Genomic DNA, 53,957 nt, shown 5'->3' with positions numbered 1-53,957 from the left:
GCATCGGCAAGACCGCGCGCGAGATGGATTTTGCGCTCGAGGCCGGCATTCTCTGCTTCAATGTCGAATCCGAGCCGGAGCTGGAGTTGCTGTCGGCCCGCGCCACCGCGCTCGGCAAGGTGGCGCCGGTCTCGCTGCGCATCAACCCGGATGTCGACGCCAGGACGCACAGGAAGATCTCCACCGGAAAGGCCGAGAACAAGTTCGGCATTCCATGGCAAAGGGCGCGCCAGGTCTATGCCCGCGCGGCCGGTTTGCCGGGCACCAAGCCCATCGGCATCGATACCCATATCGGCAGCCAGATCACCGAGTTGCAGCCCTTTGACGATGCTTTCGCGCTTCTGGCGGAACTGGTCGGCGCGCTGCGCGACGATGGCCACGCCGTCGAGCATGTCGATCTCGGCGGCGGCCTCGGCATCCCCTACCGCACCGACAACAGCCCGCCGCCTCTGCCCGATGCCTATGCCGAGATCGTCAGGAAGCACCTGACAAAGCTTGGAGTGAAGGTGATGTTCGAGCCGGGCCGGCTGATCGTCGGCAATGCCGGCATCCTGGTCTCGGAAGTGATCTTCGTGAAGGAAGGCGACGCCAAGAACTTCCTCGTCGTCGACGCCGCCATGAACGATCTGATCCGGCCGACGCTCTACGATGCCTTCCACGACATCAAGCCGGTGGTGCAGCCGCCGGCCGACACGCCGCGCATGGGGGTCGACGTCGTCGGCCCGGTCTGCGAGACTGGCGACTATCTCGGCCTCGACCGTGACCTGCCCCGGCTCAAGTCTGGCGACCTCATTGCCGTCACCACCGCCGGCGCCTATGGCGCGGTGCAATCCGGCACCTACAACACCCGCCTACTTGTGCCTGAGGTTCTGGTCGACGGCGACCGTTTCCATGTCGTACGCCGGCGCCAGACCTATGACGAGCTTATCGGCCTGGATTCGGTGCCCGACTGGCTTGCATAGGAGCCGCCACGGCGGCTGCGCTACAGCCGGTTTTGGATGAGCATCCTTGTGTCGGCGATCCTGTCCTCGTCGCGGCGGTAGAACGTCCATTGCTTGATGCGCTTGGGCCGCAGCAGGCCGGCCTGGGTAAGCACGCGCATATGTTCGGAGAGCGTCGCCTGCGTAATGCCGAGCTTCTCCGCGATCAGCAGCGCGCAAACGCCGTCCTCGACCAGATCGCCGTCTGCCTGGGCCGGGAAATGCGCCTGCGGATCCTTCAGCCAGTCGAGGATCTGCAGCCTGCGTTCATTGGCGATCGCCTTGAAGACATCAACCTCTTGCATTTAGCCATTTTGCCAAGTTACTAATTGCTGTCAATCCCAAGGAGATGGTCATGACGAACGGCAACACCGTCACGCGCGAACGCATTGCCGCGATGGAACCGCGCATCCGCCCCTATATCAGGCACACGCCGGTGCTGCGCGTCGACATGGCCGATTTCGACCGGCCGCCGCTGGCGGTCGACCTCAAGCTCGAATGCCTGCAGCATTCCGGTTCGTTCAAAGCGCGCGGCGCCTTCACCAATCTGCTCGAACGGCCGGTGCCTGCGGCCGGCGTGGTTGCGGCTTCGGGCGGCAATCATGGCGCCGCGGTCGCCTATGCCGCCATGCGGCTTGGCCACAAGGCGACGATCTTCGTTCCCGAAGTCAGCCCACCGGCCAAGCTGCAGCGCATCCGCGGCTACGGCGCCGAACTGATCGTCGGCGGCGCCTGCTATGCCGAGGCGCTGGCCGCCAGCGAGGCTTTTGCCGAAAAGACCGGCGCGCTGCAGATCCATGCCTTCAACCAGGAGGAAACATTGGTCGGCCAGGGCACGCTCGGCCTCGAAATCGAAACCGATCTGCCAGACATCGACACGCTGCTGGTCGCTGTCGGCGGCGGCGGCCTGATCGGCGGCATCGCCGCCTGGTTTGCCGGCCGCATCAGGATCATCGCCATCGAGCCCGAAGGCGCGCCGACGCTGCATCGCGCCTTCGAGGCCGGCCACCCCGTCGATGCGCCGGCCGAAGGCGTCGCCGCCGATTCGCTGGCGCCCAAACGCGTCGGCGAGATGATGTTCCCGATCGCCGAGGCCTTCGTCGAACGCTCCATCCTGGTCACCGACGACGCCATCATTGCCGCGCAGAAGGCGCTGTGGGAGCGGGTGCGTATCATCGCCGAGCCGGGTGGCGCCGCAGCCTTTGCGGCTCTCTTGTCCGGCCGCTACACCCCGGCGCCGGGCGAACGGATCGCGGTCCTGGTCTGCGGCTCGAACACCGATCCCACGAAATTCTAAAGCCTTGCTTTGGCTGAAGTGCAGACGCAAACCCGCCAAAGCTTTTCAAGTTTTCCGGAACCGCCTCGCCTTTGCCGTGTTTGCTGGTAAACTTCTGCTTGTTGAGTCCGGGCTATCCCGCCCGGGCAGGAAGGGCCGATGACGGAACGCCCCATTTCCAGTGGCGATCGCAGCCTGGCCGGGCGGCTTGCCCTGAGCCGGCTGGCGACACGGGTCTCGATGACGGTCGAGCGCGGCTGGCCGCTGCTTCTGCCGCTGCTCATCATCGCCAGCCTGTTTCTCAGCCTCTCCTGGCTCGGCCTTTTCCCCCGGCTGCCTGACATTGCGCGCATTATCCTGGTCACTGCGTTCGGTATTGCCACGCTGGCGGCGCTCTATCCGCTGCGTTTCTTCAAGCTTCCATCCGCCGCTGAAATCGACCGCCGTATCGAGGCCGCCAACCAGCTGCAGCACAGCCCGGTGCTGGTGCAGACCGACCGTCCCAGCGGCAAGGAAAGCATCTTTTCCCAGGCGTTGTGGCGCGAACACCAAAAGCGCATGGCCGACAAGCTCGGCAGCCTTGGCGCCGACCTGCCGCGTACCCGCGTGCCGGAGCGCGATCCGTGGGCATTGCGTGCCGTGGCGGCGCTGCTGTTGGTCACCGCTTTTGCCTTTTCCTTCGGACCGTCCGGCGGCAGGCTGTCCGATGGTTTCAGTGCCCATGCGGCGCGCGACATCGTACCGCCGCGCGTCGATGCCTGGGTGACCCCGCCGGCCTATACCGGCAAGCCGCCCATCTTCTTGACCGCGCCAGTCATCGATGGCAACGCCAAGCAGGCGGTTGCCACCTTCACCGTGCCGCAAGGCAGCGACGTCTCGCTGCGCGTGACCGGCGGCTCCGGCCAGGAAACGCTAAGCTTTGCCGACAAGGGCGGCAATGCTCGCGCCATCGACCCGTCGGGACCACAGGTGGCGGCCGTCAAGGCAGCGGCGGTCAACCCCGCGACCCCCAAGCTGCGCCAGTTCACCGGCAAGCTGACCGCCGACGGCACGCTGACGCTGAAGTCGGGCGAAGCCGATCTCGGTCGCTGGGCCTTCGCGGTGATCCCCGACAAGCCGCCGACGATCCGCTTCGTCGGCGAGCCCAAGCGCGCCGTCAACGGCGCCTTCGAGCTCAACTACCAGATCGACGACGACTATGGCGCGGCCACCGCCAAGGCGGTTTTCGCGCTGGCCGATCCGGCGGCGCCCGATGCGCATCCGCTCTACGGTCCGCCTGACCTGCCGCTGGCGCTGCCGCGCCGCGGCGGCAAGGCGAACGCCGCCAAGACCACCAAGGACCTCACCGAGCACGTCTGGGCCGGCGCCAGCATCAAGCTGTCGCTTGTGGCCACCGACGATGCCGGACACACCGCGACCAGCGAAACCAAGACTATTGTGATGCCGGAGCGGCCCTTCGCCAACCCGCTGGCGCGGGCGGTGGTCGAGCAGCGCCGCCTGCTGGCGCTCGACGCCAATGCCAAGCCGCGCGTGCTCGACCTGATGGACGCCATCACGCTGCGGCCCGAGGACACGTTCGACAACATGTCGCATTACCTCGCCATCATGAGCGCCCGCAGCCGGCTGAAGATGTCGGACAGCGACGATCAGTTGCGCAACGAGGTTGCCTATCTCTGGGAAATCGCGCTCGGCATCGAGGAAGGCAATCTCTCGTCCGCCGAAAAGCGGCTCCGCCAGGCCCAGCAGGCGCTGCAGGACGCCATCAAGCGCGGCGCCAGCGACGAAGAGATCGAAAAGGCGATGAAGGAACTGCGCGAGGCGATGAACGAATTCCTGCAGGAATTCGCCGAGCGCGCCAAGCAGAACCCGAACGCGCCGCAGATGCAGCAGAATGGTCGCGAGCTGCGTCAGAGTGATATCGACCGCATGATGGACCAGATCGAGAACCTGGCGAAGTCGGGCGACCGCGACAAGGCGCAGGAGCTGCTGTCGCAGCTGGAAAACATGATGAACAACCTGCAGGCCGGCCGTCAGCAGCAGGGCGGCGAGCAGGACAGCGAGATGCGCCAGCAGATGGACAAGCTGGGCGAGATCATGCGCCGCCAGCAGGAGATGATGAACGACACCTACCGCATGGACCAGATGCAGCGCGGAGATAATCAGCAGCCCGGCGAAGGCAATGGCGACGACCCGGACCAGCCGGGCGTCGGCAAGGATCGCGATCCTCTCGCCCGGCCGAAGTCGATGACACCGCAGGAATTCGCCGATGCGATGAAGCAGCTGCAGGAAGGCCAGGGCCAGTTGCAGAGCGAACTCGACAAGCTGAAGAAGGGCCTGGAAGGCATGGGCATGCAGCCCAATGAGGGGTTTGGCGACGCTGGCAAATCCATGGGCAACGCCGAAAAGTCGCTTGGCGAAGGCGAAGGCGACCAGGCAGTCGGCCACCAGGGTCGCGCGCTGGAAGCGCTGCGCAAGGGCGCCAAGGAGATGATGAAGCAGCTGCAGGCGATGCAGGGCGACCAGGGCGGCAGCCAGGAAGGCGGCCGCCAACAGGACGCCGGCCGCGATCCGCTGGGCCGACCACGCGCCAGCCGCGGACCCGATTTCGGCGATTCGGTGAAGGTGCCCGACGAGATCGACGTGCAGCGCGCCCGCCAGATTCTCGAGGCGATTCGCAAGCGGCTCGGCAACGCGCTCAGCCCCGACATCGAGCGCAGCTACCTCGAGCGGCTGCTGGAGCTGAAGTAGCCTCCAAGGCAACATCCGTCGAACTGAATGGTATCAGCGCCATGCCGAAACTCGGTGCCGTCACGCCCATCCTGCGCATCTTCGACATCGCCAAGGCACGCGAATTCTATGTCGACTTTCTCGGCTTCAAGGTCGAGTTCGAGCACCGCTTCGACGACAATGCGCCGCTCTACATGGGTGTAATCCGCGACGGCTGTGTCCTGCATCTGAGCGAACATCATGGCGACGGCGCGCCGGGTATAGCCATGCGCATCAAGGTCGAGGACATCGCGGCATTGCACCGCGAACTGATCGGCAAGAGATACCGCTACGCCCGGCCGGGCCTCGAAACCACGTCGTGGCAGACCCGTGAAGTGTCGGTCGGCGACCCCTTCGGCAATCGGCTGCATTTCTACGAGGATGCAACAGACTAAGCCGGCCGGTTGACGAACGCCTCGCGTATTGCTTCCTGCATGCCGTCGATCGCCTCGCCTGAGGCATTGGGGTTGCGATGCATCACCACATTCGAGGAATCGATGTGGCCGAACCCGTCCGCGGCGGTGAGCTCGCGGCAGCCATCCGGAATATTGCTGTGCGAGATCGGCGCGATCGCCAGGCCAGAGGTGACGGCGAGCTTCAGGCCGCCGGTGGTGTCGCTGGTATAGGCGACACGGTAGGCCAGCCCACGCTGCTCAAGCGATTTGATGGCAAAGTCCTTGCACCAGCCGGCCCGGTTGTAGAGCGCGATCGGCACCGGCCGCTCCTCATGCATGTGATGCAGGCTCGATGTCACCCACACTGTCGGATCGTGCATCAGCACCTCGCCGCCGGAAGGATCCTGCCATTCGAACACCACGGCGAGGTCGAGTTCACCGGCGGCTAGCGCCGCCAGCTGGGCGCCGGAATGTGCATAGCGCACGGTGACCTCGACCTTGGTGTGACGCTTCGAGAAGGCGCCGAGCGCGCGCGACAGGATGGCGTGACCATATTCCTCGGGAATGCCGATGCGCACCGGCCCGCCAAGCGGTGCCGCCGCCATCGATGCCGCCGTCTCGTCGAGCAGCGAGACGATGCGGCGGGCATTGACGATCAGCTCGCCGCCACGGCGCGTCAGCGCCACGCCGCGCGAGCCGCGTTCGAACAGGCTGTCGCCGACCAGCTCCTCGAGCTTCTTCATCTGCATCGACACCGCCGACTGGGTGCGCCCGGCCTGCTCCGCCGCCCGGGTGAAATTGCCCGCTTCGGCAATGGCGACGAAGGTGCGCAGGAGATCGCTGTCGAGAGTCGGCCGCATCGAATCCGTCATAAGCAAATTTGATCTCTGGTATCATTCCAATTCGTTTGCAACATGTCAAACGCCGCAGCATAGTCCGCTCACCCATTGGATATGCCGCCGCGAAACCGGCTGCGGACCAATCAAAGAGTCCTCACTCATACCCGCTGCCCAAAACGGTGGCGGGTTCTTTTTACCCCATGGCCGGGCGGCTGCGGGCAGTTAAGGCAAGGGCCGGCAGAACAATATGCGCAACCGGATCGTTCTCGGCATCATCAGCCTGTGCCTTGGCGTGCTGGTGTTCTCGCTCCAGGACCCGCTGGTCAAGGCGGTGTCGGCCGGCTATCCCGTGACCGAGGTGATGTGGATCCGCTCGATCGTCGCTTTGCCGATCCTGGTCGTTCTCGTTCGCGCCGATGTCGGCCTGCGGGCCATCGCCTCGAAGCGGTTCGGCCTGCTGACGATACGCGCCTTCATCCAGTTCTCCTCCTATACGGTCTACTATCTGGCGATCGCTGCCTTGCCGCTCGCCGACGCGGTGGCGCTCTATTTCATGGCGCCCCTGTTCATCATGGCGATAGCCGGGCCCTATCTCGGCGAGCGGGTATCCTGGCAGGCTCTCGCCACCGTGCTGATCGGCATGCTGGGCGTGGTCGTGATGCTGCGCCCGGGCGCCGGCCTGTTCGACTGGGCGGCGCTGCTTTCGTTGGGCTCGGCTTTGCTCTACGGCTTTTCACAGCTGATGGCGCGCAAGATCGGCGACACCGAATCCTCCACCGTCATGGCCTTCTACCAGAACGGCGCCTATCTGGTCGGCGCCGCTGCGGTTGCCGGCACATTCTGGCTTGCCGGCATAACCCATGCTGTCCACCCCAGCCTCGAATTCCTGGTGCGGCCGTGGGTCTGGCCGACGACCCCGGATTTCCTCAAGATGGCGGCCTGCGGCTTCGTCGCTTCGGCCGGCATGATTCTGCTGTCGCAGGCCTACAGGCTGGCGCCCGCCAACCGCGTCGCCACCTTCGAATACACCGGGATTATCTGGTCGCCGCTGTGGGGCTTCCTGTTCTTCGACGAGGTGCCGCGCTCGACCACTGCCATCGGTGCGGCGCTGATCATCGGCGCCGGTCTGCTGGCGCTCAACACCGAACGGCGCCGGAGCGCTGCGCCTGTCCTCGCCGCGTCTCAGGATGTCGCCTGAAGCGTGTCAGGCGAAGCAGGCGAGCGCCTGGTCGACCCGCAAGCGGATTTCGGCCAGCGTGAAAGGCTTTTGCACGACGTCGATAATGACGCCGTTCAATTCCTCGGCGCGCTCGCGCTGGTCGGCATAGCCGGTCATCAGCAGGATCTTCATGTCAGGGAAAAGCCTGGCTGCGGCGATCGCCATCTCGATGCCGTCCATTTCCGGCATGCGGATATCGGAGACGACGAGGTCGTAACCGCCGCCTGCAGCACTGACCATCGCCAGCCCCTGCGCGCCGTCGGCGGCGATATCGATCGAGTGCCCGGCGCGTTCGAGCGCGCGGGCGGCGAGGGTGCGGACGGACTCATCGTCCTCGACGATCAGAAGCTTTGCCATGGGCCGGAATTTGGCGGGCAAAAGTTGACTTTTTCTGAAAATTTGAAGCGTCGGGCCCTTTTCTCAGGCATCGCCTTTGACCACACCGACAAACGGCAGTTCGCGAAAAGCGTGAGCGACGTCCATGCCGTAGCCGACGACGAAGTAATCGGGACAGTCGAAGCCGACATAGTCGGCGTTCAGCTCCGTCTGGCGGCGCATGCGCTTGTCCAACAGCACCGCGATGGCGCAGCTTTTGGCGCCGCGCGACAGCATCAGGTTGCGGGTGAAGGAGAGCGTCTTGCCCGACTCCAGGATATCGTCGATCAGCAGCACGTCGCGGCCGGCGACCTCATTGTCGATGTCGCGCAGCACCCTCACCTCGCCGCTGGTGGTGCCGGCGCCATAGCTGGAAATGAAGATGAACTCGACCTCCGGCGACAGCCCGACATCGTGCATGGCGCGGATCAGATCGGCGGCGAAGATGAACGAGCCCTTCAGCACCGAAATCACCAGCAGGTCGTGATAGTCGTGCTCGGCGATCTCCTTGGCGAGTTCGAGATTGCGCCGCGCGATCGCGGACGCCGAAAACAGGACCTCGATGTCCTTGCCGCGCACAACTGGCATCAACAACCTTTCCAGAGAACCGACTAGCCGGCGAAGGTGACCGCCACGGCCTTGACGCCGTTTCTAGGCACATCGAGGCGGCTGGAAAAGCCGAATCTTTCGCCGGGCGCCAGAGAACGGTTGGATGTCCCCAGAGTATAACGGGTGATGCGGCTGTCATTGCCGGTGACACGTATCTCCAGCGGCGGCAATTGTCCCGCCTTCAAACCGTCATTGACGGCCTCGCCATCCACGAACAGCACCGGGGCGGGTCCTGAGGCGTCGACACGCGACGTGACGCCGGCAATGCTGAGTACGGCGCCCTCCGGCTGTTCGACTGACCAGAACGGCGTCTGGCGCACCAGCGCGTGGCCACCCGAGACCCAGAAGGCGGCAAGCGCCGCACCGATGCCGGCAATCCAGAAGATCGGCCCGCCACGCGATGCCGGCCGCCCGGCTGACGCATCTGATTTGCGCAGCATCTCTATGCCTTCCATCGACGGCGTCGCGATGTCGCGCGCCGGCGTCGGCATGGCTTCTATCAGTGGGATCAGCTGCGGCAGCACCTCATAATCCGCATCGACGATGTCGGTCGCCACAGGCCGCGATTCCGGTGCGACACTTGTCCCGGTCATGATTTCGCCGGAAACCGGGCGCGCGGTTCGTTGCTCAGCCATCATGGCCCCGCTGTTGCCTCTTCGTTTCTTTTGCGTAAATGGAAATGGTTAACGCTTCCCCACCGGAACCCTTGTGACGCACTCAAAAACAGCGAAAATTAACCGACGGTTAACCATGGCGGCCGATGGTCGTTGGACAGAAAGGGCTGGCACGCCGCCGCCACACACCTCAGGTCGTCGCACGTGATCCGCTTCGAAAATGTCGGCCTCCGCTATGGCATGGGTCCGGAAATCCTCCGCGACATCTCCCTGCACATTCCGGAGAGCTCCTTCCAGTTCCTGAGCGGGCCCTCCGGCGCCGGCAAGACGACGCTGCTGCGCCTTCTGTTCATGTCGCTGAAGCCGACACGCGGGCTGATCACCATCTTCGGCAAGGACCGCTCGCGCATCTCGCGCGCTGAACTGCCGCATCTCAGGCGCCGCATCGGCGTGGTGTTCCAGGATTTCCGCCTGCTCGACCACATGACCACCTATGAGAATGTCGCTCTGCCGCTGCGCGTGCGCGGCCGCGAGGAAGCGAGCTACCGCACCGACGTCACCGAACTTTTGAAATGGGTTGGCCTGGGCGAGCGCATGCATGTGCTGCCGCCGGTCCTTTCGGGTGGCGAAAAGCAGCGCGCGGCAATCGCCCGGGCCTTGATCGAACAGCCCGAAATCCTGCTTGCCGACGAGCCGACCGGCAATGTCGACCCGCCGCTGGCGCGCCGGTTGCTCAGGCTGTTCATTGAGCTCAACCGGCTCGGCACCGCGGTGGTGATCGCCACTCACGATCTCGGCCTGATGGAGCAGGTCGACGCGCGCCGCATGATCCTGGCCGGCGGAAGGCTGGATATTTATGACTGAGCTATCGGCCGAACAGCTGCATGAAGACGCCGCCGAGCCCGCGACGACGACGCAGCGCGTCCACCGCCGCATGGCGCCGATCGTGCCGGCGCAGAATATTGCCGGCCGCGCCTTGGTGCTGGTCATCGCCATCATGACCTTCCTGTCCTGCCTGACTTTCGGCGCCGTCACGCTGGTGCGCGACACTGCCTCGGTCTGGGAAAACCAGATCTCGCGCGAGGCGACGATTCAGATCAAACCGGTCGACGGCCTCGACATGGAGGCAGCCCTTGCCCAGGCCTCGCAGATCGTCGGCGAATTCCCCGGCGTGAAGGAAACCCGGATCATCGATCGCGACGCCACCGCGCGTCTGTTGGAGCCATGGCTGGGCTCGGGCCTGAATATCGACGAATTGCCGGTGCCGCGCCTGATCATCGTCACCATCGACGAGACCAGTCCGCCCGACTTTAGCGCCATCCGTGCGGCGCTCACGCCCAAGCTGCCGAGTGCTTCGCTCGACGATCACCGTACATGGGTCGACCGGCTGGTCGCCATGGCCCGCACCACGGTCACCATCGGCATCGCCGTGCTGGTCCTGATGCTGTCGGCGACGGTGCTGACCGTAGTGTTTGCGACGCGCGGCGCTATGGCGGGTAACGGCCATATCATCGAAGTGCTGCATTTCGTCGGCGCCGAGGCGCGCTTCATCGCGCGCGAATTCCGCTGGCATTTCCTGGTCACCGGCATGAAGGGCGCGGCCGCCGGCGGCGCAGCCGCGATCCTGGTTTTCATCGTCTTTTCCTGGTGGTCGTCGCGCAACATGGCAACGCCGCAGGCCGACCAGGCCACCGCTTTGTTCGGCAATTTCGCCATCGGATCGGCAGGCTATCTCGGCGTCGGCCTGATGGTGCTGGTGATCGGCGGACTGACGGCGGCGACCTCGCACGCCACCGTCGTCGCCTATCTCAGCGACATCGATGTCCGCCAGCCGGATGCGGGGTGAACCGTGAGGGCAGAAGCGAAAACAGTTCGGGGGCAAGGACAGGAATGGAAGGGACGATCACGGATCGAAAACCGACGTAACGCAATGTGCGCTTTTTTCCTTACCAAAAAGGCATTTCAGGATTAACCATAGGATGATGAACGCGCGGGAGTCGACCGGAACGGCTGGACAGATGCCAGTGGTGCGTTTGCGTGTGCGTACCGGGCTGGGCCGTTTGCGCACCGCCCTGCGTCTCGCCTCCCTCTGTCTACTGCTGCTGGTGGCCCTGTTTGCCGGTGGCTTCGGCTGGTTCGCCAGCAAGGTCAGCCACATGACGACCCCGACCAACCCAGCCAAGGCCGATGCGATCATCGTCTTGACCGGCGGTCAGGCCCGCCTCGACGCAGCACTCGATCTGCTTGCCTCCGGCAAGGGCGAGCGGCTGCTGATCTCAGGCGTGCATCCCTCTGCCAGCCGCCGCCAATTGCAGGCTGCTACCGGCGGCGACAAGGCGCTGTTTTCCTGCTGTGTCGACATCGACCGCGCCGCGCTCGACACGATCGGCAATGCCGAGGAAAGCGCTAAATGGGTGGAGAGCCACGCCTATGGCAGCGTCATCCTCGTCACCAACAATTACCACATGCCGCGCAGCCTGCTCGAGATGGGCCGCCTGCTGCATGGCGCCAGGCTTGAACCCTATCCGGTGGTCAACACCAATCTGGACAATGGCGACTGGCTGACCAAGCCGGAAGCGCTACGCGTGCTTCTGACCGAATACAGCAAATACCTGCTGGCGCTTGCGCGCGGCGTCGTCCCGGTCCGCCAGACTGCCGACAGCGTCGCACTGGCCGAGGTTTCGACCGCCAAGGACTAAAGCAATTCCAGGAAAAGTGTGTAGCGGTTTCCCCGGGAAAAGCACGTACGCTTTCCCTTGGGAATTGCGTCCAGACAGACGACTCTGACGGCGCTCGATTACCCCTTGGCCGTGCCGTCTTCCGCGCCACGCAGCCGCGCAATCTCCTGTTCGAGGCTTTCAATCCGCTTGTCGCGTTCGGCGAGTGCGGCCGCGACATCGGCGGCCTCGAATCGCTGCGGAATGTGTTGCGGGCAATTGCCATCCCAGGCCGAGACGGTGAACAAGATGACCTGCTCGGGGCGCGCCTTGTAGTCCTGCGGCATCAGCCTTGCCAGAAGCTCGGCATCGTCCTCGACGACGCGCGCCGTGCCCCAGATCTTGACGCGCTGGCGATGCGCATAGTCGATCAGGAACAGGAATGCCTGGTTGTTGTCGGCGAGATTCCCCTGCGTGATGAACTGCCTGTTCCCGGAGAAATCGGCAAAGCCGATGGTCTTCTCGTCCAGCACCTTGAGGAAGCCGGCTGGCCCGCCGCGATGCTGGATGTAGGGCTGACCCTCGCCATTTGCCGTCGACAGGAAGACGCTGGTCTGCGCCGCGATGAAGTCGGCGAGGTCGGGCGTCATATGGGCGCGCCATCCGCCGCGCTCCTCGGCGCTGGCATAGCCCTTGCGCGAACCTTTGCGGGTCTGGATCGCCTTGACCGTCGGCGTGAAGGCGACATCGCTGGTGAAAGTGTGAGCATTCATGGAAGCCTCCGCGAGGCCGAAACACGGCCATTGTACGCGAAGAGGTAGATCCTTCCATGTTTTGGATGTAGATGGCATAGTTGCAAGCTATCCTTCCAATTTCCGGAAGAAAGTATGGATCGTCTCGAAGCCATGTCGCTGTTCGTCGCCGCGGTGGAAGCGGGCAGCCTTTCCGCTGCCGGCCGCCATTTCGGCATTCCACTGGCAACGGTCAGCCGCAAGGTTTCCGACCTCGAAAAGCACCTTCAGGCGCGCCTGCTGAACCGTTCGACCCGGCAGCTCACGCTGACCGATGCCGGCCAGGCCTATCTCGCCGCCTGCCGCCGCATCCTCGGCGAGGTCGGCGAAGCCGAACGCACCGCTGCCGGCGAATACAGCACGCCGACCGGCGACCTGTTCATCACCGCGCCGGTCGTTTTTGGTCGCCTGCACGTGCTGCCTGTCGTCACCGAATTCCTGGCGGCTTATCCTCAAGTCAACATTCGCCTGACGCTGGCTGACCGGATAACCCAACTGGCGGAGGAACATCTCGACCTTGCCATCCGCATCGGCGAGCTTGCGCCTTCGAGCCTCATTGCCATCCGCGTCGGCGCGATCCGTCGCGTCGTGTGCGCCAGCCCCGCCTATATCGCCGCGCATGGCATGCCGCGGACGCCGGACGATCTGGCCGCGCATGAATGCATCAGTTTCGAAGGGCCTGCAGCGCTCGCCAGCTGGAGCTTTGCCGGCGACAAGGGCGAACTGATCGTGCCGATCCACTCACGGCTGCGCGTCAACACGGCGGAAGCTGCAATCGATGCCGCGATTGCAGGCGCCGGGATGACGCGGGTGCTCTCCTACCAGATCGCGGACGCAGTACGTTCCGGCGTGCTCGTCCCGGTCTTGCGACCCTTCGAGCCGCAGCCGTGGCCGGTGAGCCTCGTCCATGCCGGCCAAGGCCTGCTGGCGGTGAAACTCAGGGCGTTCCTCGATTTCGCCCCTCCGCGGCTGAAGCAGCGGCTATTGCAGGCGACGTGGTGAGTTGAGACTGGCTTGAGTCAGTGGCGAGCCGGCCTATGTCAGGCCATGCGGCGTTTCCTTTTTGCCCGCGCTTGGTGTAACCAACGCACACCTCCTCAACGGGCCCTTCCCCGCATGCTCTATATCCGCTCGCTGGCGTTCAACTTCGTCTTCTATGTCAATCTGATCGTCCAGATGGTCCTCTGGACCCCTTACTACTTCCTCTCGCCACGCCATCGCGCCTGGTTCGTGCCGAAATTCTGGTCGCGCACCAGCCTGTGGCTCTACGACAAGATCGCCGGCACCAGGAGCGACATCACCGGCGTCGAGAACCTGCCGGAGGGCTCTTTCATCCTGGCGCCGAAACACCAGTCGTTTTGGGACGCGATCGCGTTCTTTCCGTTCCTCCACGACCCGCTTTACATCCTCAAGCGCGAGCTGACCTGGATCCCCTTCTTCGGCTGGTACATCCTCAAGATGCGCATGATCCCGGTTCACCGCGGCAGCCGCTCCAAGGCGCTGAAGCAGGTCGTTGCCTCGACGAAGCAGGAGATGGGGCGCAATCCGCGCCAGTTGATTATCTACCCCGAAGGCACGCGCCGAGCGCCGGGCGACGAGCCGGCTTACAAATACGGCATTGTCGAGCTCTATACGCAGCTTGGCGTCCCGGTGGTGCCGGTCGCCCATGTCGCCGGCCTCTACTGGCCTCGCCGCAAATTCTTGCGCTTTCCCGGCACCATCAAGGCCCGCTTCCTGCCGCCGATTCCGCCCGGGCTCGGCAAGGACGAATTCATGGACCGGCTGATCGGCGATACGGAAGCCGCCTGCGACCAGCTGCTGATCGAGGCATCGCAGGCTCCTAACCCGCCGCAAATGCCGCCGACGGCGGTCAAGCGGCTGGCCGAACTCGCCGCGGCCGCCAAAGCAATTCCAGGAAAAGTGTGAGCGGTTTTTTCCGTCCTGAATTGCGCCAAAACAAAAAAGACCAAAGCTTGATCTCTTCTGCGGGCCGGCTCAAGGCCACGCCGCCAGCGCCGTGGTCAGCACCAGCGTCGCCGCGAAGGCCAGATTGATGATCCGCGACGCCAGCGGCTGGCGCAGGGTGCGGGCGAAGGCCGCGCCGGCCAGCAGCCACAGCACATGGATGGCTACGATCATCAGGGTGAGAACCGCCAGCCTGGCCGGGATGCCGAGAGCATCGGCGCCGGCTGCGGTCGCGGAGCCAGCAAGGACCGCAGCAATCGCCACATAGGCTTTCGGGTTGGCAACGGCGAGCAGTAAGCCGCCGAGGAAGGTCGGCAGAACCGCGCTGCTGTCACGCGCGGCCAGCGGCGGCGCTGTCGCTATTCTGTAGGCGAGGTAGAGAATATAGGCGGCGGAAGCGACCGCCAGCACTGGCGCTACGCCCGGCATCGAGGTGAGGATAGCCTTGATGCCGGTGGCCACTACCAGCAGCACCGCGACCGTGCCTAAAATCATCCCCGATGTGTAGTGAAGCGAATTGCGCAGGCCGAAGGCGGCCCCTATCGCCGTGACGCTGATCGTCGCCGGGCCAGGACTGCCCATGACGACGGTTGCCGCCAGCACCAGCGCCAGCAATTGCTGCCAGGGCTGCGCCTGCGAAAGAATGTCTGCGGCCATGCTGCCTCTTCTCCACAATAATGGAGAACAGTGTGGCAAGGCGGACAGCCGTCGTCTTGAACGATCGTGCCGAACCTGCGCGGCTAGGCGCTGGCCTTGTCCAGCGCCACGAGATCCTCCGCGCTGAGCTTCAGCGATGCGGCGCGCACCAGGCTGTCGACCTGATCCAGCGTCGTGGCGCTGGCGATCGGCGCGGTGATGCCGGGCTGCGCCATCACCCAGGCGAGTGCTACTTCCGCCTGCTTGGCCGAATGGCGCGCCGCCACAGTGTCGAGTGCGGCCAGAATGCGCATGCCGCGCGCATTGAGATAAGCCTTCACGCCGCCGCCGCGTTCACTTTTGCCGAGATCGGCCTCGCTACGGTATTTGCCGCTCAAAAACCCCTTGGCGAGACTGAAATAGGTGATGACGCCGATATCCTCGGCCACGCACAGATCATGCAGCGGCCCGTCGAAGGATGAGCGGTCGTAGAGATTGTATTCCGGCTGCAGCACGCTGTAGCGCGGCAGCCCGCGCAGGCTGGCAACATCGAGCGCGGCGCGCAGCTGGCCGGCGTCAAGATTCGAGGCGCCGATATGGCGGACCTTGCCGGCAGCGAGCAGCTTCTGGTAGGCGCCGAGCGTCTCCTCATAAGGGGTTGTCGGGTCCGGCCAATGCGAGAGATAAAGGTCGATCACATCGGTCTGCAGTCGCTTGAGCGACGCCTCGACTGCCCTTTCGATATGGGCAGCGGACAGATCCTTCTTGCCTTGTCCCATATCCGAGCCGACTTTGGTGATGACGATGATCTTGTCACGGTTGCCGCGGCTTTTCATCCATTTGCCGATGATGGTCTCGGACTCGCCGCCCGCGTGGCCGGGCACCCAGCGCGAATAGGCATCGGCGGTATCGATAGCGTTGAGGCCGGCGTCGCCGAACCGGTCGAGCAGGTCGAAGGAGGTCTTCTCGTCCGCGGTCCAGCCGAAGACATTGCCGCCCAGGACCAGCGGCGCGATGGAAAGGTCGGTTTGACCGAGACGGCGTTTTTGCAAGACGGGGCTCCGTGGGGCTGGCGGCGGGCGACCCGAATGCTTCGGGCCGCAGCTAAGCTAGGTCTCGCCGCGCCGAGGTCAAAGGCCTCAGCCAATTTTTCCAGCGGGCCAGCGCTTCACAAAGGCGCGAGAGCTTCGCCTGCAGGCTCGCCGTGGTCTACTGGCTCACGAGGCGATCCGCTTCGCCACCTCTTCCAGCCAGTGGTCGCTGATACCCAGCGCCGCGAGATGCTGCAGCGTGTTGAGCACATAGTCCTCGTTGTTTCCGGACTGGCCGACGGCGCCACGGATAACACCTGCCGCATGCGCGGGGTCGAGCCCGCCGGCATACTGCTCATGCTGGCGGTCGACGATATAGGCGACCGCTTTCACTCTCTCTCCCGCGGCCGCCCCATTCCCGTCGAGGCTGATATCGAGCACACGCTCGAGGTAGACGCTGGTCACCAATTCGCGCTCGCGCAGATAGGTCAGCACCTCATCGCGCAGCTCGCCGGGCACGCGAAAGGCCAGCCCGATGCAGGAGCCGCCACGGTCGAGGCCTAGCACCAGGCCCGGCCGCTGGCGCGTGCCGCGATGCACGAAGGAATAGACGCACAGCGACCGGCGGTAGCCGTAAAGCCGCGCGCGCCGTGTCTCGACATGGGCGAATCCCGGTCGCCAGATCAGCGAGCCGTAGCCAAAAACCCAAAAATCGCCCATATCGCCAAGCCTGATTGCACGAGAGTGACGCCGCCGCATCGGAATCGGTGCTCTTCTGTTCTTTTTGCTTGTTGCGTAAGCCACAGTCCACCCGCAACACGCCCGCGTTAATGAAAGCCGCAGCATGACGTCAAGTGACGAGCGTCCGTCGAAGTTTCGCCACCGGCTGATGTGGCTCGCTGCCTTGGTCGTTATGCTGTTCGGCGCCTACAGCGCGGTCTGGTTCTATGTCGCCGGTCGCGTCAGCAGCGAAGCCGACAAGGCGGTGGCCTCGCTCAAGGACAAAGGCATCGAGGCCGGCTGCGCCAACCTCACCGTCAGCGGCTACCCCCTGCGTTTTGCCATCTCCTGTGACAATCTGGCTTACGAGGACGACGCCAGAAACGTTGCCGCCTCGGCAGGCAGCTTCAACTTCGTTGCAGAGCTCATCCGGCCTTTGTCGCCTGCCGCCGAGTTGCGTGGGCCGCTGCGCACCTCGGTGCCGGGGATGGCGCCGCTATGGATCGACTGGGACAATCTGCAGGCCAATGCCAAGCTCTCCTGGCCCCTGCCCCGGAGCATTTCGCTGCAGGCGGAGAGCTTGTCCGGCCAGACGGATCCGGCCGACGACACTGATCCGGTTTCACTGTTCAGCGCCGGAACCGCGGCGGGCGAGTTGCGACCCGACGGCCAGGACATCGGCTACGTCGGCAGCTTCACCGATCTTGAGATCGACGCCGACGCGATCGGCGGGCGCGTGCTGCCGCCGCTCGACGGCAGCGGCGACGCGACGCTGAAGAACGGCGTCGCGCTGATGAAGACGCAGGCCAGGAGCCTGCGCGGCCAGGCGGTCGACATCCACAAGCTCGATCTGTCGTCGGGAGCCGCGCGCATCACCGTCTCCGGCCCGGTGTCGGTCGACGCCAACGGCCAGGTCAATGCCGACCTGACGATCAAGCTGCAGGATCCCAAAGCCGTGGCGGCAATCCTCGCCACCGCAATCCCCGAGCAGAAGAGCCAGATCGAGCAAGGCTTTGCCGGTCTGGCGCTGCTCGGCAACGAACCGTCAATGCCGCTCAAGGTGGTGAAGGGCAAGGTCTCGCTCGGCTTCATTCCGCTGGGCAAGATCAAGCCGCTCGATTAGAGCAATTCCAGGAAAAGTGTGAGCGGTTTTCCGTCCGGAATTGCGTTAAAACAAAGAGATAGAGCATGATCGCAAAAAGCGGGAACGGCTATTGGGGAGAGATCATGCTCGAGCAAGCCGACGCATGAACCGACCGGTGAAACTGCTGAGCGTTGGCGCGCTGACGCTGGATACCATCCTGCGCGTCGAAACCCTGCCCACGCATCAGGGCAAGTTCATCGCCTCGGACGGCATCCAGATCGCCTCGGGCATGGCGACAAGTGCTGCCTGCGCCGCCCGCCGTCTCGGCGCCGAGGTGTTCCTGTGGGCAAGTGCAGGTGGCGATGCCGTCGGCGACCAATTGCTGGCCGGCATCGAGGCCGAGGGCGTCGATTGCGGCTTTGTCCGCCGCGTCGAAGGCGCCCGCTCGGCGCTGGCCGCGATCCTGGTCGACGCTCATGGCGAGCGCATCATCGTGCCCTTCTACGACCCAAAGGCGCAGGCCGACCCCGAGGCGGTGCCTGTCGCCGATCTTTCCGGCTTCGATGCCGTGCTGGTCGATGTGCGCTGGCCGGGCGCCGCCGCTCTTGCCTTGACCGCCGCGCGCGACGCCGGTTGCCCGGCAATCCTCGACGCCGACACGGCGCCGGTTGAGGTGCTGGAGCGCCTGCTGCCGCTGGCATCGCACATCGTCGCTTCGGAGACGGCGGCACGCATCGTCTGCGGCCATGCGCTGGACCCCGAAACCGCCTGTGCCGACCTCGCCAGCCGCACCGATGCCTTCGTGGCGGTGACCGGCGGCGCCGCGGGAAGCTGGTGGCATGACCGGTCCGCCGGATGCGTGCGCCACATCGCGGCGCCGAAGATCAAGGCGGTTGACACGCTTGCCGCCGGCGACGTCTTCCACGGCGCCTTTGCTGTCGCGTTGGCGGAAACCATGCCGATCGAGCAGGCGTTGCGCTTTGCCAGCGCGGCGGCCGCGCTCAAATGCCAGCGCTTCGGCGGCCGGCTGGGGGCGCCAAACAGGGACGAGGCAATGGCCATGGTCGCGGCGACCTGGCCCGTCTGAAACAGATTTAACTTTTCACCGCCTGCCGGCCGAAATCCGGCACGTCGATATCCTGGCCGGCCTCGATGATCGAACGGCGAACGGCCCGGGTGCGGGTGAACAGGTCGAACAGCTTGTCGCCGTCGCCCCAGCGGATCGCCCGCTGCAGCGAGGCGAGGTCCTCCGAAAAGCGCGCCAGCATTTCCAGGATGGCATCCTTGTTGTGCAGGCACACGTCGCGCCACATGGTCGGGTCGGAGGCGGCCAGACGGGTGAAGTCGCGGAAACCGGAAGCCGAATATTTGATCACTTCCGACTTGGTCACCGATTCCAGATCGTCGGCCGTGCCGACGATGTTGTAGGCAATGATGTGCGGAAGATGCGAAACGATGGCCAGCGTCATGTCATGATGCTGCGGGTCCATCGAGTCGATGTTGGAGCCGCAGCGCCGCCAGAATTCCGACAGCTTTTCCAGCGCGGCCGGATCGGTTCCCGGCAGCGGCGTGAAGATGCACCAGCGGTTTTCGAACAGGTCGGCGAAACCCGCATCCGGGCCCGATTTCTCCGTACCTGCCAGCGGGTGCCCCGGAATAAAGTGCACGCCGTCCGGTACATAGGGCTGCATTTGCGCAATGACGGAGGCCTTGGTCGAACCGACATCGGTGAGGATGGCGCCCTTTTTCAGCCCCGGCGCGATCTCTTGCGCCACCTCGCCCGACGATCCCACAGGCACCGAGACGATGATCAGGTCGGCGTCGCGGACCGCTTCCCTGGCGCCGGTGGTGTAGCTCTCGCCAAGACCGAGCTCCTTCGCCCGCGCCAGCGTGGCCGGGCTGCGCGTCGCGATGGCGACATGGCGGGCCAGGCCCTCGCGGCGGATAACGCGGGCCAGCGACGAGCCGATCAGGCCGATGCCGACCAGCGCGATCTTTTCAAACATCGGTGATGTCATTGTTTCAGCTTTTCAGGAACGTCGTGAGGGCGTCGATAACGCCGCGATTGGCTTCTTCGGTGCCGACGCTCATGCGCAGCGCATTGGGAAAGCCATAGCCGGTAACGCGCCGCAATATATAGCCGCGCTGGGTGAGGTAGTCGTCCGCCGCCTCAGCCGAATGCTTCTTGTCGTCGGGAAAGTGGATGAGGACGAAATTGCCGACGCTGGGCGTCACCCTGAGCCCAAGCTTCGTCAGCTCTTCATTCAGCCAGGTAAGCCAGGTCTCGTTGTGCAACGAACTGCGCTCGACATGGGCGCGGTCGCGGATGGCGGCAATGCCGGCCTCGATCGCTGTTGCGTTAACGTTGAAAGGGCCGCGGATACGGTTGATGGCATCGACGATGTGCAGTGGGCCATACATCCAGCCGATGCGCGCGCCGCCAAGGCCGAGCTTGGAGAAGGTGCGGGTCATGACCACATTCTGTGCGCTGCCCGCCAGCTCGATGCCGGCCTCGTAGTCATTGCGCCTGACATATTCGGCATAGGCCGCGTCGAGCACCAGAAGCACGTTGCCCGGGAGCGTGGAATGCAGGCGGCGGACCTCCTGGAACGGCAGATAGGTGCCGGTCGGATTGTTGGGATTGGCGAGGAAGATGATTTTGGTCCGCGGCGTCACCGCGGCCAGGATCGCGTCGACGTCGGCGCGCTCCTCGGTTTCCTTCACAGCAACCGGCTTGGCCCCCGCCGACTGAATGTAGATCTTGTAGACCATGAAGGCATGTTCGGTAAAAATCGCCTCATCGCCTGGCGCCAGATAGGTCTGCGCCAGCAGGCCCAAAATCTCGTCGGAACCGTTGGAGCAGATGATGTTTGCCGGGTTGAGGCCATGCACCTCGGCGATCGCCTCGCGCAGCCGGCGGGCGGTGCCGTCGGGATAGACATCGAGCTTGCCAGCCACTTCGCGCGCGGCCTCGATCGCCTTCGGCGACGGGCCGAGCGGGTTCTCGTTCGACGACAATTTATGGACCTTGGCAACGCCGGCCGGTGCCGTGCTCTTGCCCGGCACATAGGCGTCGATGTCCATAATGCCCGCGCGGGGCGTCGGCCGTGCCTTGTCCGCTGTCTTGTCCATGTCGCAAATCCATCGAGAATGCCTCCGTCCGGAGGCCGCAGCGGAAATACAAGCCGTAGCCGCGAATGTCGAGAGGCGGGCAATAGCTGGCCGTTGACGCCGGGCCGCACGAGTTCTAGAAGAACGCAACAGTTCCGTGGTGATTTGGCCGGTCGGCTTGCAGCCACGTTAAACAACTCGCTAAAGGGCCGTTTGCGTGACGTAACCGGCTTTGCGATCGCATTGCCGGTTTTTTATTGCCTGACGGCGGGCAAGGAGAGTCACATGGCCGCGCTCCGCGCTACAAAAACCAACAACGAGGCCGACAACCCGTCGAGCCCTGTGTTGCGTTTTGGCCCTGACAAGCCGCTGAAGCTCGACGCCGGCACGCTTTTGTCGCCGTTCCAGATCGCCTACCAGACATATGGCGCCCTCAACGATGCCCGCACCAACGCCATCCTGGTCTGCCACGCGCTGACCGGCGACCAGCATGTCGCCAGCACCAATCCGGTGACCGGCAAGCCCGGCTGGTGGGAAGTGCTGATCGGTCCCGGCAAGATCATCGACACCAACCGCTTCTTCGTCATCTGCTCCAACGTCATCGGCGGGTGCCTCGGCTCCACCGGTCCGGCCTCGACCAATCCCGCCACCGGCAAGCCCTACGGCCTCGACCTGCCAATCATCACCATCCGCGACATGGTGCGGGCGCAATTGATGCTGGTCGACCATTTCGGCATCGAAAAGCTGTTTTGCGTGCTCGGCGGCTCGATGGGCGGCATGCAGGTGCTGGAATGGGCATCGTGCTATTCCGAGCGCGTCTTCTCGGCCCTGCCGATCGCCACAGGCGCACGCCATTCCTCGCAGAACATCGCCTTCCACGAGGTCGGCCGGCAGGCCGTCATGGCCGATCCGGACTGGCATGGCGGCAAATATTTCGAGCACGGCAAGCGCCCGGAAAAGGGGCTCGCCGTGGCGCGCATGGCCGCCCACATCACCTATCTGTCGGAAGCCGCCCTGCATCGGAAATTCGGCCGCAATCTGCAGGACCGCGAAGCGCTGACCTTCGGTTTCGACGCCGACTTCCAGATCGAAAGCTATCTGCGCCACCAGGGCATGACATTCGTCGACCGCTTCGACGCCAACTCCTACCTCTACATGACCCGTTCGATGGATTATTTCGACCTCGCCGCCGATCATGGCGGCCGGTTGGCCGACGCGTTTGCCGGCACCAAGACCCGCTTCTGCCTGGTGTCCTTCACCTCGGACTGGCTGTTCCCGACCGAGGAGAGCCGCTCGATCGTGCATGCGCTCAACGCCGCCGGCGCATCGGTCTCCTTCGTCGAGATCGACACCGACCGCGGCCATGATGCCTTCCTGCTCGACGAACCCGAACTGTTTGCCGCCATCAAGGGCTTCATCGGCTCGGCCGCGCGGGCGAGAGGGCTCCGCGCATGACCCCGAAAAGTTGCAGACTTTTCGGACAGGGATCATGCGCCAGGCAAGGGGCGAAGCCATGAGCGTCAATGGCAGCCAGCGCGTCGACCTCGAAGTCGTGGCCAACCTGATACCGCCGCAGTCGCGGGTGCTCGATGTCGGCTCCGGCGACGGCCTGCTGCTCGAACTCCTGCAGGAGACCAAGCAGGTCGACGGCCGCGGGCTGGAGCTGTCACAACGCGGCGTCAATGAATGCGTGGCGCGCGGTCTCTCGGTCATCCAGGGCGATGCCGATACCGACCTCGAATTCTATCCGGACAAGGGTTTTGACTTCGTCGTCCTGTCTCAGACGCTGCAGGCGACCCGCAACCCGAAGCTGGTGCTCGACGAGCTGCTGCGAATCGGCAACCGCGCCATCGTCTCCTTCCCCAATTTCGGCCACTGGCGGGTGCGGCTGTCGCTGTTCGTCAATGGCCGGATGCCGGTGACCGCGGACCTGCCCTATTCCTGGTACGACACGCCCAACATCCATTTCTGCACCATCCGCGACTTCGTCAATCTGGTCGAGGAACTCGGCGCTTCGGTCGAGAAAGCCACCGCGCTCGACGGCAACGGCCAGAAGATCGGCCTGTCGATGCCATGGTGGTTCTGGAATTTCTTCGGCCAGCAAGCGGTGTTCTTGCTGAAGCGGTAGTTTGCCCCTATTCCAGCACGTCCGTCGCCTTGTGCGGGTGCTGAACGCCATCGGCGATGATCACATCGGCGTGGGAGTTGTCGGTGCGCAAGGCCAGAATCTCGCGATACGCTGATGAATCGTACCAGCCCCACGCATGCGCCCTGTCCGGAAACTCGATGACGATCAGATGCCCGGGCCATTCGTTTTCGACCACGTCCATGTCGCCGCCGTGGACAAGGAAGCGGCCGCCGAACGGCTCCAATGTGGCGTCGATCCTCTGCAGATACTCGACAATCTGCGGGCCCATTGTGACTTGACGCATATGGGCGACGGCGTAGGCGGCCATGGCTGAACTCCCTGTGAGATCGAAGCCCGACGACCGGCTTCGTTGGCGCAATCTGCAGACATGATGGCCATCGGTCGATTACGTCTGGGGTAATCGGCCGGCTTACCGGCGTCCTGGCTCAACAGTTTGTGATGACATTGCCGCTGGTTTTTTGTAGCGTCGAATCGAATGCCATCCCGGGGTGAGGCTTGGACGGCGACCACCAAAACCTCCGGCCTCCAGGCATTTCGGGGCACAATCGAAGCAACATGTCCAAGGCAACCGACCTCGCTCCGCTGATCTCGGTGATCACACCGACGCACAATCGCCGCAGCAAGGTGGTGCGCGCCGTGGAGAGCGTGCTGGCGCAGAATTTTCCCCGGTTCGAACACATTGTCGTCGATGACGGCTCGACCGACGGTACGGCAGCCGCACTTGCCGAAATCCGCGATCCACGGCTGATCTATGTTGGCTCGAAATGGCGCGGCGCCAATGCCGCCCGCAATGCCGGCATCGAGCGGGCGCAGGCGCCGGTGGTGACATTCCTCGATTCCGACGACGTCTATTTGCCGGATCGCCTGGCGCGGACGCTGGAGCAGTTCGACAACAATCCCTCGCTCGAAGTGCTGATCAGTTCCTTCGTGTCGCTGAAGGGCAATCGCCGCACCAACTGCGTCAACCGCGAGGCGCTGCTGAGCCGCGACTCGCTGGAGCGGGCCCTTGTCGCGCAGACCATCTTCATTGCCGGGTCGGCAATCACCGCCCGGCGCGAGTCGCTGCTGGCCATCGGCGGCTACGACAGTGACGTCACGCGCATGCAGGATCGCGAATTGTTGCTGCGCTTTGCCCGTCGCAGCGGCGCGCAGCTGTCCGAAGTGATCGACTGGAAAAAGTACAACTCGGAGAATTCGATCTCCGGTCGCCGGGACGGCTATGTCGAAGCCTATGCGAGCTTGATCGACAAGCACCCCTATATCGCCGACCGCTACCCCTACATTCCGCCTTACATGATCGCCCGGCAGCTCATCGCCGATGCACTCAAGGGCAGGGTTTCGCAGGCGTTCTCCGGCTATATGGCCAACCGGTCGTCGAAGGCGCTTGGCTATTCGCTGCCGCAGCTGTTGCGTGGCTATGTCGGCGGCCGGCGCTGGCGCCGCGATCTCTATGCCGAATTTCGCGACAAATACGGTGCACGGCCGGCCTGAAGTTTGCCGACAAGCCGCGCAGCGGCTTTCCCCTCCGAACTGCCTCAAACCTCATTTGTCGAGTTCCGGCAGATATGGGTCGGAATATAGCCGCCGGTCGCGTTCGCCCTGCAGGCAGTCCATGGGTGCCGCGGCATCGATCGGGACCACGGTCGCATCGGCGATGCCGCTCACCTCCAGGATCAACTTGCGGCGTATGGCGGTGGCGAATTCCGAGGCCGCATAGATCGGCAACACGAAGGAGCCGGGCCCACCGGTGACGCAGTCGTCATAATACTGGTCGAGATGGCTGAAGGTCGGCGACGGGCTGATCAGGATCGGCAGGCCGTTGATGACGATGCCCTTGGCCACCGCCGCATCGCGTGTCGTGGCGACGGGCAGCCCGGTGTTGTTGGGACCGTCGCCGGAAATGTCGATGACGCTGCGTGGCGCATCGAACCCCGTGCCCTCGAACAGCCCGGCGCCGAAGGCAAGCGCACCGGAAATCGAGGTGCCGCGAAAGCTGCGGAACGGCCGCGCTTCTATTCTGTCGGCGAAGGCGTTGGCGCTCTCTGCGCTGTCGATCACCTGCCAGGCGATGACGCCATCCTCGCGCACGACGCCCGCCCATTCGAAATAGGCAAGCGCGATGCGCCCGGTGGTTCCCGAGCGCACGGCCTTGATGAAATCGGGATGCCTGAGCGCCTCGACATAGCCAGCGCGCTGCAGTGCGAACTCCCTCTCGTCCATCGACTGCGAGATATCGACGGCCAGCACCAGTTCGACATCCACGGCAACGGCCGGGGCAGCCACGGGCGTGGTGCAGGCAAGGCAGGCAAGCAGGCTGAGCGCATCGAGCATGGCCGCACCACGGATGTTTCGACCCGTGAATCTTCGCCGCGATCGCGGCGAAATAAAGCCCCTTCTACTTCTTTCGCCGCACGGCCGCTTTCGGCGGCGGGTCGATGGCGCCGGTCCTGACTCGGGCGGGTTTCAGTGGCGCAGCACCCGTATCCTTCACGATGTTCAATGCGCGTGGAAAGAAATGACCATTGTGCAGTCCGCGCCCGATGTTGAGGATCGCGGTTTCAGGCAGGCGTTTCTCCAGCATGGACAGTACCCTTCGCAGCGAAGGACCATCGAACGCGTCCATCGCTTCGTCGATGATCACCCATTTCGGCTCCCGCAAGGCGAGCCTGGCGAAGGCCAGCGAGCGTTGTTCGTCATCGTTGAGTTCACGCTCCCACCGTGCGGAACGGTCGAGCGAGGATGACAGCCGCTCGAGCCCGACCTCGGCCAGCACCGCCCCAAAATCAGCATCGCCAGCCGGCGCCGAGCCATTCGGATGCAGCACTTCGCGTAACGTGCCGGCAGGAAAATACGGAACACGCGGCACGAAAATCGGCGTTTCTCCGGCCGGCAAGCCGATCCGCCCGCTGCCCCAGGGCCAAAGGCCGGCAATGGCGCGGAAGAACAATGTCTTGCCGGCGCCTGGGTCGCCGGTGATCATGACGCGCTCACCGGGATGGATCTCGACATGGCTGTCTGAAAGTTTGGTGCAGCCCTCCGGCGAGGCCACTTGGAGCTTCTCGAAGGTCAGGCTGCCATTGGCGTTGTCGCCGAATTCGATGCGCTTTTCCTTGTCGTGCAGCACATCGGTTTCATCGAGCGCAATGCGGAAGTCGGCAACGCGCATCAGCGTGGCGCGCCAGTCTGCGATGCCGCCGATATTGTTGATGAACCAGCGCAGCGACGAGTGCACCTGGTTGAAGGCGCCGACCGCCATCATCAACCCGCCAAAGCTGATGTCGCCTGAAAAATAGACCGGCGATGCCACTAGGATCGGCGCCACCACGGTGATCCAGCCATAGGTATCGGTCACCCAGGAAAGGTTGATCTGCGCTTTGTAGATGTTTCGCATCGCGCCCAGCACCGTGCCAAGGTCGATTTCGAGCCGTCTCTTGGCATCGGCTTCGCCGTGATAGAGCGCGATGGCGTCGACATTCTCGTTGACGCGCACCATCGAGGAGCGCAGTTCGGCCTCGCGGGTGTAGCGGTCGCTGTTGAGGCGGATCAGCGGCCGCCCGACCAGCCAGCTCAGCCAGGAGGCGATGCCGGCATAGAGGAACGCGGCCCAGACCATGTAGCCCGGTATCGCCAGCGACCAGCCGTTGATGTGGAAGACGAAGCCCGACGAGAGTTGCCAAAGCACGCCGACGAACGACACCAGCAGGATGAAGGATTGCAGCAGGCCGACGCCGAGGTCCGTCGACAGATCGGACAGATGCGCAGCATCCTGCTGCATGCGCTGGTCGGGATTGACGCCGATGGCGCCGGCATTGGCGAGCCGGAAGGCCCGCGCCGGCCGCATCCATTGGTCGATCAGGTCGAGCGTCAGCGCCTCGCGCAGCTTCAGCCGGATCATCTGGTTGAGCCAGGTCTGAGCGATGTTGAGCAGCAGCAGCGTGCCGGCAATCACGGCAAAGATCATCAGCTGATGCAGGAAGGCCGCCATGTCGCGACGCGCCAGCGCATCGTAGAAAGGCTGGTTCCAGCGGTTGAGCAGAACCTGGCCGATCGACGTCGCGACGATGACCGCCATAATGCCGACCGACGTCCAGACCAGCCACTTGCGCACCGGTGAGCCTATCAGCGCCCGTTTTATCGTCGCCACCTGATCGCGCAGGCTGCTGGCTTCGACGGTTACCGGCTGAGCGGTGGCGGACTTGTCCGGTTGATCAGCCATGCACGAGGTCCTTGCGTTCAGAAGCGTTGCTGAAACCAGATGGAGAGACTTGAAGGCATCCGCCGCTCAAACGGACCGCGAATGCATCTGCGACAGATAGGTGGGAAAAACCCACGCAACACCAGTTTTCATGATGATCACGAAGGTGTCACCTGACGCGTCGTCGATGTCACCCCTTCCGCCCGGCGGCCAAGCCGCGTCGCACCGTGCGGTGACAGTACCGGCACGAAGACACGGCGCGAGGCGCGCTGCGCGACCGGCACGCCCTGATAGAGCCGCTTCTGCGCCTCGACCACGATGACGCCGGAAAAGATCGGCCAGAACCGCCGGCCAGCGCGCTCCAGCACATTGTGGAACCGCATCATGAAGCGCCGCGGCGATGGCGGGAAGAACAGCGCGTCGGACCAGGAAGCCGGTGTGAAATTCGCCTCGCGCAGCAATTCTGTCAGCTGGCCGCGCGAGAACGGCCGGCCATTGCCGAACGGCGTGTGCTCGAACCGCGCCCAGACACCGCGCCGGTTGGGCACGACGATGACGACGCGCCCTGCCGGCGACAGCACCCGCCAGATCTCGTTCAGCGTCTCGCGCGGGTTTTCGACATGTTCGAGCGAATGCACGAGCAGCATGCGGTCGATGCAGGAATCGACCAGCGGCAATTCCTCGTCGAAGACCAGCGCCGTAGCCGTCGGCCCGTTCGCCGGCCAGACGACGGCGCCTTGCGTAGCAGGCATGAAGGCAAACACCCGCTCGGCATCGGTGCCGAACCGCTCCAGCCACGGCAAGGTATAGCCGAGCCCGACCAGCCGCTCATTGGGCACTGTTGCCCATATTGAGGACAGCGCCATGGTGATCGAGCGTTCAGCCAGGCGGCCGAGCGTGGTCGAATAGAAGGAGCGGAGATCGACGATATCGGAATGCATGCGCGGGACGGTAGCTGCGATGCCGCCCAAGTTCAACAAAGCCGGCACGTTCTGCAAAGCTAGATGACATCAGCGGCCAAGCGCCCTATGTCTGCGCCAACAGATGGAGAGATGCCAATGCCCGTCGAAATCGAACAGTTCATGTGCCGCAGCGACAATTTCGGCGTGCTGGTGCATGACCCGAAAAGGGGCGAGACCGCCATTATCGACGCACCCGAAGAAGCGCCGATCATTGCCGCTATCGAGCGTACCGGCTGGAAGCCGACGATGATCCTGACCACCCACCACCATGTCGACCATGTCGAGGCCAATCTGGCGCTGAAGGAGCGCTTCAAGCTGCGCATCGTCGGACCGGAGGCGGAAAAGGAAAAGATCCCCGGCATCGACGAGACCGTCGGGCAAGGCTCGGTCGTCCATCTCGGCGGTGAGCGGATCGATGTCATCGCCACGCCCGGCCACACTGCGGGCCATGTCTCCTATCATTTTCCGGCCTCGAAAGTGGCGTTCACCGCCGACACTTTGTTCGCGCTCGGCTGCGGCCGGCTGTTCGAATGCAAGCCGCCGGTGATGTATGAGTCGCTGAAGAAGCTCGCCGCACTCCCGGCCGACACGGTCATCTATTGCGGCCATGAGTATACGCTTTCGAACGCCCGCTTTGCGTTGACCGTCGACCCGACCAATTCGGCGCTGAAAGAACGCGCCGCCAAGATCGAGACCCTGCGCGCCGACAACAAGGCGACGCTGCCGACCACGATCGGCGAGGAATTGTCGACCAATCCGTTCCTGCGCTGGCACGACCCGGCGATCCGCAAGCATCTCGGTATGGAGGCGGCCTCCGACGCCGAAGTGTTCGCGGAAATCCGCAAGCGCAAGGACAATTTCTGAGCATCATTCCGGGATCAGCCATGACCAGCGCCGCTGAAATCATCGCCACGCTCGGCCTCAAGCCGCATCCGGAAGGCGGCTGGTATGCCGAGACCTTTCGCGACGGCGCCGGGCGCGGCCATTCGACGGCGATCTATTTCCTCCTTGAACAGGACCAGATTTCGGCCTGGCACCGGGTCAAGGACGCGGCCGAGGTCTGGCACTTCCATGCCGGAGCGCCGCTGGCGCTGTCGATGTGCGAGGAAGGTAGTCCAATGCTTAACCAGGTGATCGAGCAGGTGCTCGGCATTGAGCTTGCGGCGGGCGAGCGGCCGCAGATCGTCGTGCCGGCCGGCTGGTGGCAATCGGCGCGCAGCCTCGGCGAATGGACGTTGGTCGGCTGCACCGTGGCGCCGGGCTTCGACTTCGCCGCGTTTGAAATGGCCGAGCCGGGCTGGCAGCCTTAGGCCAGAAGAAAACCAAGAGTTATGCAGAGCTGGGCGGCATAGTAGAGCACCCAGACCGCATAACGGATGCCGGCGCGATAGGGTGCTATTGCCGGAACCAGGAATTTCTCCGCGGCAAGCAGCCCGTCCGATGCCATGAACATAACAGCGCCGCCGATGACCCACGGATTGGCGAGCGTCAACGCCGAGATGCCCATCGCCAGAATGGCCGCGATATAGATGGCGATCGGCACCCGCAGGCCGGGACTGACACGGCGCCAGAGCGCCGCCAGCATGACGACTGCGAAGGCCGCCATGGCAAGCGCGATGGCGCCGCGCCATGTCTCGGTGCTGAGCACATCCAGCCCGCCGCCGCCGAGCAGGAAGAGCGGCACATAGAGGACATGCGCCGCAAGGAAGCTGGCCAGCCCGCCGAGGAAGGCCTTTTCGCCGTCACGCGACAGGAAGGCATCGCCGACGGCGCTGAGCGCCAGCGCAGAGACGAGCAACAGCGGCCCACCTTGCATGAAGGCCAGCGCCGCAAGCATGGCCACGGCCAGCGTCTTTGCCGCCGAGCGGGCCAGCGTCGGCCGCATGTCCAGGGTGAAGGCGTAGATCACCGCCGCCACCAGCGAAAAAATCAATGTTGCATTTGCGTTGGCGTCGATGCCGCCGGCAAACGGCATCGTCATGCGCTTGCCCCGCCAGTTGCCGCCTTGCGCAGGAACAACGATTTCGCCGCCAGCGCCGCGCCGCCGGTGATCAGTACGCAGGCCGCCAGGATACGCAGCGACGGCTCGGCAACGCCCGCCGCGATCAGCACCAATGTCGACAGCAGTGGCGCCGCATAGCTTGCCGCGCCGAGCACCTGGATGTTGCCTCGTTTGACGCCGATATCCCAGGCGTAGAAGGCGGCACCCACCGGCATCAACCCCAAACCAACCACCGCCAGCCACTGGCCGGGGCCATCGGGCAGCACCGTCTTTTCCAGCAGAAGATGGCAGATGAGGGACAGGGCTGCCGTGGCGGCGCAGAACCAGGTGACGATTGAGGTCGGCACCGCCGGAAAGCGCCGCGACAGCAGCGAATAGGACGACCACAGCAGCGCACAGACGGCCGCCATCGCATAGCCGAAGGTGTAGCGAGCATCGAAGGCGAGGCCGCCACCCTTGGTGACGATCAGCACGGTCCCGGCGAGCCCGAGCAGCGCGCCGACGACATGGTTCCAGGCCAGCTTCTCGCCCGGCATCAGCGCTGATCCCAGCACGATCAGCAGCGGCCACAGATAGACGATCAGGCTTGCCTCCACCGCCGGCGCGTTGCGCAGCGCGGTGAAATAGAAGAAATGGTAGCCGAACAGTCCGGCAATGCCGATCACCCAGACCTGGCGTGGGATCTTCAGGCTTTTATCGGTCGCCGGCATGAACAGCCGGGCAACCAGCCCGACCGCGGTGCCGATGGTGAAGGTGATGGCCGAGAGCAAGAATGGCGGCACGGCGCCCGACGCATCGGTGAGCAACGCCAGCAGCGCCCACATGGCGACCGCCGAGAAACCGATCAGTGTTGCGCGCCCCATGCCCGTCTCCGGCGACTCGCCCCATTTCTATTCGGGTGGGCGCGTCTATTCAGTAGCTTCGAACCGCCCCGCGCTGACAGTCAAGGTGCCGATCTGCGTCCCGACCGTGGCGTGGATCGGCGCATATATGCCGGTTTGGCCGAGCGGTGCAAACGTCACCATCATCTGGCTCTTCTTCTTCAGGTAATTCAGCGCCTTGCGGCCCTTGCGGTAGCCTGCCACCGGCTCGAAGCTCATCTTGCAGGTAACGGTGTCGCCCTTGTAGCCCTTGACCGAGATCGATCCTTTCGAGGCGTAGGTCAGCGTCAGGTCGGCGCGCATCTCGCCGTCATAGAATTTCACCTTGCGCCCGCAGACCTGGTCGAGGCTGTCGGCATGGATAACGGTAGCCGCCATGGGATCGAGCACAGATGCCAGATCGTTGCTGCCCAGCGGTATCCAGTTTTTGGGATTGCGCTTTTTCGGTTCGGGAATGACCTGGGTGGCGGTCACCGCGCCATTGGCAAAGCGGATATCGACCATGGAAGCCTTCTTACCGGACTTATAATCGGCGCGAAATACCTGCGGCTGCATCTGCTTGCCCAGAATCTTGCCCTTTGACGAGATCGTGCCGCTCGTGTCGTCGAACAAGGTGGCGAGACCCGCGCTGGAGACGGTGCCGTCTATGGAATAGCTATCGCCTTCGTAGTGGCTGGAAAATGTCGCCTTGGCCACGGAAAGGCCGAGGAACGACACCGTGTATTCGCCCTTGAAGGACTGTGCGGTGGCTGCGGGCGCGGCGGCAAGGGTTGATGTTGGCAAGGCGGCGACAAGTATGGCGACAACGGCATGTGACGGGCGAAGCATGGCGGGCTCGGTCCTTGATTTTTTTAACCGGAGGCGGGCGACTCCGGCTTGAGATGTCCCTGTCCGACCGCTTATAGGCTGAATTCCGGCCTTTATGTGAAACGCTCGTCACAGTCGTGGGCAAGCCGGAGCTTGACGCATTGGCGAAATGCAACTATGGAACGCCAACTTTTCCATAAGGCCGCCTGACTGAAACCGCGCGCCACCCGGCGCGGGCGAACAAGGTTTGGCAGGCTAGACAGAACTGAAGGTTAGAACCATGTCCCGCACCTGCGAACTCACTGCCAAGGCAGTCCAGACCGGCAACAATGTGAGCCACGCCAACAACAAGACCAAGCGCCGCTTCCTGCCGAACCTCGTCAATGTGACGCTGATTTCGGAAGCGCTGAACCAGAATGTGCGCCTGCGCATTTCGGCCAACGCGCTGCGTTCGGTCGAGCATCGCGGCGGCCTCGACGCCTTCCTGGCCAAGGCCGACGCCAAGGAATTGTCGCAGCGCGCGCGGCTGCTGAAGAAGCAGATCGCCAAGAAGCTGGCCGACCAGCCCGCCGCTTAACGATATCAAGGCGGGGGACGACCGCCCTGAGCATCGGAGCAATCCGATGCTCAAAACTTCTAAGGCAGCAGCATCGGAGCAATCCGATGCTCAAAACTTGCAAGGCAGCGCGATCCGGATTTCGGCTAGCGCCTGGCTGGTTCCATTACCCAGGATAAAAAAATGACTTCCTTCTCGCGATATCTGCCCTTTGTGGCCGCCATGGCGCTTGTCGTCGTGGTATCGAACATCCTCGTGCAGTTCCCGATGCAGGGTCAGGCCGGCGGTCTGTCGCTGGCCGACATCCTGACCTGGGGCGCCTTCACCTATCCCTTCTCCTTCCTGGTCACCGACCTTGCCAACCGCCGCTACGGCCCGACGGTGGCGCGCCGCATCGTCTTTGTCGGCTTCATGACCGCGGTGGTCTGCTCGATTCTCGTCCCGCCCTTCCTGTTTCGCCACGGCCTGATCGAGTTCGAGACATCAGCCGACCGGCTGGTGCGCATCGCCGCAGCTTCCGGCGCGGCCTTCCTTTGCGCGCAATTGCTCGACGTCACCGTGTTCAACCGGTTGCGCCGGCAGAGCTGGTGGCGCGCGCCGATCGTCGGCACGCTGGTCGGCTCGGTGTTCGACACCCTGGTGTTCTTCAGCATCGCCTTTTCGGCCGCCTTCGCTTTTGCCGGCCCGAACGACAGTTTTGCGCTGGAGACGGCGCCGCTGATGGGCGTGCTGCCGGTCGAGACCATGCGCTGGGTCTCCTGGGCGCTGGGCGACCTTTCGGTGAAGCTGATCATCGCTGTTGTGGCCCTGATCCCCTACCGGCTGCTCGCCGCCCACTGGAGCCAGCCGGCCGTGGCTGTCTAGGCCGTGATCCCTTGGGTCCAGCTCGGCTCGGCCAAAACGCCTGACGGCGGACAGGAACTGCGCCTCAAGCAGCGCGGCAGCGAATTCTCGATCATGCTCGGCACCAATGAGCTGATGAACAGCCGCCTCAGCGGCTCCGAAGAAGCGCTGGCCAAGCTCTCCTGTGAAAAGGTCGGCGGCCGCGCCCAACCGAAAATCCTGATCGGCGGCCTCGGCATGGGTTTTACGCTGCGCGCTGCGCTTGCCCAATTGGGCGCCGACGCAGGCATCACCGTTGCCGAGCTTGTCCCCGCCGTCATCGCCTGGGCGCGCGGCCCCATGGAGGCGGTCTTCGCCGGCTGTCTCGACGATCCCCGTGTGACGGTTCGCGAAGCCGACGTCGGGCACATCATAAGATCCGACAAGGCAGCCTGGGACGCCATCCTGCTCGATGTCGACAATGGCCCCGAAGGCATCGTCTACAAGGGCAACGACGCGCTCTATGGCGCTGCCGGGCTCGGCGCGGCGCGTGCAGCGCTCAGGCCCGGGGGCGTGCTGGCTGTTTGGTCGCAAGGCCCCGATGCCGGCTTCACACTTAGGCTCAAGCAGGCGGGCTTTGTCGTGGACGAGGTGAAGACGCGCGCCAATGGCAAGCGCGGCGCGCGCCACGTCATCTGGATCGCCACCAAGCCTTAGGGCTCTCAATCCTGGTGCAGGATGAATTCCAGATAGAGGTTGCGCTGCAGGATCGAGTGGTTGTCGTCCGAGATCAGCGACACCATCAGCGCCCCGTCATCGCGGGTCCAGACGTCGAGTCCTTCCATATTGTCGATCTGGTAGCCCATGTCGGCTTCCATCAGCACCGGCCCGTCGGCAACCGCGCCCTTCTCGACGCTTTCGCCATAGATGCGCCTTAGCCGCATCCTGACACCGCCGGCCATCGAGAAACTGCGCTCCAAAAGCAGCAGGTCGCCATCCGGCAGGAAGGCGCCGTCAGTGATGTCGAAATCGCCGTTGCGCTTGACCGTGAAGACGCCCTTGTGCGGCCCTTCGATGATGGCGGCATAGATGTTGCCAACCTTGTCCAAGCTCTTTTCCGAGACCACGACGAGGCCGCCCTCGTGCTGGCCGTTGGGATTGGCGTGGGTGACGGTCTCGAAACCGCGGTTCTGCCGCAGTTCCCGGGCTGGAACCAGGAAGTTCAGTTGCTTGAACGGCGCAGTCATGTTGCTGAGGTCGATCTTGAACTGGGCGACGCGGTGATCGCGCTCGAAGCCGACGGTGGCAATGCCGTCGTTGACTGCAAGGCCCTCGGCATCGACTTCCCATTTCTTGTCGATCGGCCGGCCCTTCTCATCGACCATCTGCTGCATGCGGAAATTCTGGATGCCGGACGGCCGCTTGTCGGCATCATGGGTGATCGAGCCGAAGAACCAGAAGCCCGTATCGGCGACGCCGATGAAATCGCTGCCGGGTTTGACGAACCGAAATGCCGACAGCGCGCCGAAATCGCGCGTCGTCGAGTTCATCTCAAGACCGCCGACGAATTCCAGCAGCCCAAACTGCTTGTCGGCGCTGCCGATATTGAAGGTGGTGATCGGCCGCGCCGAGACTTCGACCGGCTCGACCGCGCTTGGGCCGGCGGCGATGGCCGGCGCAAACGCCATGCCGAACAAGGCAGTGACCGCGAAGAGCAGCTGCCGAAACCCGCCGCGCAAAAATATCATCCGGCGCGCCGGTAGCCGCCGCGGCGTGTATCGCGCACGTTTTCCTCGGCAAACAGCGAGGCCAGCTGCTCGGTCATGGCGCCGGCCAGTTCCTCGGCATCGACGATGGTGACGGCGCGCCTGTAATAGCGGGTAACGTCGTGGCCGATGCCGATGGCCAGCAGCTCGACCGGCGAGCGCGTCTCGATCAGCTCGATGACGGCGCGCAGATGCCGCTCGAGATAGTTGCCAGGATTGACCGACAGCGTCGAATCGTCCACCGGCGCGCCGTCCGAGATCATCATCAGGATCTTGCGCTGTTCGGGCCGGGCGATCAGCCGGTTGTGCGCCCATAACAACGCCTCGCCGTCGATGTTTTCCTTGAGCAGGCCCTCGCGCATCATCAGGCCGAGATTGCGCCGGGCGCGACGCCACGGATGATCGGCGGATTTGTAGATGATGTGGCGCAGATCGTTGAGCCGGCCGGGGTTCGGCGGCTTGCCGTCCTTCAGCCACTTCTCGCGAGCCTGTCCGCCCTTCCACGCCCGCGTGGTGAAGCCGAGGATCTCGACCGAGACGCCGCAGCGCTCCAGCGTGCGCGCCAGAATGTCGGCACAGGTGGCGGCAACCGTGATCGGCCGACCGCGCATCGAGCCCGAATTGTCGAGCACCAGCGTCACCACCGTGTCGCGGAATTTGGTGTCGCGCTCCTGCTTGAACGACAAGGGCTGCATCGGGTCGATGACGACACGAACCAGGCGTGCCGGATCGAGATAACCCTCTTCGAGGTCGAAATCCCAGGAACGGTTCTGCTGCGCCATCAGGCGGCGCTGCAGCCGGTTGGCGAGCCGTCCGACGACGCCGGAGAGATTGGCCAACTGCTTGTCGAGGAAGGCGCGCAGCCGGTCGAGTTCTTCCTCCTCGCACAGGTCTTCCGCACCGACCGTCTCGTCGAAGGCGGTGGTGAAAACCTTGTAGTCGATCTCTTTCGGCAGGTTGGCGAAGGGGTTGTCGTTACGGCGCGCCTCGCCCGGCGTTTCGGCGTCTGCATCGTCATCGTCGGAAAGATCGTCGGCAGTGGCGTCGGAGGCCTCAGTCTCGGACGACTGTTCGTCGTCGGCCGAGGCCTCGGCATCCTCGGACTGCGACTGCTCGGAGCCGGAATCGTCTTCACCGCCCTCCTCGCTCTGCTCCTCGCCTTGCGGCTGGTTGTCGTCATTGTCCTCGGAGTCTTCGGTTTCCTGGTCGTCGCCGAGTTCCTCGGCCATCTCCATGGACGCAAGCATCTCGCGCACGACGCGGGCAAAGGCCTGCTGGTCGCCAAGCTTGGCCGACAGTCCGTCGAGATCGGCCTTGGCTTTTTCCTCGACCCAGGGCCGCCAGAGGTCGACCAGCCGTTCGCCGCTCTTCGGGATCGGCCGTCCGGTCAGCTTTTCGCGCACCATCAGCGCCAGCGCCTCCTCGATCGGCGCGTCGGCCTTGTCCTTGACGTCGACAAGGTTGGCCTTGGCGTATTTGTCCTCCAGCATCGAGCCGATATTGTCGGCGACGCCTTGCATGGCGCGGCTGCCGATCGCCTCGACGCGGGCCTGTTCCACGGCGTCATAGATCGAGCGCGCCAGCTTGCCTTCCGGCGCCAGTTTGGTGTGGATGCGCTGATCGTGGCAGGCGCGCTTCAGCGCCATGGAATCACCCAGGCCACGAGTAATCGCGATGTCTGTCTTGGACGCTTTCTTCGGCAGTTCGGGCAGTCGGGCGCGGCTGCCGGCGAGCGCCGGGCGGTCCTTGGCGAAACCGACTTCGAGCTCCTTGTCGCTGGCGATGGCGCGCATGCAGACGGTGACGGCACGCTTGAAGCTGTCGGCTTCAGACCCCGTCTTCGACTTGTTGCGCGTGTTGTCGCCCGGACCCGCCATCGAGGCTCTGCTCAGCCCAGCACCACGTTGGCGGCGCTCTCGGGCAAATCCTCGCCGAAGGCGCGCTGGTAGAACTCGGCCACCACCGAACGCTCCAGCTCGTCGCATTTGTTGAGGAAGGTCAGCCGGAACGCCATGCCGATATTGCCGAAGATCTCGGCATTTTCGGCCCACGTGATGACGGTACGCGGGCTCATCACGGTCGACAGATCGCCATTGATGAAGGCCGAGCGCGTCATGTCGGCGACCCGCACCATCTTGTTGACGATGTCCTTGCCCTTGCCGTCGCGATAGTGCTTGGCCTTGGCCAGCACGATGTTCACCTCATTGTCGTGCGGCAGGTAGTTCAGCGTGGTGACGATCGACCAGCGATCCATCTGCGCCTGGTTGATCTGCTGCGTGCCGTGATAGAGGCCGGTAGTGTCGCCGAGGCCGACCGTGTTGGCGGTCGAAAACAGCCGGAACGCCGGATGCGGGCGGATGACCCGGCTCTGGTCGAGCAGCGTCAGGCGGCCCGACGATTCCAGCACGCGCTGGATGACGAACATCACGTCCGGACGGCCTGCATCGTACTCGTCGAAGCAGAGCGCGACATTGTGCTGGTAGGCCCAGGGCAGGATGCCGTCGCGGAATTCGGTGATCTGCAGGCCATCCTTGACGACGATGGCGTCCTTGCCGACGAGGTCGATACGGCTGACATGGCTGTCGAGGTTGACGCGCACGCAGGGCCAGTTAAGGCGGGCGGCGACCTGTTCGATATGGGTCGATTTGCCGGTGCCGTGATAGCCAGACACCATGACGCGGCGGTTGTAGGCAAAGCCGGCAAGGATCGCCAGCGTCGTCGCCTTGTCGAACAGATAATCCGGATCGATGTCCGGCACATGTTCCGAGGTCACCGAATAGGCCGGCACCACCATCTTGGACTCGAAGCCGAATTTGTCTTTCACCGACACCGTCGTGTCGGGCAAATTGGCGATGTCGCGATCGACCTTGTTCATCTCTATCCAAGTCTCCACGGGCGAAATGCCTGATTTCGCCGGCAATCGATTTTGTCCGGGGGCGGTCTTAGAGCCTTTTCCACCCTTATGAAAGTTGGAAAACGACACGAACCGTTAGGTTGCTCAGCACAAACCCGCCTGCTTGAGCACGCGATAGGCCTGCAGCACATCGCGGAACCGGTCTTCCGAACCTCTATCGCCGCCATTCGCATCCGGATGGTGGCGCTTCACAAGTTCCTTATAGCGCGCCTTGATGTCCTTGCCAGTCGCCTTTGTATCAAGGCCAAGCGTTTCCAGCGCCTTGGCCTCAAGCGGCTTGGCCTTGCGTTCGCGCGCCTCGCGCGGGTCCTTCGGCCCTTTGAACAGATCGAAGGGATCGCGCATGCGGTTGTAATAGCCGGCGCGACCGGAACGCTGCTGGGCGAAATCGGGCGAGGAGCGCGTCGAGGCGCCGGCGACGCCCATCTTCCATGTCGGCCGGTGGCCGGTCATCGCTTCCTTCTGGAAGCGGGCTATCTCGGTGTCCGGCACGCCGGAGAAGTAGTTGAAACCCTTGTTGTATTCGCGCACATGATCGAAGCAGAACTGAAAATACTCGCCTTCCTTCATGCGTCCGACCGGCGCCCGGTGGGTACCGGCCTCCTTGCAGCCGTCCCACTGGCAGATCGGCGAGTGCGACTTCAGCTCCGCATCCTTGTCGGGACGGACCCGAATTTTCTCGAAATATTTGGGGTACGGTTTCATCTCACCCATTTATGGGCTGTTCGCACGTGCGAAACAAGAATTGACATTTTCGCGATCATCGCCCTAACCGCTGAATCGCGGCATAAAGCAGGGCGAATGGCGATTTTTGAGGCGGCCCGGCGGGATCGATCCCGATTTCCCGATCACGCCTTGCAGATATGGTGAAGGGAGATGGCGATGTCCATACAGGCGACGATGGAAGACAAGCTGAACAAGGCGTTTTCGCCGGAGCGGCTGGCGATCGTCAATGAAAGCCACCTTCATGCCGGTCATCACCACCACGGCTCCGACGATCACGGTGCCTATGACGGCACCGGCGAGACGCATTTTCGCGTCCGCATCGTCTCATCCGTCTTTGCCGGCATGAGCCGCATCGACCGCCACCGCGCCGTCAACGAATTGCTCGCAGCGGAGCTGCAAGCCGGCGTCCATGCGCTGGCAATCGAACCGGCTGCACCCGGCGAAAAGACCCGTTGGTAAGTCTCTCCGCCTCAGATCACCGCTTCGATGAGAAACGGTCCCGGACGCGACAGGGCACTGTCGAGCAGCGCGTCGAACCGCTCGCACGTGTCGGCGCGGGCCGCCTCGACGCCCATGCCTTTGGCCAGCGCAACCCAGTCCAGCCCCGGATGGTCGAGATCGAGCATGCGCCTAGCGTTCTCGCCGATCTCATTGACCCCGACATTCTTCATTTCGCCATGCAGGATGGCGTAGGTCCGGTTGGAAAAGATGATGGTCACGACGTCAAGCTTTTCCCTGGCCTGGGTCCACAGTCCCTGCACCGTGTACATGCCGCTGCCGTCGGCCTCGAGATTGATCACCTTGCGGTCCGGGCAGGCGATCGCTGCTCCTGTCGCCATCGGAATGCCGCCGCCGATCGATCCGCCCGTACCCATCATGTAGTCGTGCGGCGCCGCAAAGGCGGATAGCGCGAAGAACCGTCTCGCCGAGGTGACCGCTTCGTCGCAGACGATGGCATTGGCCGGAAGTTTGCGCGCCACCGACAGCGCGATGGCATCGTCCGTCAGTCTGCCGCTCAGCGTCGGTTCGTCTGGAAAGGCGGTTGCGGCGGCGAATTGCTGCGTCGGCTTGATGCCGACCTCGGCAGCCAGCGCCTCCAGCGCCGCTTTCAGATCCTGGCCATGCGCCGCCAGCGAAAGCACCTTGCAATCGTCCCGAACCAGCCGCCCGGGCTTGCCGGGATAGGCGAAGAAGGCAACCGGCTCCTTGGCGCCGACCAGCACCAGCAAGTCGATATCCCGGAGCATGGCCGTCGCCGCATCGACCGGATAGGGAATGCGGGTCGGGGCGAACCGCCCGCGGCCGCGCTGCATGCGGGCGATCAGAACCTCACTGAACAGCCTGACATCGCTTCCCGATGACATTCTCCCTGCGATTTCAAGTCCATCGGCGCGCGCCGCCTGCCCACGCACCACCATGCCGACACGGCCCGGCGCGGCGCGGATTGCTTCGGCGATCGTGCGCACAACAGCCATGTCGACGGCGGGCGGCGGCTCCAGCTTCACCTTGCCAGGCGAAATCGCAGCAACTTCGCCCCAGGCGGCATCCGCAGGCAGGATCAAGGTCGTGACGCCAGGCGGCGTGAGTGAGGCGCGGAAAGCCGCCTCTGCGGCCGGCACAATATCGGCCGGCCCCTTGACGCGGCCAACCCAGTTCGACATCGGCGACCCCAGGCCTTCTATGTCGCTGGTCAGCGGGGCATCGAGCGGCAGATGGTAGGAAGCATGGTCGCCGACAATGTTGATCATCGGGCTGCGCGCACGCCTTGCGTTGTGCATGTTGGCCAAACCGTTGGCGAGACCCGGTCCGGTATGCAGCAACGTTGCTGCCGGGCGGTCGGTCATGCGCGCATAGCCGTCGGCGGCGCCGGTCACCACGCCCTCGAACAGGCCGAGCACGCAACGCATCTGAGGTTTGCGGTCCAGTGCGGCAACGAAATGCATTTCGGATGTGCCAGGATTGGCGAAGCAGACCGTGACGTCATTGGCCAGGAGCACGTCGCACAGCAGATCGGCGCCATTCATGATTTTCTTTCCCAATCGACAATTCAGGAACAATTGCACCTGTAGGCGCCGGGTCGGCAATGTCCCGCCGGGGCTTTTGGTCTGATCCAGGACGCCTCGCGGGGATCCGGCGATCAACCGACGGTCCATTCAGGAAGGCCAGCATCGCGGCGGTCAACGCGTCGCCGTCCTCGCCGAAGTCGTGATTGATCGACATATGCGTGTAGGCGTTGCCGTCGAACAGCGTCACTTCAGTGCCGATGGCGCGCAGGCGTTTGGCAAAGCCTTCGATTGGTCGTCGCGGCCTTCGGCGCGCGAATAGGCGATGAAGGTCGGCGGATGCTTGTGTCCATCGAGATAGCTGGCCGGCGACAACGCCGCCCATCAGCGCCGCAGCACCGGGCAACCCGCCATTCCAGCCACTCCGAATGTTTCCTCCCAAGCCTTCTACCCGGATTGCAGCCACTCTCCTTCATGTGAAGGGAACCAACAATGCTTTCCGACAGTTGAAGGTGATGAGGCGATTGGAATCCAGATCGGCTCCGAGGGCAGAACATCATGCGTGCAACCCAATCCGACGTCTTCGATCTTTTTTCGGAAATTTATGCCAATGCGGCGGACGAAGAGGTCAGCATCCAACAGTATCTTCTTGCCTGTCGGGAAGACAAATCGATGTACGCTTCGGCGCCCGAAAGGATGGTCGACGCAATCGGCGAACCAAAACTGGTTGACACCAGCAAAGACGAGCGCCTCGGCCGCATTTTCGCGAATCGGACCCTCAAGATCTACCCTCATTTTTCTGACTTCTATGGAATGGAGGATACGATCGAGCGCATAGCTGGATATTTCCGCTATGCCTCGCAGGGGCTCGAAGAACGCAAGCAGATCCTCTATCTCCTCGGCCCGGTCGGCGGCGGCAAATCCTCTCTGGCCGAGCGCCTGAAGAAACTGATGGAGCAGCGCCCGATCTACACGCTGAAGGTCGGCAACCAGATCAGCCCGGTTTTCGAGTCGCCGCTTGGGCTGTTCCATCCCGATCACATGGGTGATCTGCTAGAGGATAAATACGGCATAGCCCGGCGCCGGCTGAACGGATTGATTTCGCCATGGGCGGCCAAGCGCCTCGACGAATTGTCTGGCGACATTTCCAAATTCAGCGTCGTCAAGCTGATGCCTTCGCGGCTGCGCCAGATCGGCATTGCCAAGACCGAACCTGGCGATGAGAACAATCAGGATGTCTCGGCCCTGGTCGGCAAGGTCGACATCAGGCAATTGGAAAATTTTAGCCAGTCCGACCCCGATGCCTATTCCTATAGCGGTGGCCTGAACCGGACCACGCAAGGTCTGCTTGAATTCGTCGAGATGTTCAAGGCACCCATCAAGGTTCTGCATCCGCTGCTGACCGCGACACAGGAAGGCAGCTACAACGGCACTGAAAATTTCGGCGCCTTTCCCTACCAGGGGATCATCGTCGCCCATTCCAACGAGTCGGAATGGCAACAGTTCAAGAGCAACAAGAACAACGAGGCGTTTCTCGATCGCATCCTGGTGGTCAAGGTACCCTATTGCCTGCGGATCACCGAAGAGAGGCAGATCTATGAGAAATTGCTGCGTGAGAGCGAGTTGGCCGCCAGCCCCTGTGCCCCTGAAGTTTTGGACATCCTCAGCCGCTTTGCAGTTTCGACGCGCTTGGCCGAGCACGACAACTCGCCGCTCTACACCAAGATGCGCGCCTATGACGGCGAAAATCTGAAGGAAGTCGATCCCAGGGCAAAGTCGGTCCAGGAATATCGCGACGCCGCCGGCGTCGATGAAGGCATGACGGGCGTCAGCACGCGCTTTGCCTTTAAGATCCTTTCGCAGACATTCAACTTCGATAATGAGGAGGTGGCCGCCGATCCTGTGCATCTGATGTACATTCTGGAGGAGGCGATCAAGCGGGAGCAGTTCCCGAAGGAAACGGAAGCGGCCTATCTTGAATTCATCAAGTCGGAGCTTGCGGCGCGCTACGCCGAGTTCATCGGCCACGAAATCCAGAAGGCCTATCTGGAGTCCTATAGCGAATACGGCCAGAACCTCTTCGACCGCTACATCGCCTATGCGGATGCCTGGATTGAGGACCAGGACTACAAGGACCCCGACACCGGCCAGATCCTCAACCGGGAGATCCTGGACAACGAACTTTCGCAGGTCGAGAAACCGGCAGGCATCGCCAATCCCAAGGACTTCCGTAACGAGGTGGTGAAGTTCACTCTGCGCGCTCGCGCAAGAAACCACGGCCGCAACCCGTCATGGACCAGCTATGAAAAACTGCGCGAGGTCATCGAGAAGCGGATGTTCGGACAGGTCGAGGACCTCTTGCCGGTGATCAGCTTCGGCTCCAAGCAAGACAGCGTTACGGAAAAGCGCCATAACGAATTCGTACAGCGCATGATCGAGCGTGGCTACACAGAACGGCAGGTACGCCGGCTGGTGGACTGGTACATGCGGGTGAACAAGGCGGGTTGACAGAGCCGGATGGTTCCATGCCGATCTTCATCGACCGTCGCCTGAACCCCAAGGACAAGAGCCTTGGCAATCGACAGCGCTTCCTCAGGCGTGCTCGCGAGGAGTTGAAGCGGAGCATTCGCGATCAAATCCGCACTGGCAGGATCGCCGACGTGGATACCGAGCACGCCGTGCCCATGCCTGAAAGGAAAACGGCCGAGCCGAGCTTCAACGATGACAGGGCCAGCGGACGGCGCCGACACATCCTTCCGGGCAACAGGCATTTTTCCCCTGGAGACCTGCTCCCGAAGCCGCATGGGGGCGGCGCGGCGTCGTCGCCAGGAAACACGGCGTCGGAAGACGATTTTCGTTTCGTGCTGTCACGCGAGGAGGTGCTCGAACTCTTTTTTGAGGATCTCGAACTGCCCGACCTGGTTAAGCTCAATCTCAAGGAAATCCTTGCCTTCAAGCCGCGCCGGGCCGGCTTCGCGGCAACCGGTTCCCCGACCAACATCAATGCCGGCCGCACCATGCGCAACAGCCTAGGCCGGCGCATTGCGCTGAGGCGCCCCACGCAGCAGGAACTGGAGGCGATCCTCCGGGAAATCGTCACGCTTGAGTCGGCCCCGGCCGGCGCGGCGGTGCGCCAGCGCATCGCGGAATTACGCGACGAGCTTGACCGGCTGGAGCGACGGCGCAGGCGAATTGCCTTTGTCGATCCGGTCGATATCCGATTCAACCGCTTCGACGCCCGGCCGGTGCCGAATGCCAATGCCGTCATGTTCTGCCTTATGGACGTGTCCGGATCGATGGGCCAACGCGAAAAGGACTTGGCCAAACGCTTCTTCGTGCTGCTGCACCTGTTCTTGAAACGGCGCTACGAACGCACGGAGATCGTCTTCATCCGCCATACCCATGAGGCGCACGAAGTGGATGAGGACACGTTCTTCTACAACACGCAGAGCGGCGGTACGATCGTCTCCACCGCGCTCGACGAAATGCACCGCATTATCGGCCAGCGCTATCCTGCCAGCGAGTGGAACATTTACGCCGCGCAGGCCTCTGACGGGGACAATTTCACCACCGATTCCGAGCGATGCATAGAGCTCATGAACCGCAAGCTCATGCGCCTGTGCCAGTATTTCGCCTATGTCGAGATCATCGACGAACGCGAGAGCCACATATTCGGTGCTACCGAAAACGGGACGTCGCTTTGGCGCGCCTACAGTACGATCGAGCTGAAATGGCCCAACTTCCAGATGAGCCGCATCGCTGCTCCTGCGGATATTTACCCGGTCTTCCACCGGCTCTTCGCCAGGCAGCCGGTGGCCATCAAGAGCGCTTGAGAGAGAGAGATGGTCAGGCGAGCCAACGAAACGAATTTGTTGTTTTCCGGTTCCGACTGGAATTTCGAGAAATTATCGCGGGCTTTTGAAGAGATCGAGGCGATCGCGGTCGACGAGTTGCATCTCGATACTTACCCGGTCCAGATGGAGATAATCTCCTCCCAGCAGATGCTCGACGCCTACTCATCTATCGGCATGCCACTGATGTATCGGCATTGGTCGTTCGGCAAACATTTCCTTCACCAGGAGCTTCTTTACCGTAAGGGTGGTCGGGGGCTGGCCTATGAACTGGTCATCAACTCCAATCCCTGCATCGTCTACCTCATGGAGGAAAACACCATGGCGTTGCAGGCCCTTGTGACGGCCCACGCGGCGCTTGGCCACAATCATTTCTTCAAGAACAATCATCTGTTTCAGCAATGGACCGACGCCGGGGCAATCCTGGGTTATCTGGACTTCGCCAAGGGCTACATCGCCCGGTGCGAGGAGCGGCACGGCCTTGCAGCAGTGGAGGCCATTCTCGATTCCGCCCATGCGCTGATGGAACAAGGGGTGTTCCGCTACCACCGGCCGCCAAAGCTCTCGTCGGAGCGACAGCGCGAAGGGCTTCGCGAGCGCCTCGAATACGAAGAGCGCTCCTACAACGATCTGTGGCGCACGCTGCCGCCGTCGCAGAACAAAAACAAGTCCGGCAATGAGGATCAAGGGATGGCGGAGCGCAAGAGATCGCTCAACCTTCCCGAGGAAAACCTCCTTTATTTCCTCGAGAAGAACAGCCTGATCCTGGAACCCTGGCAGCGCGAGATCATCAGGATCGTCCGCGTCATCGCGCAATATTTCTACCCGCAGCGACAGACTCAAGTGATGAATGAAGGCTGCGCCACCTTCGTGCATTATACGCTCATGAACATGCTATTCGATCGTGGCCGGATCGGCGAAGGTGCCATGCTCGAAATCCTGCGCAACCATTCGAACGTGATCTTCCAGCCGGCCTTTGACGATCCCCGGTTTTCAGGCATCAATCCCTATGCCCTCGGCCTCGACATGATGCAGGACATACAGCGCATTTCGACCGAGCCGACGGCGGAGGACCGCGACTGGTTCCCGGACATTGCAGGACATGGCAACTGGCGCGAGGTCCTGCTTGAGGCCTGGGCCAACCACCGCGACGAATCCTTTATCCGCCAGTACCTCAGCCCGAGCTTGATCCGAAAATGGCGGTTCTTCGTGCTTGGCGATGGAGCCGACAAACCGCATTTCGAAGTCGCGTCGATCCACAACGAACGTGGCTATCACAAGATACGCGCCCAGCTTGCCCACAGTTACGACCTTGGAGCGAATCGGCCGGACATCCAGGTGATTGATGTCGACCTGCTCGGCGACCGGCAGTTGCGGCTGCAACACAGGGTAAAGGATGGTGTTGTGCTCGAAGGGGCCAGCCGTGACGCGACGCTCCGCCATGTCCGCAGCCTCTGGGGCTACGAGGTCAGCCTGGTCGCAGTTGACGCTCAAACCGGTGCGACCATCCACGAACGGTCTACGAGCCAGATCGCGGCATAAGCTCGGCAAAGAGCGTCATGTGGCGGGCCTGCTCGGTACCTTTAAGATTCGCCCGCCGGCCTGATCCTGATTCTGGCGATCCGGTTCTTGTCGCGCTTCATCACCACGAAGCGCTTGCCGTGGAAGGTGAAAGCCTGCTTTTCCTCGGGGATCGACTGCGTCTCGTGGATGACCAGGCCGGCAATGGTGGTCGCTTCCTCGTCAGGCAGGTTCCAGTCGAGCGCCCGGTTGAGATCGCGGATCGGCACAGTGCCGTCGACGACCACGGAACCGTCCGCCTCCTGCTTCACGCCCTGAATGTCTACATCGTGCTCGTCGGCGATCTCGCCAACGATCTCCTCGATAATGTCCTCCAGCGTCACCAGCCCTTCGACCTCGCCATATTCGTCGACGACGATGGCGAAATGCGCCTTGGCGCGCAGGAAGGCGTTGAGCTGTTCCTGCAGCGTCGTGGTGTCGGGCACGAACCAAGGCTTCGAAGCGATCTTCATCACGTCGATCCGGGAAAAGTCGTTGCCGACCTCGTTCAGCGCTCGCAGCAGGTCCTTGGCGTGCAGCACGCCGACAATGTTGTCGAGAGAGCCTTTCCACAACGGCATGCGGGTGTGCGGGCTTTGCAGGATCTCGCGCACCACCGCTTCCGGCCCATTGTCGGCATTGACCGAGCGCATATTGGTGCGGTGGACCATGATGTCGGAGACTTCGAGCTCGGCGAGATCGAACAGCCCGCCGACGCGGTCGCGGTCCTCACGCACCATCTGGCCGTCGCGGCGGAAATCGTCGACCGCGCCGCGCAACTCGTCCTGTGTCGAGCGCTGCGGCTCGATGCGCGACAGCTCATAGCCGAACATGGCAAGCAGGCGCGTGCGCACGGCCAGGACCAGCAGGATGAGGATGGCAAGGACGGCGACGACGGTCCAGCCGGGCTCGTTGATCATCGCTGCCGGCTTTCCTGGCCCGGGTGGTTCTCCCTGAGGAACGAAAGCACTTCCGACGCCGGTACATCCTTGGCAATAAAAGCCTGGCCAACGCCGCGCGTCAGGATGAATGTCAGCGCGCCGCGCGACACTTTCTTGTCCTGGGTGATGAAGCCAAGCAGCGCCTCGGCATCGGGCAACTCACCAGGGATGTCGGCCATCCGCCAGGGTAGACCGACGGCGCGAAGATGCGCCTCGACCCGCGCCGCGTCGTCGGGGCTGGCCAGATTGAGCCTTGCGGAAAAGCGGTGCGCCAGCGCCATGCCGATGGCGACGCCTTCGCCATGGACGAGGCGGGCGCCGTCATACTGTGTGGCGCCTTCCAGCGCATGGCCGAACGTGTGGCCAAGATTGAGCAGTGCGCGGTCGCCGGTTTCGAACTCGTCGCGGGCGACGACATCGGCCTTGGCGCGGCACGCCTCGGCGATGGCCTCGGCCCGCTCCGGTCCGCCAGCGAACACCTTTTCCCAGTTCGCTTCCAGCCAGACGAAAAACGCCGGTCGGTCGATCAACCCGTATTTGGCAAGCTCGGCATAGCCGGCGCGAAATTCGCGGATCGGCAGCGTGTCGAGCACTTCGGTATCGGCCAGCACCAGTTTCGGCTGGTGGAAGACACCGACCAGATTCTTGCCGCGCGGACTGTTGATGCCGGTTTTGCCACCGACCGAGGAATCGACCTGCGCCAGCAGCGAGGTTGGAATCTGGACGAAATTCATGCCGCGGCGCACGATGCCGGCGGCAAAGCCGGTGAGGTCGCCGATGACGCCACCGCCGAGCGCAATGACGACATCGCGGCGCTCCAGCTTGGCGGCGAGCACGCCGTCGACCACCTCTTCGAGATGGGCAAAGCTCTTGGTCTTTTCGCCGGCCGGCAAAGTGATGACGGCAGGCTGGATGCCGCCTGTTTCCAGACCGGCCTTCAGCGCGTCGAGATGTGCCGCCGCGACATTGTCGTCGGTGACCACCGCCGCCCTCGTGCCGGGCAGGCGGCGCGAAATCTCGGCGCCGGCGCGCGCCAAAAGGCCAGGGCCGATCAGGATGTCATAGGCACGCTCGCCAAGGCCGACCTCGACAGTGACCGGTTCGCTCACAGCCGCACCTCGCCTGGCGCAGTCGGAGCCGGAATGCCGAAATGCCCGCACAGCGCGTCGACAACCTCCGTCGCAATGACCTCCTTGCGGTCGTCGCGTGTCGGCACGGTGATGTTGGACGTGGCATAGACCGGGTAGCGCTCGCCCATCAGTCGCTCGAGCACGGCGCGCGGATCGGCGCTTTTGAGCAACGGCCGGTTCTGCTTCTTGGACACGCGTTCCATCAATAGGTCGATCTCGGCCTTCAGCCACACCGACACGCCATGCCCGGCGATCGCTTCCCGCGTCTGCGCATTCATGAACGCGCCGCCGCCGGTCGACAGCACCTGCGGCCCACTCTCCAGCACGCGCAGGATGACGCGCTGCTCCAATGCCCGGAATTCGGTCTCGCCATAGCGTTCGAACAGTTCCGGCACCGTCATGCGCGACACGGTTTCGATCTCCTGGTCGCTGTCGACGAAGGGCAGCGACAGCATCGTCGCCACCTTGCGGCCGATCGCCGTCTTGCCGGCGCCCATCAGGCCGACAAAGACGATCGAGCGGCTGCCCAGCCTGTCGAGCAGCGCGGCATGGCTATCGCCGGGAGGATTTGCTGGTAACGCGTTCATGAGACCATGCTGTTTCTAAGCCGTCTTTGCCGGCGTATCGACATCAAAAGCCCGTTTGCGTCAAGCATAGCGCCTTTCGCACGCAGAGCCCTTCGTCCTTGAATTGACGGAATTAGCGTCCCATAAGGACACAGGGCTTGGAATCGCAGAGCAAGAAGACGGGCGAAGATTGATGCCGACACTGTTCCGCTTTGTCGTGACGATGATGATTCTTGCCGGCATTGCCTATGGTACGATGGTGGCGTTGGCGATGTTCGTCGAGCCGAAAAAAGCCGAAATCACCGTGCGCATTCCACCGGAAAAGCTGAACCCCAAGAAAAACTGACCCAAAACTGACCCCTGGAACATGAACAGCGCGGCTCGCATCGAAGCCTTTCTCGAGATGATGAGCGCCGAACGCGGTGCCGCTGAAAACACGCTGTCTTCCTACCGCCGGGATCTCGAAGACGCTTCGCAGCAGATTGCCGGCGGGCTTGCCGCCGCCGCCGCAGTCGACATCCGCGCCTATCTCGACGACATCGCAGCGCGCGGCTTTGCGTCGACGTCGCAGGCGCGCAAACTGTCGGCGATCCGCCAGTTCTTCAAGTTTCTCTACGCCGAGGGCTTGCGCGGCGACGACCCGACCGGCACGCTGGACAGTCCGAAAAAGGGCCGGCCGCTGCCCAAGACGATGAGCGAGGCCGATACCGGTCGGCTGCTCGACCGTGCGGCGCTTGAGACAGGCGATGGCGTCAATGGCGACCGGGTGGCGGCACTGCGCCTGCGCGCTTTGGTCGAGGTGCTCTATGCCACCGGCCTGCGCGTCTCCGAACTTGTCGGCCTGCCGGTGACCGTCGCCCAGCGCGACGACCGCTTCTTCATGGTGCGCGGCAAGGGAGACAAGGAGCGCATGGTGCCGCTGTCGGCCAAGGCCCGCATGGCGATGCGGGCATGGCTCACGGCCCGGGCGTCGGTGCCGGCTTTCGCCGACAGCCCGTTTCTGTTCCCGGCCGCCGGCGACAGCGGCTTTCTCTCCCGGCAGGTCTTTGCCCGCGACCTCAAAGGCCTTGCCGCGCGGGCCGGCATATCGGCGGCCAAAATTTCGCCGCATGTGCTGCGCCATGCTTTTGCCAGCCATCTCCTGCAGAACGGCGCTGATCTCAGGGCGGTGCAGCAGCTGCTCGGCCACGCCGATATCTCGACCACGCAGATTTACACGCATGTGCTGGAAGAGCGGTTGGTGCGGCTGGTCAACGATCATCATCCGCTTGCCGACTAGGCCTCATATCGCTATGTGAGGGCAACGTGCCCGCGCGGAGCCTACATCTGCGCGATCTTTGCCTTCCGACGCATCGGTCCGCTTAAGAATGTACAATTACCTCGATTTCGAAAAGCCGGTGCAGGACCTTGAACTCAAGATCCTCGAGCTGAAGAAGCTTGCCGAGAATGGCGAGGCGGTCGACGTCGGCGACGAAATCAGCCGGCTCGAGAAGCGCGTGCGCGACGCGCTGCGCGACATCTACAAGGCGCTGACGCCGTGGCAGAAGGTGCAGGTCGCGCGCCACACCGACAGGCCGCATTGCCTCGACTACATCAAGGGTCTGTTCAGCGATTTCACGCCGCTCGCCGGCGACCGCAATTTCGGCGAGGACCAGGCGATCATCGGCGGCTTCGCCCGCTTCCGCGGCGAACCGGTGGCCGTCATCGGCCAGGAAAAGGGCTCCGACACGGCGAGCCGGCTCAAGCACAATTTCGGCTCGGTGCGCCCTGAAGGCTACCGCAAGGCCGTGCGGCTGATGGAACTTGCCGACCGTTTCCAGATCCCACTTCTGACGCTGGTCGACACCGCCGGCGCCTACCCCGGCGTTGGCGCCGAGGAACGCGGCCAGGCTGAAGCCATCGCCCGCTCAACCTCGGCCTGCCTCGGCCTCACAGTGCCATCGATTTCGGTTGTCATCGGCGAAGGCGGTTCGGGCGGCGCCATTGCGATCGCCACCGCCAACCGCGTCTACATGCTGGAACACGCCATCTATTCGGTGATCTCGCCGGAAGGCGCTGCCTCGATCCTGTGGCGCGACACCACGCGCTCGAAAGATGCGGCGACCAACATGAAGATCACCGCCCAGGACCTCCTGGAAATGAAGATCATCGACGCCATCATTGCCGAGCCGCTCGGCGGCGCCCAGCGCGCGCCCGAAAAGGTGATCGCCGCCACCGGCGACCTCATCGCCAAGACGATGAAGGATTTTGCCGGCGCCAACACCGATTTTCGCGAACAGCGCCGCGAAAAATATCTGGCGATGGGCCGCAGCCTCTGATTTTGGCCGGAAGCGCACCGCAATGTGGCGTCAAGGAGCAATTTCGCCACAAAAATGCCGCCGCATTCGGCTCAATAAAAAATCCGTGACACCGGGCGAATTGCCGTGGGGGGCGCCGTCCGACGCTTGCGGTAAGGAATTTTCAAGGTTAACGGGCTTAGGGTCCGTCAGTGTTCAGCATGCAGGCCCGGGCGCTATCCGGCCGTGCCGCGAGAAAAAGACATAGCCGTATCCATGTTTACCAAGCTTGCCCGCACTGGACTTCTGATCGCCGCGCTTGGCGTTGCCGGCTGCAACGATTCCTCGATGAAGAATTTTGCGCCGGAAGCCAGCAAACCGCTGCCGGACAAGATCCTGGCCGACATGAAGGCCAAGGGCATGATCCGCACCTCGTCGGTGATGGCTCGCATCTTCAAGGAAGAAGGCAAGCTCGAAATCTGGAAGGCCAAGACCACCGGCCGCTACGAGATGGTCGCCAGCTACGATATCTGCAAATGGTCGGGCAAGCTCGGCCCAAAATACACCGAGGGCGACCGCCAGGCGCCGGAAGGTTTCTATACGGTCCGCCCGTCGCAGATGAATCCGCGCTCGAACTATCATCTGTCCTTCAACATCGGCTATCCCAACGCCTATGACCGTGCCAATGGCCGCACCGGCGCCAATCTGATGGTGCACGGCGCCTGCTCGTCGTCGGGCTGTTATTCGATGACCGACCCGCAGATCGAGCAGATCTACGCTTTTGGTCGCGATGCCTTCCAGGGCGGCCAGACCGAGTTCCAGATCCAGGCCTTCCCGTTCCGCATGACCGCCGCCAACATGGCGCGCTACCGCAACGACCCGAACTATGAGTTCTGGAAGATGCTGAAGGTCGGTTACGACAATTTCGAGATCACCAAGGTGCCGCCGAAGGTCGATGTCTGCGACAAGCGCTATGTCTTCAACCAGGTGGCGCCCGAGGGCACGACATTCGATCCGACTGGCGCCTGCCCCGCGACCACGCAGCCCGATTCGCTGAAGAGCGCACTCAACGCATATCAAAGCAGCTATGACGCGGCCTTCACTGGCGCGGTCAAGGCCAGCGTGCCGGCGCCCAAGCCAACCATTGCCGGCATCAAGGAAGCCAGCATCGTTTCCGACTGGTCGAAGCGCCGCGCCCGGGGCGAGCGCGTGCCGATCGAACCGCCGTCGCTGAATTCCGACGGCACGCTGACCGAGACGGCGCGCATGGGCCGCATCGATTCGCCGGCCGGCCGCAAGATGGCGGCACTGGACGCAGAGAAGGAAGCCAAGCGCAAGGCCGAGGAACAGCGGGTTGCGGCCATCGAAGCCGCGAAAGCCGCCAAGGCCCAGGCACTGGCCGAAAAGCAAGCGGCAAAGGCCCAAGCGCTGGCCGAAAAGGCAGCAGCCAAGCAGGCCGCCCAGCAGCCGGTCGCCACTGCGAGCGTCGAGGCGGCGCCTGCAGAACCGCCGGCGGACGAAAGCCGGATGTCGAAGATCAAGAACAAGCTGCTAGGCATGTTCGGCGGCTGAGGTTTTCGCCTTGCCGATGCATGCCGCCCAAAAGTGCGCCGCGGTTTTGGGACAAAGACATGCATGAAGACAAACAAACAAATCACACCGCGATCTATGACCTCAAGGGCCTGAATTGCCCCCTGCCCGTTCTCAAGGCGAAAAAACGCTTGGCGGCAATGCGGCCGGGCAGCCGGCTTTGGCTGGAGACCACCGACCCGCTGGCGGTCATCGACATCCCCGCCTTTTGCGCCGACGCTGGCCACCAGCTTGTTGAAACATCAGCCGTCAGCGGCGGCCACCGCTTCCTGGTCGAACGCGGCGCAGAGCGAGCCTGACAATCAGCCCCCGGCAATCGCCAGCGGATTGCTCTCCAGCGCCGCGCGATCCGGCGTGTCGATCGACGGCCGGTTGGTGAAGGCGGAAAACAGCCGGCGCACATAATCTTCCGGCATATCGAGCGTGATCAGCACCAGCCTGGTGCCGCGCTGGCCGTCCGGCCAGGCCAGCAGCCGCGCCGGCGGATGCAGGATCTTCTGCACCCCGTGGACGACAAGCGGCCGCGACGGATCCTCCGCAAGCTCGATGACGCCCTTCATCCGCAAAAGCTTGTCGCCATGCGCAGAACGCAGCAGGTCGAGGAACATCTCGATCGCCGAAAACGGCACCGGGCCGTCATGGACCAGCGAGTAGGAGCGCACGCGGGAATCGTGGCGGTGGTGATGCTCATGCTCGCCGTGGTCATGATCATGATGATGATGATGATGGTGCTCATGGGCGGCTTCTTCGCCGAGCCAGCGCCGGACATCGGCGGATTTGGTCGCCGGATTGTAGAGGCCGCAATCGAACAGCGCCGCGACGCCGGTTCGGCCGTCGCCGGCGTCCAGCACCACGGCGCCTGGATTGAGCTGATGGAGTCGCGTTCGCAAAGCATCGACGTCGCCGGGATCGCTGGCCAGATCGACCTTGGTCAGCACGATGCGATCGGCGACCGCCACCTGCTTGACCGCCTCGACATGGCCGTCGAGCGTCGCATTGCCGTTGACCGCGTCGACCAGCGTGATGACGCCATCAAGTCGGAAGGCCTGCACAAGGGCGGGATGCGCCATGATCGACTGCAGCACCGGCGCCGGATCGGCGAGCCCGGTGGTTTCGACAACGACGCGGGCAAGGCGGGCGATACGGCCGGTCTGCAGCCGGTCGACGAGGTCAGCCAGCGTATCGACCAGTT

General features: G+C 63.4%; 57 protein-coding genes and 1 riboswitch (2 of these 58 only partly in view). Of the genes, 29 read left to right on the top strand and 28 right to left on the bottom strand.

Annotation, left to right across the window (positions count from 1 at the left end):
• Positions 1-962: the 3' portion of a diaminopimelate decarboxylase gene (gene lysA / locus NKI10_RS18120; protein WP_352861263.1), read on the top strand. 307 nt of this gene lie to the left of the window's left edge; 962 of the gene's 1,269 nt are visible here — the last part of the coding sequence; the start codon falls outside the window, past its left edge; the stop codon is at positions 960-962.
• 20 nt (positions 963-982) lie between these two features.
• Here lysA and NKI10_RS18115 read toward each other — a convergent pair whose 3' ends face one another.
• Positions 983-1,285 carry an ArsR/SmtB family transcription factor gene (locus NKI10_RS18115; RefSeq protein ID WP_023694025.1) on the bottom strand — a complete coding sequence of 101 codons (303 nt, stop codon included), beginning with the start codon at positions 1,283-1,285 and terminating at the stop codon, positions 983-985.
• A 50-nt stretch (positions 1,286-1,335) separates the two neighbouring features.
• On the opposite strand from NKI10_RS18115, the gene NKI10_RS18110 reads away from it, so the two are divergent.
• The 3 genes from NKI10_RS18110 to NKI10_RS18100 all read left to right on the top strand — a co-directional run bounded on the left by NKI10_RS18110 (position 1,336) and on the right by NKI10_RS18100 (position 5,417).
• On the top strand, positions 1,336-2,277 hold the full coding sequence (locus NKI10_RS18110) for a threonine/serine dehydratase (protein ID WP_352861261.1): 942 nt from the start codon (positions 1,336-1,338) through the stop codon (positions 2,275-2,277).
• A 138-nt stretch (positions 2,278-2,415) separates the two neighbouring features.
• Positions 2,416-5,004 carry a TIGR02302 family protein gene (locus NKI10_RS18105; RefSeq protein ID WP_352861259.1) on the top strand — a complete coding sequence of 863 codons (2,589 nt, stop codon included), beginning with the start codon at positions 2,416-2,418 and terminating at the stop codon, positions 5,002-5,004.
• Positions 5,005-5,045: 41 nt separating this feature from the next.
• Positions 5,046-5,417 (top strand): glyoxalase superfamily protein, encoded by a 372-nt coding sequence (locus tag NKI10_RS18100; RefSeq protein ID WP_023685340.1) that lies wholly within the window; start codon positions 5,046-5,048, stop codon positions 5,415-5,417.
• On the opposite strand, the gene NKI10_RS18095 is transcribed toward NKI10_RS18100, so the two are convergent.
• Positions 5,414-6,277 carry a LysR family transcriptional regulator gene (locus NKI10_RS18095; protein ID WP_023704318.1) on the bottom strand — a complete coding sequence of 288 codons (864 nt, stop codon included), beginning with the start codon at positions 6,275-6,277 and terminating at the stop codon, positions 5,414-5,416. The two genes, NKI10_RS18100 and NKI10_RS18095, sit on opposite strands and share 4 nt — an antisense overlap.
• Positions 6,278-6,503: 226 nt before the next feature.
• On the opposite strand from NKI10_RS18095, the gene NKI10_RS18090 reads away from it, so the two are divergent.
• A complete protein-coding gene (locus tag NKI10_RS18090) occupies positions 6,504-7,454 on the top strand; it encodes a DMT family transporter (protein ID WP_023748501.1) in 951 nt (316 codons plus the stop codon).
• A 6-nt stretch (positions 7,455-7,460) separates the two neighbouring features.
• Here NKI10_RS18090 and NKI10_RS18085 read toward each other — a convergent pair whose 3' ends face one another.
• The 3 genes from NKI10_RS18085 to NKI10_RS18075 all read right to left on the bottom strand — a co-directional run bounded on the left by NKI10_RS18085 (position 7,461) and on the right by NKI10_RS18075 (position 9,097).
• Positions 7,461-7,832 (bottom strand): response regulator, encoded by a 372-nt coding sequence (locus tag NKI10_RS18085; RefSeq protein WP_352737981.1) that lies wholly within the window; start codon positions 7,830-7,832, stop codon positions 7,461-7,463.
• Between the two features lie 63 nt (positions 7,833-7,895).
• Positions 7,896-8,438: a hypoxanthine phosphoribosyltransferase gene (gene hpt / locus NKI10_RS18080; protein ID WP_023673315.1), complete on the bottom strand. Its 543-nt coding sequence runs from the start codon at positions 8,436-8,438 to the stop codon at positions 7,896-7,898.
• Positions 8,439-8,461: 23 nt separating this feature from the next.
• Positions 8,462-9,097 carry a hypothetical protein gene (locus tag NKI10_RS18075; protein WP_352861256.1) on the bottom strand — a complete coding sequence of 212 codons (636 nt, stop codon included), beginning with the start codon at positions 9,095-9,097 and terminating at the stop codon, positions 8,462-8,464.
• Between the two features lie 180 nt (positions 9,098-9,277).
• Between NKI10_RS18075 and ftsE the strand changes: the two genes are divergently transcribed.
• From ftsE to NKI10_RS18060, 3 genes are all read left to right on the top strand, one after another.
• Positions 9,278-9,937 carry a cell division ATP-binding protein FtsE gene (ftsE, locus tag NKI10_RS18070; protein ID WP_023685344.1) on the top strand — a complete coding sequence of 220 codons (660 nt, stop codon included), beginning with the start codon at positions 9,278-9,280 and terminating at the stop codon, positions 9,935-9,937.
• Positions 9,930-10,919: a cell division protein FtsX gene (locus NKI10_RS18065; protein WP_023704319.1), complete on the top strand. Its 990-nt coding sequence runs from the start codon at positions 9,930-9,932 to the stop codon at positions 10,917-10,919. Before ftsE ends, NKI10_RS18065 begins: the two co-directional genes overlap by 8 nt.
• A 133-nt stretch (positions 10,920-11,052) precedes the next feature.
• A complete protein-coding gene (locus NKI10_RS18060; RefSeq protein WP_023673311.1) occupies positions 11,053-11,772 on the top strand; it encodes a YdcF family protein in 720 nt (239 codons plus the stop codon).
• Positions 11,773-11,870: 98 nt separating this feature from the next.
• On the opposite strand, the gene NKI10_RS18055 is transcribed toward NKI10_RS18060, so the two are convergent.
• A complete protein-coding gene (locus tag NKI10_RS18055) occupies positions 11,871-12,503 on the bottom strand; it encodes a pyridoxamine 5'-phosphate oxidase family protein (RefSeq protein WP_352861255.1) in 633 nt (210 codons plus the stop codon).
• A 114-nt stretch (positions 12,504-12,617) separates the two neighbouring features.
• Here NKI10_RS18055 and NKI10_RS18050 point away from each other — a divergent pair, with 114 nt between their 5' ends.
• Together NKI10_RS18050 and NKI10_RS18045 are read left to right on the top strand one after the other, a co-directional pair.
• The gene (locus NKI10_RS18050) at positions 12,618-13,523 is read left to right on the top strand and encodes a LysR family transcriptional regulator (RefSeq protein ID WP_023743988.1); all 906 of its coding nucleotides are present in this window, start codon (positions 12,618-12,620) and stop codon (positions 13,521-13,523) included.
• A gap of 114 nt (positions 13,524-13,637) precedes the next feature.
• On the top strand, positions 13,638-14,447 hold the full coding sequence (locus tag NKI10_RS18045; protein ID WP_023673308.1) for a lysophospholipid acyltransferase family protein: 810 nt from the start codon (positions 13,638-13,640) through the stop codon (positions 14,445-14,447).
• A gap of 69 nt (positions 14,448-14,516) precedes the next feature.
• Here NKI10_RS18045 and NKI10_RS18040 read toward each other — a convergent pair whose 3' ends face one another.
• From NKI10_RS18040 to NKI10_RS18030, 3 genes are all read right to left on the bottom strand, one after another.
• Positions 14,517-15,143 carry a LysE family translocator gene (locus NKI10_RS18040; RefSeq protein ID WP_023673307.1) on the bottom strand — a complete coding sequence of 209 codons (627 nt, stop codon included), beginning with the start codon at positions 15,141-15,143 and terminating at the stop codon, positions 14,517-14,519.
• A gap of 83 nt (positions 15,144-15,226) precedes the next feature.
• Positions 15,227-16,174, bottom strand: coding sequence for an aldo/keto reductase (locus tag NKI10_RS18035; protein ID WP_023673306.1), 948 nt, complete (start codon positions 16,172-16,174; stop codon positions 15,227-15,229).
• Positions 16,175-16,339: 165 nt separating this feature from the next.
• Complete coding sequence (locus tag NKI10_RS18030; RefSeq protein WP_023673305.1) at positions 16,340-16,873, bottom strand: gamma-glutamylcyclotransferase; 534 nt, start codon at positions 16,871-16,873, stop codon at positions 16,340-16,342.
• 124 nt (positions 16,874-16,997) lie between these two features.
• On the opposite strand from NKI10_RS18030, the gene NKI10_RS18025 reads away from it, so the two are divergent.
• Both NKI10_RS18025 and NKI10_RS18020 read left to right on the top strand, forming a co-directional pair.
• Positions 16,998-17,996 (top strand): DUF2125 domain-containing protein, encoded by a 999-nt coding sequence (locus tag NKI10_RS18025; RefSeq protein WP_023714974.1) that lies wholly within the window; start codon positions 16,998-17,000, stop codon positions 17,994-17,996.
• A gap of 124 nt (positions 17,997-18,120) precedes the next feature.
• A complete protein-coding gene (locus tag NKI10_RS18020; RefSeq protein WP_023673303.1) occupies positions 18,121-19,044 on the top strand; it encodes a sugar kinase in 924 nt (307 codons plus the stop codon).
• 7 nt (positions 19,045-19,051) lie between these two features.
• On the opposite strand, the gene NKI10_RS18015 is transcribed toward NKI10_RS18020, so the two are convergent.
• Both NKI10_RS18015 and hisC read right to left on the bottom strand, forming a co-directional pair.
• Entirely contained in the window at positions 19,052-19,975 is a 924-nt protein-coding gene (locus NKI10_RS18015) for a prephenate/arogenate dehydrogenase family protein (protein ID WP_023754178.1), read from the bottom strand.
• 4 nt (positions 19,976-19,979) lie between these two features.
• Complete coding sequence (gene hisC / locus NKI10_RS18010; protein WP_023726966.1) at positions 19,980-21,089, bottom strand: histidinol-phosphate transaminase; 1,110 nt, start codon at positions 21,087-21,089, stop codon at positions 19,980-19,982.
• A gap of 126 nt (positions 21,090-21,215) precedes the next feature.
• A riboswitch (SAM riboswitch) is annotated at positions 21,216-21,293 on the top strand.
• 60 nt (positions 21,294-21,353) lie between these two features.
• On the opposite strand from hisC, the gene metX reads away from it, so the two are divergent.
• Together metX and metW are read left to right on the top strand one after the other, a co-directional pair.
• Positions 21,354-22,523: a homoserine O-acetyltransferase MetX gene (gene metX, locus NKI10_RS18005; RefSeq protein WP_352861249.1), complete on the top strand. Its 1,170-nt coding sequence runs from the start codon at positions 21,354-21,356 to the stop codon at positions 22,521-22,523.
• Between the two features lie 58 nt (positions 22,524-22,581).
• Positions 22,582-23,196, top strand: coding sequence for a methionine biosynthesis protein MetW (metW, locus tag NKI10_RS18000; RefSeq protein WP_023673299.1), 615 nt, complete (start codon positions 22,582-22,584; stop codon positions 23,194-23,196).
• A 7-nt stretch (positions 23,197-23,203) separates the two neighbouring features.
• On the opposite strand, the gene NKI10_RS17995 is transcribed toward metW, so the two are convergent.
• Positions 23,204-23,524 carry a DUF1330 domain-containing protein gene (locus tag NKI10_RS17995; protein ID WP_023694041.1) on the bottom strand — a complete coding sequence of 107 codons (321 nt, stop codon included), beginning with the start codon at positions 23,522-23,524 and terminating at the stop codon, positions 23,204-23,206.
• A 248-nt stretch (positions 23,525-23,772) separates the two neighbouring features.
• Here NKI10_RS17995 and NKI10_RS17990 point away from each other — a divergent pair, with 248 nt between their 5' ends.
• Entirely contained in the window at positions 23,773-24,708 is a 936-nt protein-coding gene (locus tag NKI10_RS17990) for a glycosyltransferase family 2 protein (protein WP_023673297.1), read from the top strand.
• Between the two features lie 51 nt (positions 24,709-24,759).
• Here NKI10_RS17990 and NKI10_RS17985 read toward each other — a convergent pair whose 3' ends face one another.
• The 3 genes from NKI10_RS17985 to NKI10_RS17975 all read right to left on the bottom strand — a co-directional run bounded on the left by NKI10_RS17985 (position 24,760) and on the right by NKI10_RS17975 (position 28,353).
• Positions 24,760-25,548 (bottom strand): DUF1194 domain-containing protein, encoded by a 789-nt coding sequence (locus NKI10_RS17985; RefSeq protein WP_023714977.1) that lies wholly within the window; start codon positions 25,546-25,548, stop codon positions 24,760-24,762.
• Between the two features lie 64 nt (positions 25,549-25,612).
• Positions 25,613-27,433 carry an ABC transporter ATP-binding protein/permease gene (locus NKI10_RS17980; protein ID WP_352861247.1) on the bottom strand — a complete coding sequence of 607 codons (1,821 nt, stop codon included), beginning with the start codon at positions 27,431-27,433 and terminating at the stop codon, positions 25,613-25,615.
• Positions 27,434-27,570: 137 nt separating this feature from the next.
• Positions 27,571-28,353, bottom strand: coding sequence for a class I SAM-dependent methyltransferase (locus tag NKI10_RS17975; RefSeq protein ID WP_023670688.1), 783 nt, complete (start codon positions 28,351-28,353; stop codon positions 27,571-27,573).
• Between the two features lie 117 nt (positions 28,354-28,470).
• On the opposite strand from NKI10_RS17975, the gene gloB reads away from it, so the two are divergent.
• Entirely contained in the window at positions 28,471-29,238 is a 768-nt protein-coding gene (gloB, locus tag NKI10_RS17970; RefSeq protein WP_352861245.1) for a hydroxyacylglutathione hydrolase, read from the top strand.
• A gap of 20 nt (positions 29,239-29,258) precedes the next feature.
• Complete coding sequence (locus NKI10_RS17965; protein ID WP_023706325.1) at positions 29,259-29,684, top strand: cupin domain-containing protein; 426 nt, start codon at positions 29,259-29,261, stop codon at positions 29,682-29,684.
• Here NKI10_RS17965 and NKI10_RS17960 read toward each other — a convergent pair.
• Genes NKI10_RS17960 through NKI10_RS17950 form a run of 3 tightly spaced genes read right to left on the bottom strand, consistent with a single transcriptional unit; the run spans position 29,681 to position 32,085 of the window.
• A complete protein-coding gene (locus NKI10_RS17960) occupies positions 29,681-30,355 on the bottom strand; it encodes a lysoplasmalogenase family protein (protein WP_023742898.1) in 675 nt (224 codons plus the stop codon). The two genes, NKI10_RS17965 and NKI10_RS17960, sit on opposite strands and share 4 nt — an antisense overlap.
• Positions 30,352-31,239, bottom strand: coding sequence for an aromatic amino acid exporter YddG (gene yddG / locus NKI10_RS17955; RefSeq protein WP_352861243.1), 888 nt, complete (start codon positions 31,237-31,239; stop codon positions 30,352-30,354). The genes NKI10_RS17960 and yddG overlap by 4 nt, the downstream gene beginning before the upstream one ends.
• A 45-nt stretch (positions 31,240-31,284) precedes the next feature.
• A complete protein-coding gene (locus NKI10_RS17950; RefSeq protein ID WP_023711708.1) occupies positions 31,285-32,085 on the bottom strand; it encodes a DUF3108 domain-containing protein in 801 nt (266 codons plus the stop codon).
• Positions 32,086-32,344: 259 nt separating this feature from the next.
• Here NKI10_RS17950 and rpmB point away from each other — a divergent pair, with 259 nt between their 5' ends.
• The 3 genes from rpmB to NKI10_RS17935 all read left to right on the top strand — a co-directional run bounded on the left by rpmB (position 32,345) and on the right by NKI10_RS17935 (position 34,159).
• Positions 32,345-32,641 (top strand): 50S ribosomal protein L28, encoded by a 297-nt coding sequence (rpmB, locus tag NKI10_RS17945; protein WP_023670682.1) that lies wholly within the window; start codon positions 32,345-32,347, stop codon positions 32,639-32,641.
• Positions 32,642-32,803: 162 nt separating this feature from the next.
• On the top strand, positions 32,804-33,484 hold the full coding sequence (locus tag NKI10_RS17940; RefSeq protein WP_023711707.1) for a queuosine precursor transporter: 681 nt from the start codon (positions 32,804-32,806) through the stop codon (positions 33,482-33,484).
• 3 nt (positions 33,485-33,487) lie between these two features.
• The gene (locus NKI10_RS17935) at positions 33,488-34,159 is read left to right on the top strand and encodes a polyamine aminopropyltransferase (protein WP_352861241.1); all 672 of its coding nucleotides are present in this window, start codon (positions 33,488-33,490) and stop codon (positions 34,157-34,159) included.
• A 5-nt stretch (positions 34,160-34,164) separates the two neighbouring features.
• Here NKI10_RS17935 and NKI10_RS17930 read toward each other — a convergent pair whose 3' ends face one another.
• The 4 genes from NKI10_RS17930 to NKI10_RS17915 form a co-directional block, all read right to left on the bottom strand.
• The gene (locus tag NKI10_RS17930) at positions 34,165-35,190 is read right to left on the bottom strand and encodes an esterase-like activity of phytase family protein (protein ID WP_352861239.1); all 1,026 of its coding nucleotides are present in this window, start codon (positions 35,188-35,190) and stop codon (positions 34,165-34,167) included.
• The gene (gene cobT / locus NKI10_RS17925; protein ID WP_352861237.1) at positions 35,187-37,085 is read right to left on the bottom strand and encodes a cobaltochelatase subunit CobT; all 1,899 of its coding nucleotides are present in this window, start codon (positions 37,083-37,085) and stop codon (positions 35,187-35,189) included. Before cobT ends, NKI10_RS17930 begins: the two co-directional genes overlap by 4 nt.
• Positions 37,086-37,096: 11 nt before the next feature.
• Entirely contained in the window at positions 37,097-38,083 is a 987-nt protein-coding gene (gene cobS / locus NKI10_RS17920; RefSeq protein ID WP_023670677.1) for a cobaltochelatase subunit CobS, read from the bottom strand.
• A 123-nt stretch (positions 38,084-38,206) separates the two neighbouring features.
• On the bottom strand, positions 38,207-38,836 hold the full coding sequence (locus NKI10_RS17915; protein WP_032887126.1) for a J domain-containing protein: 630 nt from the start codon (positions 38,834-38,836) through the stop codon (positions 38,207-38,209).
• A gap of 168 nt (positions 38,837-39,004) precedes the next feature.
• On the opposite strand from NKI10_RS17915, the gene NKI10_RS17910 reads away from it, so the two are divergent.
• Positions 39,005-39,307 carry a BolA family protein gene (locus NKI10_RS17910; protein WP_023670675.1) on the top strand — a complete coding sequence of 101 codons (303 nt, stop codon included), beginning with the start codon at positions 39,005-39,007 and terminating at the stop codon, positions 39,305-39,307.
• A gap of 11 nt (positions 39,308-39,318) precedes the next feature.
• Here NKI10_RS17910 and NKI10_RS17905 read toward each other — a convergent pair whose 3' ends face one another.
• On the bottom strand, positions 39,319-40,872 hold the full coding sequence (locus NKI10_RS17905) for an acetolactate synthase large subunit (protein ID WP_352861236.1): 1,554 nt from the start codon (positions 40,870-40,872) through the stop codon (positions 39,319-39,321).
• Entirely contained in the window at positions 40,829-41,257 is a 429-nt protein-coding gene (locus tag NKI10_RS17900; RefSeq protein ID WP_245259876.1) for a hypothetical protein, read from the bottom strand. The genes NKI10_RS17905 and NKI10_RS17900 overlap by 44 nt, the downstream gene beginning before the upstream one ends.
• A gap of 152 nt (positions 41,258-41,409) precedes the next feature.
• On the opposite strand from NKI10_RS17900, the gene NKI10_RS17895 reads away from it, so the two are divergent.
• Genes NKI10_RS17895 through NKI10_RS17885 form a run of 3 tightly spaced genes read left to right on the top strand, consistent with a single transcriptional unit; the run spans position 41,410 to position 46,244 of the window.
• Complete coding sequence (locus NKI10_RS17895) at positions 41,410-43,359, top strand: PrkA family serine protein kinase (protein WP_023686732.1); 1,950 nt, start codon at positions 41,410-41,412, stop codon at positions 43,357-43,359.
• A gap of 17 nt (positions 43,360-43,376) precedes the next feature.
• Positions 43,377-44,684 (top strand): YeaH/YhbH family protein, encoded by a 1,308-nt coding sequence (locus NKI10_RS17890; RefSeq protein WP_352498136.1) that lies wholly within the window; start codon positions 43,377-43,379, stop codon positions 44,682-44,684.
• Positions 44,685-44,693: 9 nt separating this feature from the next.
• Positions 44,694-46,244: a SpoVR family protein gene (locus NKI10_RS17885; protein ID WP_023670670.1), complete on the top strand. Its 1,551-nt coding sequence runs from the start codon at positions 44,694-44,696 to the stop codon at positions 46,242-46,244.
• A gap of 41 nt (positions 46,245-46,285) precedes the next feature.
• On the opposite strand, the gene NKI10_RS17880 is transcribed toward NKI10_RS17885, so the two are convergent.
• Genes NKI10_RS17880 through NKI10_RS17870 form a run of 3 tightly spaced genes read right to left on the bottom strand, consistent with a single transcriptional unit; the run spans position 46,286 to position 48,920 of the window.
• A complete protein-coding gene (locus NKI10_RS17880; protein WP_023670669.1) occupies positions 46,286-47,182 on the bottom strand; it encodes an HlyC/CorC family transporter in 897 nt (298 codons plus the stop codon).
• A complete protein-coding gene (gene aroB, locus NKI10_RS17875) occupies positions 47,179-48,312 on the bottom strand; it encodes a 3-dehydroquinate synthase (protein WP_352861233.1) in 1,134 nt (377 codons plus the stop codon). Before aroB ends, NKI10_RS17880 begins: the two co-directional genes overlap by 4 nt.
• On the bottom strand, positions 48,309-48,920 hold the full coding sequence (locus tag NKI10_RS17870; RefSeq protein WP_023670667.1) for a shikimate kinase: 612 nt from the start codon (positions 48,918-48,920) through the stop codon (positions 48,309-48,311). The genes aroB and NKI10_RS17870 overlap by 4 nt, the downstream gene beginning before the upstream one ends.
• A gap of 172 nt (positions 48,921-49,092) precedes the next feature.
• On the opposite strand from NKI10_RS17870, the gene NKI10_RS17865 reads away from it, so the two are divergent.
• The 5 genes from NKI10_RS17865 to NKI10_RS17845 all read left to right on the top strand — a co-directional run bounded on the left by NKI10_RS17865 (position 49,093) and on the right by NKI10_RS17845 (position 53,064).
• A complete protein-coding gene (locus NKI10_RS17865; protein ID WP_023670666.1) occupies positions 49,093-49,245 on the top strand; it encodes a hypothetical protein in 153 nt (50 codons plus the stop codon).
• A 21-nt stretch (positions 49,246-49,266) separates the two neighbouring features.
• Entirely contained in the window at positions 49,267-50,178 is a 912-nt protein-coding gene (locus NKI10_RS17860) for a site-specific tyrosine recombinase XerD (protein WP_352861231.1), read from the top strand.
• Positions 50,179-50,266: 88 nt separating this feature from the next.
• Positions 50,267-51,217, top strand: a complete 951-nt coding sequence (locus NKI10_RS17855) for an acetyl-CoA carboxylase carboxyltransferase subunit alpha (RefSeq protein ID WP_352861229.1) — start codon at positions 50,267-50,269, stop codon at positions 51,215-51,217.
• Between the two features lie 234 nt (positions 51,218-51,451).
• Positions 51,452-52,747, top strand: coding sequence for a L,D-transpeptidase family protein (locus NKI10_RS17850; protein WP_352861228.1), 1,296 nt, complete (start codon positions 51,452-51,454; stop codon positions 52,745-52,747).
• Between the two features lie 59 nt (positions 52,748-52,806).
• A complete protein-coding gene (locus tag NKI10_RS17845) occupies positions 52,807-53,064 on the top strand; it encodes a sulfurtransferase TusA family protein (protein WP_352666614.1) in 258 nt (85 codons plus the stop codon).
• 3 nt (positions 53,065-53,067) lie between these two features.
• On the opposite strand, the gene NKI10_RS17840 is transcribed toward NKI10_RS17845, so the two are convergent.
• On the bottom strand, positions 53,068-53,957 hold the 3' portion of the coding sequence (locus NKI10_RS17840; protein ID WP_352861225.1) for a CobW family GTP-binding protein. Its footprint extends 220 nt past the window's final position; the window shows 890 of its 1,110 coding nt (coding positions 221-1,110); its start codon lies off the right edge, out of view — the gene reads right to left on this strand; its stop codon occupies positions 53,068-53,070.

The organism is Mesorhizobium sp. M0802 (genome assembly GCF_040320115.1).
Lineage (GTDB): Bacteria > Pseudomonadota > Alphaproteobacteria > Rhizobiales > Rhizobiaceae > Mesorhizobium.
This window is presented reverse-complemented; position numbering and strand designations above follow the sequence as displayed.

What these genes read in the sequence shown, in the direction of transcription:
- NKI10_RS18050 (WP_023743988.1), top strand. Translation starts at nt 12,618, where the DNA reads ATGGATCGTCTCGAAGCCATGTCGCTGTTCGTCGCCGCGGTGGAAGCG.
- NKI10_RS17860 (WP_352861231.1), top strand. Translation starts at nt 49,267, where the DNA reads ATGAACAGCGCGGCTCGCATCGAAGCCTTTCTCGAGATGATGAGCGCC.
- NKI10_RS17940 (WP_023711707.1), top strand. Translation starts at nt 32,804, where the DNA reads ATGACTTCCTTCTCGCGATATCTGCCCTTTGTGGCCGCCATGGCGCTT.
- NKI10_RS17975 (WP_023670688.1), bottom strand. Translation starts at nt 28,353, where the DNA reads ATGCATTCCGATATCGTCGATCTCCGCTCCTTCTATTCGACCACGCTC.
- NKI10_RS17870 (WP_023670667.1), bottom strand. Translation starts at nt 48,920, where the DNA reads ATGAACGCGTTACCAGCAAATCCTCCCGGCGATAGCCATGCCGCGCTG.
- NKI10_RS17880 (WP_023670669.1), bottom strand. Translation starts at nt 47,182, where the DNA reads ATGATCAACGAGCCCGGCTGGACCGTCGTCGCCGTCCTTGCCATCCTC.
- NKI10_RS18100 (WP_023685340.1), top strand. Translation starts at nt 5,046, where the DNA reads ATGCCGAAACTCGGTGCCGTCACGCCCATCCTGCGCATCTTCGACATC.
- NKI10_RS18020 (WP_023673303.1), top strand. Translation starts at nt 18,121, where the DNA reads ATGAACCGACCGGTGAAACTGCTGAGCGTTGGCGCGCTGACGCTGGAT.
- NKI10_RS17855 (WP_352861229.1), top strand. Translation starts at nt 50,267, where the DNA reads ATGTACAATTACCTCGATTTCGAAAAGCCGGTGCAGGACCTTGAACTC.
- cobT (WP_352861237.1), bottom strand. Translation starts at nt 37,085, where the DNA reads ATGGCGGGTCCGGGCGACAACACGCGCAACAAGTCGAAGACGGGGTCT.
- NKI10_RS17850 (WP_352861228.1), top strand. Translation starts at nt 51,452, where the DNA reads ATGTTTACCAAGCTTGCCCGCACTGGACTTCTGATCGCCGCGCTTGGC.
- NKI10_RS17960 (WP_023742898.1), bottom strand. Translation starts at nt 30,355, where the DNA reads ATGACGATGCCGTTTGCCGGCGGCATCGACGCCAACGCAAATGCAACA.
- NKI10_RS17930 (WP_352861239.1), bottom strand. Translation starts at nt 35,190, where the DNA reads ATGATATTTTTGCGCGGCGGGTTTCGGCAGCTGCTCTTCGCGGTCACT.
- NKI10_RS18065 (WP_023704319.1), top strand. Translation starts at nt 9,930, where the DNA reads ATGACTGAGCTATCGGCCGAACAGCTGCATGAAGACGCCGCCGAGCCC.
- NKI10_RS18015 (WP_023754178.1), bottom strand. Translation starts at nt 19,975, where the DNA reads ATGACATCACCGATGTTTGAAAAGATCGCGCTGGTCGGCATCGGCCTG.
- NKI10_RS17995 (WP_023694041.1), bottom strand. Translation starts at nt 23,524, where the DNA reads ATGGCCGCCTACGCCGTCGCCCATATGCGTCAAGTCACAATGGGCCCG.
- NKI10_RS17980 (WP_352861247.1), bottom strand. Translation starts at nt 27,433, where the DNA reads ATGGCTGATCAACCGGACAAGTCCGCCACCGCTCAGCCGGTAACCGTC.
- gloB (WP_352861245.1), top strand. Translation starts at nt 28,471, where the DNA reads ATGCCCGTCGAAATCGAACAGTTCATGTGCCGCAGCGACAATTTCGGC.
- NKI10_RS17910 (WP_023670675.1), top strand. Translation starts at nt 39,005, where the DNA reads ATGTCCATACAGGCGACGATGGAAGACAAGCTGAACAAGGCGTTTTCG.
- yddG (WP_352861243.1), bottom strand. Translation starts at nt 31,239, where the DNA reads ATGGGGCGCGCAACACTGATCGGTTTCTCGGCGGTCGCCATGTGGGCG.
- NKI10_RS17890 (WP_352498136.1), top strand. Translation starts at nt 43,377, where the DNA reads ATGCCGATCTTCATCGACCGTCGCCTGAACCCCAAGGACAAGAGCCTT.
- metW (WP_023673299.1), top strand. Translation starts at nt 22,582, where the DNA reads ATGAGCGTCAATGGCAGCCAGCGCGTCGACCTCGAAGTCGTGGCCAAC.
- NKI10_RS17985 (WP_023714977.1), bottom strand. Translation starts at nt 25,548, where the DNA reads ATGCTCGATGCGCTCAGCCTGCTTGCCTGCCTTGCCTGCACCACGCCC.
- NKI10_RS17845 (WP_352666614.1), top strand. Translation starts at nt 52,807, where the DNA reads ATGCATGAAGACAAACAAACAAATCACACCGCGATCTATGACCTCAAG.
- NKI10_RS18025 (WP_023714974.1), top strand. Translation starts at nt 16,998, where the DNA reads ATGACGTCAAGTGACGAGCGTCCGTCGAAGTTTCGCCACCGGCTGATG.
- NKI10_RS17885 (WP_023670670.1), top strand. Translation starts at nt 44,694, where the DNA reads ATGGTCAGGCGAGCCAACGAAACGAATTTGTTGTTTTCCGGTTCCGAC.
- hisC (WP_023726966.1), bottom strand. Translation starts at nt 21,089, where the DNA reads ATGGACAAGACAGCGGACAAGGCACGGCCGACGCCCCGCGCGGGCATT.
- NKI10_RS18105 (WP_352861259.1), top strand. Translation starts at nt 2,416, where the DNA reads ATGACGGAACGCCCCATTTCCAGTGGCGATCGCAGCCTGGCCGGGCGG.
- NKI10_RS18040 (WP_023673307.1), bottom strand. Translation starts at nt 15,143, where the DNA reads ATGGCCGCAGACATTCTTTCGCAGGCGCAGCCCTGGCAGCAATTGCTG.
- NKI10_RS18110 (WP_352861261.1), top strand. Translation starts at nt 1,336, where the DNA reads ATGACGAACGGCAACACCGTCACGCGCGAACGCATTGCCGCGATGGAA.
- rpmB (WP_023670682.1), top strand. Translation starts at nt 32,345, where the DNA reads ATGTCCCGCACCTGCGAACTCACTGCCAAGGCAGTCCAGACCGGCAAC.
- metX (WP_352861249.1), top strand. Translation starts at nt 21,354, where the DNA reads ATGGCCGCGCTCCGCGCTACAAAAACCAACAACGAGGCCGACAACCCG.
- NKI10_RS17865 (WP_023670666.1), top strand. Translation starts at nt 49,093, where the DNA reads ATGCCGACACTGTTCCGCTTTGTCGTGACGATGATGATTCTTGCCGGC.
- NKI10_RS18075 (WP_352861256.1), bottom strand. Translation starts at nt 9,097, where the DNA reads ATGATGGCTGAGCAACGAACCGCGCGCCCGGTTTCCGGCGAAATCATG.
- NKI10_RS17950 (WP_023711708.1), bottom strand. Translation starts at nt 32,085, where the DNA reads ATGCTTCGCCCGTCACATGCCGTTGTCGCCATACTTGTCGCCGCCTTG.
- NKI10_RS17965 (WP_023706325.1), top strand. Translation starts at nt 29,259, where the DNA reads ATGACCAGCGCCGCTGAAATCATCGCCACGCTCGGCCTCAAGCCGCAT.
- NKI10_RS17895 (WP_023686732.1), top strand. Translation starts at nt 41,410, where the DNA reads ATGCGTGCAACCCAATCCGACGTCTTCGATCTTTTTTCGGAAATTTAT.
- NKI10_RS18115 (WP_023694025.1), bottom strand. Translation starts at nt 1,285, where the DNA reads ATGCAAGAGGTTGATGTCTTCAAGGCGATCGCCAATGAACGCAGGCTG.
- NKI10_RS18090 (WP_023748501.1), top strand. Translation starts at nt 6,504, where the DNA reads ATGCGCAACCGGATCGTTCTCGGCATCATCAGCCTGTGCCTTGGCGTG.
- NKI10_RS17905 (WP_352861236.1), bottom strand. Translation starts at nt 40,872, where the DNA reads ATGAATGGCGCCGATCTGCTGTGCGACGTGCTCCTGGCCAATGACGTC.
- hpt (WP_023673315.1), bottom strand. Translation starts at nt 8,438, where the DNA reads ATGCCAGTTGTGCGCGGCAAGGACATCGAGGTCCTGTTTTCGGCGTCC.
- NKI10_RS18095 (WP_023704318.1), bottom strand. Translation starts at nt 6,277, where the DNA reads ATGCGGCCGACTCTCGACAGCGATCTCCTGCGCACCTTCGTCGCCATT.
- NKI10_RS18045 (WP_023673308.1), top strand. Translation starts at nt 13,638, where the DNA reads ATGCTCTATATCCGCTCGCTGGCGTTCAACTTCGTCTTCTATGTCAAT.
- NKI10_RS18055 (WP_352861255.1), bottom strand. Translation starts at nt 12,503, where the DNA reads ATGAATGCTCACACTTTCACCAGCGATGTCGCCTTCACGCCGACGGTC.
- cobS (WP_023670677.1), bottom strand. Translation starts at nt 38,083, where the DNA reads ATGAACAAGGTCGATCGCGACATCGCCAATTTGCCCGACACGACGGTG.
- NKI10_RS17915 (WP_032887126.1), bottom strand. Translation starts at nt 38,836, where the DNA reads ATGGGTGAGATGAAACCGTACCCCAAATATTTCGAGAAAATTCGGGTC.
- NKI10_RS18060 (WP_023673311.1), top strand. Translation starts at nt 11,053, where the DNA reads ATGATGAACGCGCGGGAGTCGACCGGAACGGCTGGACAGATGCCAGTG.
- NKI10_RS18030 (WP_023673305.1), bottom strand. Translation starts at nt 16,873, where the DNA reads ATGGGCGATTTTTGGGTTTTTGGCTACGGCTCGCTGATCTGGCGACCG.
- NKI10_RS17990 (WP_023673297.1), top strand. Translation starts at nt 23,773, where the DNA reads ATGTCCAAGGCAACCGACCTCGCTCCGCTGATCTCGGTGATCACACCG.
- NKI10_RS18085 (WP_352737981.1), bottom strand. Translation starts at nt 7,832, where the DNA reads ATGGCAAAGCTTCTGATCGTCGAGGACGATGAGTCCGTCCGCACCCTC.